The sequence below is a fragment of the Nonomuraea sp. B208 genome, assembly GCF_057536035.1.
The window spans coordinates 218856-276029 of the sequence record NZ_BAAJOU010000021.1; the positions used below are offsets into that span (position 1 = coordinate 218856).

52 protein-coding genes and 3 tRNA genes (1 of these 55 cut by a window edge) are annotated in these 57174 nt (G+C 70.4%); 42 read left to right on the forward strand and 13 right to left on the reverse strand.

Annotated features, from left to right (window positions below; genetic code table 11):
- Window positions 1-141: 141 nt before the first annotated feature.
- Window positions 142-573 (reverse strand): DoxX family protein, encoded by a 432-nt coding sequence (locus AC27IY_RS17950; protein WP_487178610.1) that lies wholly within the window; start codon window positions 571-573, stop codon window positions 142-144.
- A gap of 280 nt (window positions 574-853) precedes the next feature.
- Here AC27IY_RS17950 and AC27IY_RS17955 point away from each other — a divergent pair, with 280 nt between their 5' ends.
- Genes AC27IY_RS17955 through hypE form a run of 12 tightly spaced genes read left to right on the forward strand, consistent with a single transcriptional unit; the run spans window position 854 to window position 9804 of the window.
- On the forward strand, window positions 854-2254 hold the full coding sequence (locus AC27IY_RS17955; protein WP_487178611.1) for a hypothetical protein: 1401 nt from the start codon (window positions 854-856) through the stop codon (window positions 2252-2254).
- Window positions 2251-2751 carry a hydrogenase maturation protease gene (locus AC27IY_RS17960; RefSeq protein ID WP_423452017.1) on the forward strand — a complete coding sequence of 167 codons (501 nt, stop codon included), beginning with the start codon at window positions 2251-2253 and terminating at the stop codon, window positions 2749-2751. The genes AC27IY_RS17955 and AC27IY_RS17960 overlap by 4 nt, the downstream gene beginning before the upstream one ends.
- Window positions 2744-3115 carry a hydrogenase/urease maturation nickel metallochaperone HypA gene (locus AC27IY_RS17965; RefSeq protein WP_487178612.1) on the forward strand — a complete coding sequence of 124 codons (372 nt, stop codon included), beginning with the start codon at window positions 2744-2746 and terminating at the stop codon, window positions 3113-3115. Before AC27IY_RS17960 ends, AC27IY_RS17965 begins: the two co-directional genes overlap by 8 nt.
- Window positions 3112-4173 carry an NADH-quinone oxidoreductase subunit B family protein gene (locus AC27IY_RS17970; RefSeq protein ID WP_487178613.1) on the forward strand — a complete coding sequence of 354 codons (1062 nt, stop codon included), beginning with the start codon at window positions 3112-3114 and terminating at the stop codon, window positions 4171-4173. The genes AC27IY_RS17965 and AC27IY_RS17970 overlap by 4 nt, the downstream gene beginning before the upstream one ends.
- Before the next feature lie 36 nt (window positions 4174-4209).
- Window positions 4210-6003, forward strand: a complete 1794-nt coding sequence (locus AC27IY_RS17975; RefSeq protein ID WP_423452015.1) for a nickel-dependent hydrogenase large subunit — start codon at window positions 4210-4212, stop codon at window positions 6001-6003.
- Window positions 5996-6352 (forward strand): hypothetical protein, encoded by a 357-nt coding sequence (locus AC27IY_RS17980; protein ID WP_487178614.1) that lies wholly within the window; start codon window positions 5996-5998, stop codon window positions 6350-6352. The genes AC27IY_RS17975 and AC27IY_RS17980 overlap by 8 nt, the downstream gene beginning before the upstream one ends.
- Window positions 6349-6933, forward strand: a complete 585-nt coding sequence (locus AC27IY_RS17985; protein ID WP_423452013.1) for a DUF5947 family protein — start codon at window positions 6349-6351, stop codon at window positions 6931-6933. Before AC27IY_RS17980 ends, AC27IY_RS17985 begins: the two co-directional genes overlap by 4 nt.
- Window positions 6934-6946: 13 nt before the next feature.
- A complete protein-coding gene (locus tag AC27IY_RS17990) occupies window positions 6947-7156 on the forward strand; it encodes a hypothetical protein (RefSeq protein WP_423452012.1) in 210 nt (69 codons plus the stop codon).
- 11 nt (window positions 7157-7167) lie between these two features.
- Entirely contained in the window at window positions 7168-7290 is a 123-nt protein-coding gene (locus AC27IY_RS17995; RefSeq protein ID WP_423452010.1) for a hypothetical protein, read from the forward strand.
- 17 nt (window positions 7291-7307) lie between these two features.
- Window positions 7308-7580 carry a HypC/HybG/HupF family hydrogenase formation chaperone gene (locus tag AC27IY_RS18000; protein ID WP_344213741.1) on the forward strand — a complete coding sequence of 91 codons (273 nt, stop codon included), beginning with the start codon at window positions 7308-7310 and terminating at the stop codon, window positions 7578-7580.
- A gap of 11 nt (window positions 7581-7591) precedes the next feature.
- Window positions 7592-8731 carry a hydrogenase formation protein HypD gene (gene hypD / locus AC27IY_RS18005; RefSeq protein WP_487178615.1) on the forward strand — a complete coding sequence of 380 codons (1140 nt, stop codon included), beginning with the start codon at window positions 7592-7594 and terminating at the stop codon, window positions 8729-8731.
- Window positions 8728-9804: a hydrogenase expression/formation protein HypE gene (gene hypE / locus AC27IY_RS18010; RefSeq protein WP_487178616.1), complete on the forward strand. Its 1077-nt coding sequence runs from the start codon at window positions 8728-8730 to the stop codon at window positions 9802-9804. Before hypD ends, hypE begins: the two co-directional genes overlap by 4 nt.
- A 9-nt stretch (window positions 9805-9813) precedes the next feature.
- Here the strand turns inward: hypE and hypF are convergent, their stop codons facing one another.
- The 5 genes from hypF to AC27IY_RS18035 all read right to left on the reverse strand — a co-directional run bounded on the left by hypF (window position 9814) and on the right by AC27IY_RS18035 (window position 15617).
- A complete protein-coding gene (hypF, locus tag AC27IY_RS18015) occupies window positions 9814-12090 on the reverse strand; it encodes a carbamoyltransferase HypF (protein WP_487178617.1) in 2277 nt (758 codons plus the stop codon).
- Window position 12091: 1 nt separating this feature from the next.
- Window positions 12092-12952: an SIS domain-containing protein gene (locus tag AC27IY_RS18020; RefSeq protein ID WP_487178618.1), complete on the reverse strand. Its 861-nt coding sequence runs from the start codon at window positions 12950-12952 to the stop codon at window positions 12092-12094.
- On the reverse strand, window positions 12949-13527 hold the full coding sequence (locus AC27IY_RS18025; RefSeq protein ID WP_487178619.1) for a D-sedoheptulose-7-phosphate isomerase: 579 nt from the start codon (window positions 13525-13527) through the stop codon (window positions 12949-12951). The genes AC27IY_RS18020 and AC27IY_RS18025 overlap by 4 nt, the downstream gene beginning before the upstream one ends.
- Window positions 13512-13916, reverse strand: coding sequence for a PadR family transcriptional regulator (locus AC27IY_RS18030; protein WP_487178620.1), 405 nt, complete (start codon window positions 13914-13916; stop codon window positions 13512-13514). The genes AC27IY_RS18025 and AC27IY_RS18030 overlap by 16 nt, the downstream gene beginning before the upstream one ends.
- A gap of 141 nt (window positions 13917-14057) precedes the next feature.
- Window positions 14058-15617, reverse strand: coding sequence for an extracellular catalytic domain type 1 short-chain-length polyhydroxyalkanoate depolymerase (locus tag AC27IY_RS18035; protein ID WP_487178621.1), 1560 nt, complete (start codon window positions 15615-15617; stop codon window positions 14058-14060).
- A 219-nt stretch (window positions 15618-15836) separates the two neighbouring features.
- Here AC27IY_RS18035 and AC27IY_RS18040 point away from each other — a divergent pair, with 219 nt between their 5' ends.
- On the forward strand, window positions 15837-16331 hold the full coding sequence (locus AC27IY_RS18040) for a MarR family winged helix-turn-helix transcriptional regulator (RefSeq protein WP_344213725.1): 495 nt from the start codon (window positions 15837-15839) through the stop codon (window positions 16329-16331).
- Here AC27IY_RS18040 and AC27IY_RS18045 read toward each other — a convergent pair.
- From AC27IY_RS18045 to AC27IY_RS18055, 3 genes are all read right to left on the reverse strand, one after another.
- The gene (locus tag AC27IY_RS18045; RefSeq protein WP_449949434.1) at window positions 16305-17258 is read right to left on the reverse strand and encodes an alpha/beta hydrolase; all 954 of its coding nucleotides are present in this window, start codon (window positions 17256-17258) and stop codon (window positions 16305-16307) included. The genes AC27IY_RS18040 and AC27IY_RS18045 overlap by 27 nt on opposite strands.
- A 109-nt stretch (window positions 17259-17367) precedes the next feature.
- On the reverse strand, window positions 17368-18759 hold the full coding sequence (locus AC27IY_RS18050; RefSeq protein WP_487178622.1) for an alpha/beta hydrolase family protein: 1392 nt from the start codon (window positions 18757-18759) through the stop codon (window positions 17368-17370).
- Window positions 18756-19655 (reverse strand): alpha/beta hydrolase family protein, encoded by a 900-nt coding sequence (locus AC27IY_RS18055; RefSeq protein WP_487178623.1) that lies wholly within the window; start codon window positions 19653-19655, stop codon window positions 18756-18758. The genes AC27IY_RS18050 and AC27IY_RS18055 overlap by 4 nt, the downstream gene beginning before the upstream one ends.
- 359 nt (window positions 19656-20014) lie before the next feature.
- Between AC27IY_RS18055 and AC27IY_RS18060 the strand changes: the two genes are divergently transcribed.
- The 12 genes from AC27IY_RS18060 to AC27IY_RS18115 all read left to right on the forward strand — a co-directional run bounded on the left by AC27IY_RS18060 (window position 20015) and on the right by AC27IY_RS18115 (window position 32259).
- Window positions 20015-20938 (forward strand): PaaX family transcriptional regulator, encoded by a 924-nt coding sequence (locus tag AC27IY_RS18060; protein WP_344213717.1) that lies wholly within the window; start codon window positions 20015-20017, stop codon window positions 20936-20938.
- 152 nt (window positions 20939-21090) lie between these two features.
- Window positions 21091-21984 (forward strand): transporter substrate-binding domain-containing protein, encoded by an 894-nt coding sequence (locus AC27IY_RS18065; protein ID WP_487178624.1) that lies wholly within the window; start codon window positions 21091-21093, stop codon window positions 21982-21984.
- A complete protein-coding gene (locus AC27IY_RS18070) occupies window positions 21981-22826 on the forward strand; it encodes an amino acid ABC transporter permease (protein ID WP_423477474.1) in 846 nt (281 codons plus the stop codon). The genes AC27IY_RS18065 and AC27IY_RS18070 overlap by 4 nt, the downstream gene beginning before the upstream one ends.
- Window positions 22823-23644 carry an amino acid ABC transporter ATP-binding protein gene (locus AC27IY_RS18075; RefSeq protein WP_423451995.1) on the forward strand — a complete coding sequence of 274 codons (822 nt, stop codon included), beginning with the start codon at window positions 22823-22825 and terminating at the stop codon, window positions 23642-23644. Before AC27IY_RS18070 ends, AC27IY_RS18075 begins: the two co-directional genes overlap by 4 nt.
- Window positions 23641-24762, forward strand: a complete 1122-nt coding sequence (locus tag AC27IY_RS18080; protein ID WP_487178625.1) for a CapA family protein — start codon at window positions 23641-23643, stop codon at window positions 24760-24762. The genes AC27IY_RS18075 and AC27IY_RS18080 overlap by 4 nt, the downstream gene beginning before the upstream one ends.
- Window positions 24755-25993, forward strand: coding sequence for a CaiB/BaiF CoA transferase family protein (locus AC27IY_RS18085; protein WP_487178626.1), 1239 nt, complete (start codon window positions 24755-24757; stop codon window positions 25991-25993). The genes AC27IY_RS18080 and AC27IY_RS18085 overlap by 8 nt, the downstream gene beginning before the upstream one ends.
- A 1-nt stretch (window position 25994) precedes the next feature.
- Window positions 25995-27092, forward strand: a complete 1098-nt coding sequence (locus AC27IY_RS18090) for a 2-hydroxyacyl-CoA dehydratase (protein WP_487178627.1) — start codon at window positions 25995-25997, stop codon at window positions 27090-27092.
- Window positions 27080-28327: a 2-hydroxyacyl-CoA dehydratase gene (locus AC27IY_RS18095; RefSeq protein ID WP_487178628.1), complete on the forward strand. Its 1248-nt coding sequence runs from the start codon at window positions 27080-27082 to the stop codon at window positions 28325-28327. The genes AC27IY_RS18090 and AC27IY_RS18095 overlap by 13 nt, the downstream gene beginning before the upstream one ends.
- 65 nt (window positions 28328-28392) lie before the next feature.
- Window positions 28393-29307, forward strand: coding sequence for an SDR family oxidoreductase (locus AC27IY_RS18100; protein ID WP_487178629.1), 915 nt, complete (start codon window positions 28393-28395; stop codon window positions 29305-29307).
- Between the two features lies 1 nt (window position 29308).
- On the forward strand, window positions 29309-30208 hold the full coding sequence (locus AC27IY_RS18105) for an amidohydrolase family protein (RefSeq protein WP_487178630.1): 900 nt from the start codon (window positions 29309-29311) through the stop codon (window positions 30206-30208).
- Complete coding sequence (locus AC27IY_RS18110) at window positions 30205-30663, forward strand: MaoC family dehydratase (RefSeq protein WP_487178631.1); 459 nt, start codon at window positions 30205-30207, stop codon at window positions 30661-30663. Before AC27IY_RS18105 ends, AC27IY_RS18110 begins: the two co-directional genes overlap by 4 nt.
- 36 nt (window positions 30664-30699) lie before the next feature.
- A complete protein-coding gene (locus AC27IY_RS18115; RefSeq protein ID WP_487178632.1) occupies window positions 30700-32259 on the forward strand; it encodes an acyl-CoA synthetase in 1560 nt (519 codons plus the stop codon).
- Window positions 32260-32658: 399 nt separating this feature from the next.
- Here AC27IY_RS18115 and AC27IY_RS18120 read toward each other — a convergent pair.
- Window positions 32659-32744, reverse strand: a tRNA-Leu gene (locus AC27IY_RS18120).
- A 403-nt stretch (window positions 32745-33147) separates the two neighbouring features.
- Here AC27IY_RS18120 and AC27IY_RS18125 point away from each other — a divergent pair.
- Together AC27IY_RS18125 and AC27IY_RS18130 are read left to right on the forward strand one after the other, a co-directional pair.
- Complete coding sequence (locus AC27IY_RS18125) at window positions 33148-33714, forward strand: hypothetical protein (RefSeq protein ID WP_487178633.1); 567 nt, start codon at window positions 33148-33150, stop codon at window positions 33712-33714.
- Between the two features lie 238 nt (window positions 33715-33952).
- Window positions 33953-36292, forward strand: a complete 2340-nt coding sequence (locus tag AC27IY_RS18130) for a chaplin family protein (RefSeq protein WP_487178634.1) — start codon at window positions 33953-33955, stop codon at window positions 36290-36292.
- Between the two features lie 155 nt (window positions 36293-36447).
- Here AC27IY_RS18130 and AC27IY_RS18135 read toward each other — a convergent pair whose 3' ends face one another.
- Window positions 36448-36633: a DUF5703 family protein gene (locus AC27IY_RS18135; RefSeq protein WP_080044299.1), complete on the reverse strand. Its 186-nt coding sequence runs from the start codon at window positions 36631-36633 to the stop codon at window positions 36448-36450.
- 189 nt (window positions 36634-36822) lie between these two features.
- Between AC27IY_RS18135 and topA the strand changes: the two genes are divergently transcribed.
- The 10 genes from topA to AC27IY_RS18185 all read left to right on the forward strand — a co-directional run bounded on the left by topA (window position 36823) and on the right by AC27IY_RS18185 (window position 48473).
- Window positions 36823-39588, forward strand: a complete 2766-nt coding sequence (gene topA / locus AC27IY_RS18140) for a type I DNA topoisomerase (protein WP_423451985.1) — start codon at window positions 36823-36825, stop codon at window positions 39586-39588.
- A gap of 14 nt (window positions 39589-39602) precedes the next feature.
- Complete coding sequence (locus AC27IY_RS18145) at window positions 39603-40844, forward strand: metallophosphoesterase (RefSeq protein WP_344213686.1); 1242 nt, start codon at window positions 39603-39605, stop codon at window positions 40842-40844.
- A gap of 73 nt (window positions 40845-40917) precedes the next feature.
- Entirely contained in the window at window positions 40918-41475 is a 558-nt protein-coding gene (locus tag AC27IY_RS18150) for a helix-turn-helix transcriptional regulator (RefSeq protein ID WP_344214080.1), read from the forward strand.
- A gap of 138 nt (window positions 41476-41613) precedes the next feature.
- Window positions 41614-43650 carry a dTMP kinase gene (gene tmk, locus AC27IY_RS18155; RefSeq protein ID WP_449949524.1) on the forward strand — a complete coding sequence of 679 codons (2037 nt, stop codon included), beginning with the start codon at window positions 41614-41616 and terminating at the stop codon, window positions 43648-43650.
- Window positions 43651-43659: 9 nt separating this feature from the next.
- Window positions 43660-44829 carry a DNA polymerase III subunit delta' gene (locus tag AC27IY_RS18160; RefSeq protein WP_487178635.1) on the forward strand — a complete coding sequence of 390 codons (1170 nt, stop codon included), beginning with the start codon at window positions 43660-43662 and terminating at the stop codon, window positions 44827-44829.
- 71 nt (window positions 44830-44900) lie between these two features.
- Entirely contained in the window at window positions 44901-45764 is an 864-nt protein-coding gene (locus AC27IY_RS18165; RefSeq protein WP_487178636.1) for a permease-like cell division protein FtsX, read from the forward strand.
- Between the two features lie 41 nt (window positions 45765-45805).
- Window positions 45806-46333 (forward strand): sigma-70 family RNA polymerase sigma factor, encoded by a 528-nt coding sequence (locus AC27IY_RS18170; RefSeq protein WP_350770032.1) that lies wholly within the window; start codon window positions 45806-45808, stop codon window positions 46331-46333.
- Complete coding sequence (locus tag AC27IY_RS18175) at window positions 46330-47379, forward strand: permease-like cell division protein FtsX (RefSeq protein WP_487178637.1); 1050 nt, start codon at window positions 46330-46332, stop codon at window positions 47377-47379. The genes AC27IY_RS18170 and AC27IY_RS18175 overlap by 4 nt, the downstream gene beginning before the upstream one ends.
- Before the next feature lie 92 nt (window positions 47380-47471).
- On the forward strand, window positions 47472-48311 hold the full coding sequence (locus AC27IY_RS18180) for a PSP1 domain-containing protein (RefSeq protein ID WP_487178638.1): 840 nt from the start codon (window positions 47472-47474) through the stop codon (window positions 48309-48311).
- Between the two features lie 88 nt (window positions 48312-48399).
- A tRNA-Thr gene (locus AC27IY_RS18185) sits at window positions 48400-48473 on the forward strand.
- A gap of 68 nt (window positions 48474-48541) precedes the next feature.
- Here the strand turns inward: AC27IY_RS18185 and AC27IY_RS18190 are convergent.
- Together AC27IY_RS18190 and AC27IY_RS18195 are read right to left on the reverse strand one after the other, a co-directional pair.
- Window positions 48542-49738 carry a helix-turn-helix domain-containing protein gene (locus AC27IY_RS18190; protein WP_487179111.1) on the reverse strand — a complete coding sequence of 399 codons (1197 nt, stop codon included), beginning with the start codon at window positions 49736-49738 and terminating at the stop codon, window positions 48542-48544.
- 2 nt (window positions 49739-49740) lie between these two features.
- Window positions 49741-50049: a putative quinol monooxygenase gene (locus AC27IY_RS18195; protein ID WP_487178639.1), complete on the reverse strand. Its 309-nt coding sequence runs from the start codon at window positions 50047-50049 to the stop codon at window positions 49741-49743.
- A gap of 173 nt (window positions 50050-50222) precedes the next feature.
- Between AC27IY_RS18195 and AC27IY_RS18200 the strand changes: the two genes are divergently transcribed.
- The 5 genes from AC27IY_RS18200 to fxsT form a co-directional block, all read left to right on the forward strand.
- Window positions 50223-50651 (forward strand): ATP-binding protein, encoded by a 429-nt coding sequence (locus tag AC27IY_RS18200; RefSeq protein ID WP_487178640.1) that lies wholly within the window; start codon window positions 50223-50225, stop codon window positions 50649-50651.
- Window positions 50652-53165: 2514 nt separating this feature from the next.
- A tRNA-Thr gene (locus AC27IY_RS18205) sits at window positions 53166-53237 on the forward strand.
- A gap of 75 nt (window positions 53238-53312) precedes the next feature.
- Window positions 53313-53483, forward strand: a complete 171-nt coding sequence (locus AC27IY_RS18210) for a hypothetical protein (protein ID WP_487178641.1) — start codon at window positions 53313-53315, stop codon at window positions 53481-53483.
- Window positions 53484-53754: 271 nt separating this feature from the next.
- Complete coding sequence (locus AC27IY_RS18215) at window positions 53755-54189, forward strand: hypothetical protein (RefSeq protein ID WP_344213669.1); 435 nt, start codon at window positions 53755-53757, stop codon at window positions 54187-54189.
- Window positions 54179-57174, forward strand: the 5' portion of a protein-coding gene (fxsT, locus tag AC27IY_RS18220; RefSeq protein WP_487178642.1) for an FxSxx-COOH system tetratricopeptide repeat protein. It continues 286 nt past the right edge of the window; the window shows 2996 of its 3282 coding nt (coding positions 1-2996); the start codon lies at window positions 54179-54181; its stop codon lies off the right edge, out of view. Before AC27IY_RS18215 ends, fxsT begins: the two co-directional genes overlap by 11 nt.

Here is a 57174-nt window from a genome sequence, read left to right on the forward strand (position 1 = left end):
CAACGCGACGATGACAGCCGGCGCTCGACCTCCGCGAATTCACCGAGGCCCAGCTCGGAGATGAAGGAAGGCCGCCCACGCTCCTCGAGACGGCCTCCGTTGCCGTCCGCCATCTGGCGCGCCCGGGGCCCGAGAACGTCGTCAAGTTGCGGAGGGGGCAAGGTCCGCCTTTCGCGGGAGCAGTCTTCTGTCTGCCGGCCGGAAATGCCATGACACGATCGAGAGCGCCAGGAGAATGAGTGCCGGGAGCGATTCATACCAGGCGTCGCCCGAGGCGACATGCGAGAACATCCCTCCCGTGAAGAGGAAGAAGAGACCCGCATAAGCCCATTCCTTGAGCAGTGGATATTTGGGCAGGAGGATCGCCGCCGCGCCCAGGAGTTTCCACACCCCCAGTAGTGTCAGGATGTAGACGGGGTATCCCAGCTGCACGATGCCCCATGCGTAGGGCGGCGCCAACGCTCCTTCGCCTTCCGTTCTCAGCAGTTGCTGGACACCGGAGCCGACCAGTCCTGATGCGACTCCGAGAGTGGAGAGCCAGTAGGTGATCTTGCGCATGTTCGCCATTTCCATCGGCTCCTTGTCGGCTTGATCTCCACGTCAAGCTATGGCGAGTTCGTCGGTCCGTGCTTCTCCATTCCTGATCGATCCCGTGGGAGGCAAGGCGGCGGGCAAATCATGTTGGGGTGGAGGGGGCTTTCGTCGCGGAAGGGCCGATTCCCGCGCGGATGGATCACCAAGAACCGCTAAGTGCGGACGTCACCTAGGGAAACGATCCACCTACTTGTCCTGAGACGGCGTGGCTATACCGGAAGGGTCACGTACGACCAGGGACAGGAAGGGGCCACCCGCCGTGGACGCGAACGGCATCGACGCCGCGCCCGGGTACCGGGCCGCGCTGGCGGTGGCGGACGCCGTCCTGTACGAGGGCTACCTGCTGTACCCCTATCGCCGTTCCTCGCCGAAGAACCAGGTGAGGTGGCAGTTCGGCGTGCTGCTGCCGGAGCCGTGGGCCAGGGCGCACGGGCTGGAGGGCGGCGGCGTGGCGGGCTCCGCCGAGTCGTGGTGGCAGCAGACCGAGTGCCTGCTCGTCGCGCCCGCCGACGCGGTCGTGCGGGGCCGGCTCCGCTTCCTGCAGCTGCGCCGCCGTACGCCCGAGGAGCGGTTGCCGGACGGCGGACACCGGGAGGCGGACCGGGTCGGCGAGGCGCTGAGCTTCGACGAGGCGGTGCCGCGCGAGCTCGACGTACGGGCGTCCGTGGCGGAGCTGCGGTCCGGTGAGAAGCGGCTCGACCTGGGGGTTCCTGGCGGTGAGACGGTCACTCCGCTGCCCGGCTCGGCCGGGCGGACGCGGTGGCGTGAGTGGCCGCTGAGCGCGCGGGTGACGTTGTCGCTGAAGCCATGTGAGGCCCCTGCGGCACCGCTGCCTAAAGGGGAGACGCTCTACAGGCTCCGCGTACGGACCGAGAACGCCGGCCGGGAGCCGTCGTCGCCGGAGACGCCCAGGGAAAAGGCGCTCCAGCACGCCCTGATCGCCTGTCACACCCTGCTCACCGCGCCAGGCGGCCGGTTCGTCTCGCTGCTCGAACCCCCGGACTGGGCGCGGGACGCGGCCGGCGCGTGCGTCAACGCGCACACGTACCCGGTGCTGAGCGGCGACCAGGTGGTCCTGTCGTCGCCGATCCTGCTCTACGACAACCCGCGGATCGCGCCGGAGAGCCCCGGCGACCTGCACGACGCGGCGGAGATCGACGAGATCCTGTCGCTGCGCACGCTGACCCTCACCGACGCCGAGAAGCGCGAGGCGCGCGCCACCGACCCGCGCGCCGCCGCCATCCTCGACCGGGTCGAGGCGATGACCCCGGAGGACCTGGCCCGCCTGCACGGCACCACCCGCGATCCGGGACCGGCCGGGCCGGTGCCGTGGTGGCATCCCGAGGCGGACGCCGGCGTGTCGCCGGAGACGGACGCCGTCGAGGTGGCCGGGACACTGGTGCGCAAGGGCAGCCGGGTGCGGCTGCGGCCCCGGCTGCGCGGCTCCGACCCGCAGGACATGTTCCTGGACGGCAGGACGGCCCTGGTGGAGGCGGTGCTGCTGGACGTGGACGGCGCCCGCCACCTCGCCGTGACGCTGGAGGACGACCCGGCGGCCGAGCTGAACCAGTGGTACGGCCGCTACCGGTACTTCGCGCCCGAGGAGACCGAGCCGCTGGACGGGTCACTGGACGGGTCGCTGGACGGGGAGCCCGCATGAACCGGGTGCTGGTGGCCGGGATCGGCAACGTGTTCCTGGGCGACGACGGGTTCGGCGTCGAGGTGGTCCGGCGGATGGACGCCTCGGCCCTGCCCGGGTCGGTGGTGGTCGCCGACTACGGCATCCGCGGCGTCCACCTGGCCTACGAGCTGCTCGGCGGCGCGTACGACACGCTGATCATGGTGGACGCGGTCGAGCTCGACGGCCCGCCGGGCACCGTGGCCGTGCTGGAGATCGACGACGAGCCGGCGCCGGACGCCCTGCCGCCGGTGAACGGGCACGGCATGCATCCCCAGGCCGTCCTCGACCTGCTCGGCAAGCTGGGCGGCAAGGTGCCCAGGGTGCTGCTGGTGGGCTGCCGGCCCCAGACGATCGACGAGGTCATGGGCCTGTCGGAGCCGGTCGCCGCCGCCGTCGAGGGCGCGGTCGCCGCGGTGACGGCGCTGGCCCGTGACGAGACGTACCGACAATCCGACAGGGAGCGCGCGGATGCATGAGACGGGAATGTGCGACGAGATCGTCCAGGCGGTCCTGCGAAGGGCGGAGGGACGGCCGGTGGCCGCGGCACGCGTCCGCGCCGCATTCGCCGGGCACCGGCCCGATCCCGCGGTCGTCGAGCAGGGCTTCCGCATGGCCGCGGCCGGGACCCCGGCCGAGCACGCGCGGATCGAGCTGGTCACCGAGCCGCCCGCGGTGAGCTGCCGCGACTGCGGCGCGCGGACGCCCGCGGCCGACGCGCTCGCGCTCGTCGCCTGCCCGCGCTGCGGCGGCGTCGACGTCGAGCTCGCGGGTGACACCGGTGTCGTCGTCGAGTCGATCACCTACCAACCGGACGTTCACGCGAGCGAGGTGCGCACATGACGCAGACGCAGCAGCAGGGCGGCCAGGCCGCCGCCGGCTACGACGAGATGCACATCCTGTGGATATCCGAGGGCATGAGCTGCGACGGCGACACCGTCTCGGTCACCGCGGCGACCCAGCCCGCGATCGAGGACGTGGTCGCCGGCACCATTCCCGGCCTGCCCAAGATCCACCTGCACAACAAGGTGCTGTCGCCCAGCCTCGGCGGCGAGGACTACCTGGCTCCGTTCCGGGCCGCGGCCCGCGGCGAGCTGGAGCCGTTCATCCTCGTCATCGAAGGTTCGGTGCCGAACGAGAACATCAACGGCGACGGCTACTGGACGTCGTTCGGCAACGACCCGCACACCGGCCAGCCGCTGACCCTGAACACCTGGATCGACCGGCTCGCCCCGCAGGCGTGGGCGGTCGTCGCCATCGGCACCTGTGCCACCTACGGCGGCATCCACGCGATGGCCGGCAACCCGACCGGCTGCATGGGCCTGGCCGACTACCTCGGCTGGGACTTCCGGTCGGCCGGCGGGCTGCCGATCGTGAACGTGCCCGGCTGCCCGGTCCAGCCGGACAACTTCATGGAGACCCTGACCTGGGTGCTCTACCACGCCGCCGGCAGTGCGCCGCCGCCCCCGCTGGACGAGATGCTGCGGCCCCAGTGGCTGTTCGGCAAGACGGTCCACGAGGGCTGCGACCGGGGCTCCTACTACGAGCAGGGCGACTTCGCCCACGACTACAACTCCCCGAAATGCCAGGTGAAGGTGGGCTGCTGGGGCCCGGTGGTGAACTGCAACGTGCCGAAGCGCGGGTGGATGCGCGGGATCGGCGGCTGCCCGAACGTGGGCGGCATCTGCATCGCCTGCACCATGCCGGGGTTCCCGGACAAGTTCATGCCCTTCATGGACATGCCGCCCGGCAGCAGCCTGTCCTCGACGTTGATCAAACCGTACGGCGCGTTCATCCGCCGGATGCGCGGCATCACCAACCACACCGCCAACAGGGAACCGCGGTGGCGGCACAACCGTGAGGCGCTGACCAGCGGCTACGACCCGCGCTGGCGCCCGTAGGCCCGTCGGCGCGCACGAGAGAGAAGAGCACTGCGGATGGCCATCGAACAGCAGGAGAGAGTCACGCCCAAGCCGGGGCAGCTCGTCGAGATGTCCTGGGATCCGATCACCAGGATCATCGGCAACCTCGGCATCTACACCAAGATCGACTTCGAGAACCAGCGCGTGGCGGAGTGCCACAGCACGTCCTCGCTGTTCCGCGGCTACTCGGTGTTCATGAAGGGCAAGGACCCGCGCGACGCCGGGTTCATCACCAGCCGCATCTGCGGCATCTGCGGAGACAACCACACGACGTGCTCGATCTACGCGCAGAACATGGCGTACGGCATCAAGACCCCGAAGCTCGCCGAGTGGATCATCAACCTCGGCGAAGCGGCCGAGTACATGTTCGACCACACGCTCTTCCAGGACAACATGGTCTTCGTCGACTTCTGCGAGGCGATGGTCAAGGGCACCAACCCGAGCGTCCTGCGCCGGGCCGCGACCACCGACGCGCCGAACGCCGCCATCCACGGCAAGCGCACGATCGCCGACATCATGCAGGCGTTCAACCCGTTCGAGGGCGACGTCTACAAGGAGGCGCTGACCATCAGCCGCGTCACGCGGGAGATGTTCTGCCTGATGGAGGGCAGGCACGTGCACCCGTCGACGCTCTATCCGGGAGGCGTCGGCACGATGCCGTCGCCGACGGTCTTCACCGACTACCTGGCGCGGCTGATCAACATCGTCGACTTCGTCAAGAAGGCCGTCGCGCTCAACGACGACGTCTTCGACTTCTTCTACCAGGCCCTGCCCGGCTACGAGGAGGTCGGCCGGCGCCGGGTGCTGCTGGGCTGCTGGGGGGCGTTCCAGGACCCCGAGGTGGTCGACTACCGCTACCAGACGATGAACGAGTGGGGCAGGGCGATGTACGTCACCCCCGGCATCGTCGTCGACGGCGAGCTCATCACGACGAACCTGATCGACATCAACCTCGGCATCCGCATCCTGCTGGGCAGCTCCTACTACGAGGACTGGGTGAACGAGAAGCCGTTCGTCACCGAGGACCCGCTCGGCAACCCGGTGGACATGCGCCACCCGTGGAACCAGACCACGCTGCCCGCCCCGCAGAAGCGCGACTTCGACGGCAACTACAGCTGGGTGATGAGCCCGCGCTGGCTCGACCCGCGCACCGGCGACCACCTGGCCCTGGACACCGGCGGCGGCCCGTTCGCCCGCCTCTACACGACCGCGCTGGCCGGCCTCGTGGACACGCCGTACGTGAAGTCGACGGGTTCGAGCGTGCAGATCAACCTGCCCAAGGGGCCCGACCTGCCGGAGATGACGCTGGAGTGGCGGATCCCGCAGTGGTCCAACGCCATCGAGCGCAACCGGGCCCGGGTGTACTTCGTGGCCTACGCCGCGGCCATGGCGGTGTACTTCGTCGAGCGGGCGCTGGAGCGCGTACGCGGCGGCGACACCAAGGTCTTCCAGGACTTCGACGTGCCGGACCAGGCGATCGGCGTCGGCTTCCACGAGGCGGTGCGCGGCGTGCTGTCGCACCACCTGGTGATCGAGAAGGGCAAGATCGCCAACTACCACCCGTACCCGCCGACCCCGTGGAACGGCAGCCCGCGCGACCGCTACGGCACGCCGGGGCCGTACGAGGACGCCGTGCAGGACATGCCGATCTTCGAGGAGAACGGCCCGGAGAACTTCAAGGGCGTCGACATCATGCGCGCGGTCCGCAGCTTCGACCCGTGCCTGCCCTGCGGCGTCCACATGTACCTCGGCAAGGGTCGCACGGTGCGCAAGCTGCACTCGCCCATGTTCGGCGGCGGCCATGACTGACCCGCCCAGGCCGCGGCTGGACGAGCGCACCGTCGCCGGGCACCTGGAGCTGCTGGAGGAGCTGCTGAGCGGGCTGGAGACGACCTCCGGGCCCACGGCGGAGCGGGCGCTCGACGCGGTCGCCACGCTCGCCGAGGTGTACGGGGAGGCGCTGGCCCGCGTCGTGGACCGCGTCACCGCCGCCTCTCCCGAGCTCGCCGCGGCGCTGGCGGACGACGTCCTGCTGGCGCACCTGTTCGTGCTGCACGGGGTGTCCGTCGGCAGGGCTCCGGCGGGTGAGCCGGGAGCGGCGTTCATCCCGCTCGACACGCTCGTCCGGCGGCCCGCCACCTCCACGGCGGCCCCATGACCGCGAGCGCGCTCGGCCGGGTGATCGGCCGGCCGGTCGCCGGGCGGCGGCGGGCCGCCGAGCCGTGCGAGCTGTGCGGCGAGCCGCTGCCCGGCGAGCACGCCCACCTGCTGGAGGAGCGCAAGGACCTGGTGCTGTGCGCCTGCCGCGCCTGCGCGCTGCTGTTCGAGCAGGGGGAGGCCGGGCCGGGCCGGTTCCGGCTGGTGCCCGACCGGCGGCTCCGCCTCACCGGGCCGTCGCCGTCCGAGCTGGGCGTGCCGGTGGGCCTGGTGTTCTTCGTCCGCAGGTCCGACGGCACGGTCGTGGCCTGCTATCCGAGCCCGGTCGGCGCCACCCGGTGGGAGGTGGACGCCGCCGCGTGGGAACGGCTCGCCGGCCGGTACGCGGAGCTGGAGTCGATGCGGCCGGCGGTGGAGGCGTTCCTGGTCGCGATCGTGCGCGGCATGGACGAGCGCTGGCTCGTGCCGATCGACGACTGTCACCGGCTCGTCGCCCTGGTGCGCCAGGAATGGACGGGCATGTCCGGCGGCCCACGGCTCTGGGAGCAGATCGCGACCTTCTTCGCCGGACTCGACACATGAGGAGGAGGACGACATGGCAGGCATCCGCGTAGGCAAGCCCGACGTGAAGCCCGACACGCCCTCGCACGTCAAAGGCGTGCGGCAGGGCAACGCGAAGGGCGCCTACCGCCATCAGGCGGGCCACCACGGGGACGACACCGCCGACGCGCGGCGCTCCACGGGCGTGCGCCCCGGCAAGGAGAACCCGATCCTGCCGATCATGCCGAACCTCTCGCCCAGCTAGACCGAGAGGAGGTGGAGATCGACATGCGGCATCCAGGCAAGGTGCTGGCCCTGATCGCAGGGATCGCGGTCATGACGATGATCATGCGGGAACTGCCCGCGCTGAAGCGCTACATCACCATGAGCAGAATGTGAGAGGAGCGAGGCGGCCGATGTGCCTGGGCATTCCCGGCGAGATCGTCGAACTCATCCCCGGACAGCCCGAACTCGCCAAGGTCGAGGTCGCGGGCGTCCGGCGGGCCATCAACGTCGGGCTGGTCAACCAGGACGGCATCCGTACCGGTGACTGGGTGCTCGTGCACGTCGGCTTCGCCATGTCCAAGATCGACGAGCGGGAGGCGGCGGCCACGCTCGAGCTCCTGCGCGGTCTCGGACAGGCGTACACCGACGAGCTCGACGCGCTCGCGGAATCCGACATCACCTGAGAGGCGGGACAGTGCGGTTCGTCGATGAGTACCGCGACGCGGGCGAGGCCAGGAGGCTGGCGGCGCGGATCCGGGACCTGTGCGAGCCCGGACGGCGCTACACGTTCATGGAGGTGTGCGGCGGCCACACGCACACCATCTACAAGCACGGGCTGGAGGACCACCTGCCCGAGCAGGTGTCGCTGGTGCACGGGCCCGGCTGCCCGGTCTGCGTCATCCCGATGGGGCGGGTGGACGACGCCATCGCCATCGCCCGCGAGCCGGGCGTGATCATGACGTCCTTCGGCGACATGATGCGGGTCCCGGGCGGGCAGGGCTCGTTCTTCGACGCCAAGGCCGCGGGCGCGGACATCCGCATGGTGTACTCGCCGCTGGACGCGCTCAAGATCGCCCGGCAGAACCCGGACCGCACGGTCGTCTTCATGGCCATCGGGTTCGAGACCACCGCCCCGTCCACGGCGATGACGGTGCTGCGCGCCGCCGCCGAGGGCATCGGGAACTTCGCCGTCTTCTGCAACCACGTGACGATCATCCCGGCGATCAAGGCCATCCTGGACTCGCCCGACCAGCGGCTGGACGGCTTCATCGGGCCCGGCCACGTCTCCACCGTCATCGGCTGCCGGCCGTACTCGTTCATCGCCCGCGACTACGGCAAGCCGCTGGTGTGCGCGGGGTTCGAGCCGCTGGACGTCCTGCAGTCGGTCTACATGCTGCTGCGGCAGCTCGCCGAGGGCCGGGCCGAGGTGGAGAACCAGTACACGCGGGTGGTGCCGTGGGACGGCAACCACCGGGCGCTGTCGGCGATCTCGCAGGTGATGGAGCTCCGGCCGCACTTCGAGTGGCGCGGGCTGGGCTTCATCGCGCACTCCGCGCTGCGGATGCGGGAGGCGTACGCGGCCTACGACGCCGAGACGCGCTTCGCCGTGCCGGGGGTGCGGGTGGCCGACCCGAAGGCGTGCCAGTGCGGCGAGGTGCTGAAAGGCGTGCTGAAGCCGTGGGAGTGCAAGGTCTTCGGCACCGCCTGCACGCCCGAGACGCCCATCGGCACCTGCATGGTGTCCTCGGAGGGCGCCTGCGCCGCCTACTACAACTTCGGCCGCTTCACCCGGCGCCGCGAGCCCGTTCCGGTGGCCCTGGGACGGCGGCCATGAACACGGCATCCCGCGAGGAGCAGGTGCTGGAGCGGATCGAACGCGTCCGCAGCCGCAAACCGAAGCTCACTGAGGAACGGGTGACGCTGGCGCACGGCGCCGGCGGCAAGGCGTCGCGCACGCTGATCGAGGCCGTCTTCGTCGACGCCTTCCGCAACCCGGCGCTCCAGCCGCTCGACGACGGCGCCACGCTCGACCTCGGCACCGGCCGGCTGGTCTTCACGACCGACGCGTACGTGGTCTCGCCGCTGTTCTTCCCCGGCGGCGACATCGGCGACCTCGCGGTCAACGGGACCGTCAACGACCTGGCGGTCTGCGGGGCCAGGCCGATGCACCTGTCGGCGGCGTTCGTCCTGGAGGAGGGGTTCCCGATCGCCGACCTGCGCAGGATCGCCGCCTCGATGGCGGCCGCGGCCGAGCGGGCCGGCGTGCGGGTGGTGACCGGCGACACCAAGGTGGTCCAGCGCGGCAAGGCCGACGGCTGCTACGTGACCACGGCCGGCATCGGGGCGCTGGAACGACCGGTCACGCTGGGGGAGTCGCAGGTCAGGCCCGGGGACGCGGTGATCGTGTCGGGGCCGATCGGCGAGCACGGCATCACCGTCATGATCGCCAGGGGCGACCTGGACATCGAGGCCGATCTGGCCTCCGACACCGCGCCCCTGCACGACGCCGTCGCCGCGCTGCTCGACGCCGTACCGGTGCGGATGATGCGCGACGCCACCAGGGGCGGGGTCGCGACCGTGCTGAACGAGGTGGCCCGGGGCGCCGGGGTGGCCGTGACGCTGGACGAGCGCGCGGTCCCGGTGCGTCCGATCGTGACCGGGGCCTGCGAGCTGCTCGGCCTCGACCCGCTGTACGTGGCGTGCGAGGGCAGGTTCGTGGCCGTGGTCGACGGTGATCACGCCGAGGCCGCGGTGGCGGCGCTGCGCCGGTACCCGGTGAGCGAGGGCGCTGCGGTGGTGGGCTCGATCGAGCCGGGGCCTGCGGGGATGGTGCTGCTCAACACCGCCTTCGGCGGCACCAGGATCGTGGACCTGCTGGTCGGGGACCCGCTGCCGCGCATCTGCTGAGTGCGATGATCAACGGCGGTCGTTCGCCGCGGCGACGACCGCCTGCCCGAGCGCGATGCCGCCGTCGCCCGGCGGCACCCGGGAGTGGACCAGCACCTGGAACCGCTCCCGTTCCAGGCCGGACACCACGGCCTCCAGCAGGACCGTGTTCTGGAACACGCCGCCGGACAGCGCCACCGTCCGCAGTCCTGTCCCTTCTCCCACCGCCCGGACCGCGCGGACCACCGCCGCGGCCAGCCCACGGTGGAACCGCGCGGCGATCCGCCCCGCGTCCACCCCGGCCGCGACGTCCTCGGCCGCCGCCCCGACCAGGTCGCCCGCGGCGATGACCAGGGGCTCGCCCTCGATCAGCCGGGCCGGGTACGCCCCCCGCTCGCCGGGATCCACCTGCGCCTCCAGCTCGGCCGCCGCCTGCCCCTCGTACCCGATCACGTCGCGCACACCCGCGATGGCCGCGACCGCGTCGAACAGCCGCCCGGCGCTGGAGGTGAGCGGCGAGTTCAGCCCGGCCCGAGCCATCCGCACGACCGCCGGCCACTGCTCCCGATGCCGCCCGGCCACCGCGAGGCCGGGCAGCGCGTCGCCGTGGATCCGGTCCAGCCAGGCCGCCGCCATCCGCCACGGCTGCCGCACCGCCGCCGCGCCGCCCGGCATCGGCACCGCCTCCAGGTGCCCGGCCCGCCTGAAGGACACCAGGTCGGCGACGAGCAGCTCCCCGCCCCACAGCGTGCCGTCCGCGCCCAGGCCGAGCCCGTCGAACGCCACCCCGATGACGGGCCCGCCGTGACCGTGCTCGGCCAGGCAGGAGGCGATGTGGGCGTGATGGTGCTGGACCGCGATCAGGTCTACGTCCTCGCGGTCGCGCGCGTACGCGGTCGACAGGTACTCCGGGTGCAGGTCGTGGGCCACCACGGCGGGGCGGACGCCGAAGATCCGGCAGAAGTGCTCGACGCCCTCGGCGAACGAGCGCAGGGTCTCGTAGCTCTCCAGGTCACCGATGTGCTGCGACAGGAACGCCTGGTTGCCTCTGGCCACGCAGAAGGCGTTCTTGAGCTGGGCGCCGCAGGCGAGCACCGGCCGGGGGAACCGCCACGGCACGCCGACGGGGGCGGGCGCGTACCCTCGCGATCGGCGGACGACCAGCTCCCGGCCGCGGAAGACCCGCACCAGCGAGTCGTCGGCCGGCGCCTCGATCCGCCGGTCGTGCACGAGGAACCCGTCGGCGACGCCCGCCAGCCGCCGCAGCGCCTCCTCGTCGCGGTAGGCGATGGGCTCGTCGGTGAGGTTGCCGCTGGTCAGCACGTACGGCACGGCCAGCCGCTCGGCGAGCAGGTGGTGCAGCGGCGTGTACGGCAGCATCACCCCGAGCTCGCGGGCCCCGGGCGCCACGGCGCCGGCCACCGGGGCGTCACGGCGGCGCGGGGCCAGCACGATCGGGCGGGACGCGCCGGCGAGCAGCCGTTCGGCCGCCGGTTCCAGGTGGACCAGCGTCCCGGCCGCCGCCGCGTCCGCCGCCAGCACGGCGAACGGCCGGCTCTCGCGCCGCTTGCGGGCCCGGAGCAGGGCCACCGCGGCTCCGTCGGCGGCCAGGACGGCGAGGTGGTAGCCGCCCAGTCCCTTGATCGCCACGACCCGGCCCGCCTCCAGCCACCCGGCCGCCGCCTCGACCGGGTCCCCGGCCGCCGGCAGACCGTCCGCGCCGAGGGCGCGCAGTGACGGGCCGCACGCCGGGCAGCAGACAGGCTGGGCGTGAAAGCGCCGGTCACCGGGGTCGCCGTACTCCCGGGCGCAGGCGGCGCACATCTCGAAGTCAGCCATCGTCGTGGCGCACCGGTCGTACGGCACGCCGGTGACGATGGTGAACCGCGGCCCGCAGTCGGTGCAGTTGGCGAACGGGTAACGGTGCCGGCGGTCGCCCGGGTCGCGCAGCTCGCGCAGACAGGCGGCACACGTCCCGGCGTCCGGCGACACCAGCGCGCCGTCCGGCTGCTCGCCGCGCCGGCTGGCCACGATGCGGAACCCGGACCCGCCCACGGGCTCCGCCGGCTCCACCGACACGCGCTCGACCAGGGCGAGCGGCGGCGCCTGCCCGGTCAGGCCGGCCGTGAACGCGTCCAGCGTGGACGGCTCGCCCTCCGCCTCGATGAACACCCCGCCGGGGTCGTTGCCGACGAACCCCGACACCCCGTACGCCCCGGCCAGCCCGCACACGAACGGCCGGAACCCCACCCCCTGCACCAGCCCTTCGACCCGCACCCGGATCCGGCGCGCCCCCGTACCGGACACGTCACGTCTCGCCGGTCAGCACCCGCTGGGTCAGCTCCCACAGCACGTGGCAGAGGGTGATCTGCGCCTCCTGGATGCGGTGCACGGACGCCGACGGCACCACGAACAGGTGCGCCACCCGATCCTCCTGCGCCATCGGCCCGCCGTCGTAGCCGACCAGCCCGACGGTGAGCATGCCGCGCCTGGACGCCTCCGCCATGGCGTTGAGCACGTTGGCCGAGCCCCCGCTGGTGGACAGCCCCATGGCCACGTCGCCGGGGCGGCCGAGCGCGGCCAGCTGCCTGGCGAACACCAGCTCGTACCCGACGTCGTTCGACAGCGCCGTGAGCAGCGCGACGTCCTGGGCGAGCGGCACCGCCGCGACCGCGCGCGCCGGCTCCGGCGGGGCCGCGAACACCTGCGCGACGGCCTGGGCGTCCGTGCTGCTCCCCCCGTTGCCGAAGGCGAACAGCCGGCCCCCCGCGTCGAACGCCGCCGCCATCGCCCGCGCGCACGCCACCAGACGCTCGGCGTGCAGGCCGACCAGCGACCGGCGCAGCGCGACGATCTCCTCGGCCTTCCTCCGGGTGGACGCGCACAGGTCGGCGACCACGGCTTCCCGATCGGCCGGCGCCGGCGCGAGGAACGGGTAGAGGGCCTCGATGCCGCTCTCCTCTCCGCGCGGGCCGATCGCGATGGCCTCCTTGGCGTGCACCAGGACGACGTCGCCCGGCCGTACGTCCACCAGGGCCACGCTGACCTCCTCCGGCCCCGACTCCGTCTCCACCAGGGCCAGCCCGTCCTCCAGCAGCCGCAGGACGCGCATCGGCACGGCCGCGTCGGAGCACGTGACGCAGACCTCGTCGTGGCACGGCTCCGTCATCGGACCGCCTCCAGCTCGTGGAAGACGTGCACGAGCTCCCACAACACGTGGTAGATCGTCATGTGCACCTCCTTGACGACCAGCGGGTCGGCGGAGCGGACGGCCAGCACGTGGTCCGCCTCGGGCGCCCCCCGCCCTCCGGTGAGCGCGACCGTGAGCAGCCCCATCGCGCGCGCCGCCGCGAGCCCGTTGCGCACGCCGGCGCAGTCGCCGTCGGCCGACACCCCGAGCGCGATGTCGCCCGGCGCGGCCAGCAGCCGCAGCTGGGCGGCGAAGATCCCGTCCAGGCCCTGGATGCGGGCGATCCCCGTGGCCACGGCCATGTCCGTGGCCAGCGAGATGGCCGGAAGCGCCGGCTTGCCCATGATGACCGGATGCGCGAACTCGACGGCGACGTGCTGCGCGTCGGCCACCGACCCTCCGGTGCCGAACACCAGCAGCTTGCCGCCCCCGCGGAACCGCTCCGCCATCTCCTGGCAGGCGCGCACGATCCGCTCGGCGTCCTCCCCGAGGGCGGTCGCCGGCCCCACCCGTCGCTCGAACGCGGCGGACACGGCGCTCATCGCCTCGCCCATGACGCCTCCTCCCACCCGGTCTCCTCCCGTACGTCCGGGAGCCCGTGACCGCCCGCCTCCTGGCTGACCCGCGCCCATCTGACCAGGCAGGTCTCCAGCAGTTGCCGGACCTCGATCAACCGGCGCATCCACGCCTGCAACTCGGCCATGCCGCCGGTGGTCAGCTCGTAGCGCCTGCGCGCCGGCCCCGCCTCGGAGGCGACCCAGGAGGAGGCCAGATGGCCCGCGCGTTCGAGCGAACGCAGGGCCCGGTAGACCTGGCCGGGCTCCGCGTCGGACGCCCCCAGCCGCGCCAGCCGCTCGATCAGGTCGTACCCGTGACCGGGCCGCTCGCAGATGAGCAGCAGCAGGAAGGGAGGGAGCAGGCCGCGCACGTCACTGCTCGACATGGGTCCCCTCCTCCGGTGCGGTCATGGCCGGTCGTGAGGACAGTAGGCCGCCGCCCGCCACGGGGGCGGGCGGCGCGTCCGGCATTTGCACGACTCTTCGCCGTAGCCACGCCAAGAATCTCCCGGACGGTCCTCAGCCGGTCAGGCGCAGGCGTAGCCGGACGGCAGGGCGGTGTCGCCGTTGGGCCTGCTCGCCTGGAAGCCGAAGCTGGTGGTGGCGGCTCCCGGCGCGAGCGTGCCGTTGTGGCCGACGCTTCTGACCGTGACAGTCTGGCCGCTGGTGGTGACGGTGGCGTTCCACGAGCCGGTCAGGGTGTGCCCGGCCGGCAGGGTGAAGGTGACGGTCCAGCCGGTGATCGTCGAGGTGCCGGTGTTGGTGATGGTCAGCGGCTGGATCACGTATCCGTTCCCCCACTGGGACTGCACGGTCGGGGTGGCACGGCAGGCGCCGGTCGTACCTCCCTGGGTGGTGATCTGGACGGTGCCGGAGACCGCTGAGACGTTGCCGGCGGCGTCGCGCGCCCGGACCTGGTAGCGGTAGACGGTGCTCGCGGACAGGCCCGTGTCGGTGAACGAGGTCGTGGCCGAGGTGCCGACCTGGGCGAACGTGCCGCCCGTCGCGCCGGGGGCGCGCAGGATCTCGTAGCCGGCCACGCCGGAGCCGCCCTGGTCGGTGGACGCGGTCCAGGTCAGCGTGGCGCCGGTGGCGGTCACGCCGGACGCGACCGGCGTGCCCGGCGTGGTCGGCGGCGTGGTGTCGGTCTGACTGGTCGTCAGGCCGAAGAACTCGACGGCGTAGCGGGCCATGCCGCTCTGCGGAAGAGTGTGCCCGGCGCCCTGGATGCTGTACGCCTCCACCTGCACGGTGCCGGACGGATCGGCGTACCGGCTGCGGCTCCAGCCCGCCTGCGGGGTGTCGGTGCCGGTCGGGGTCTGGCTCAGCCCGAACACGTTGGTCCACTGCTCGATCGACTCCCGCAGCAGCGAGTAGGGCACGAGGGTGTCGCTGGTGCCGTGCCACAGCTGGATGCGCGGGCGGGGCCCGGAATATCCCGGGTACGCCTGGCGGACCGCGTCGCCCCACTGCTGGGGTGTCCGGTCCATGCTCCCGCCGGTGCACCTGCTGCTTCCCGGCGGGTAGTCGGAGGCGCCGGCGAAGCAGTTGAAGGGCACGCCCATGAAGGAGGCCCCTGCCTTGAACAGGTCCGGGTAGACGGCGAGCATGTGCTGGGTCATCATGCCGCCGGACGAGCTACCCGTGGCGTACACCCGGTTCGGGTCTCCCCGATAGGTCCGCTCGACATAATTGATCATCGAGACGAGCGAGACGGGATCGCTGCCGCCGCCGCGCTGCTTGGCCGCGTCCGACCAGGTGTCGAAGCAGTTGCCGAACCCCGCCGACTGGGTGGCGGTCGGGTAGATGACGATGAAGCCGTACCGATCCGCCAGCGAGGCGAACTCGCTGCTCTGGTGGAAGCCGGGGCCGGAGCCGCCGCAGCCGTGCATCGCCACCACGATCGCCGGCGAGGCCGGGCGCGAGTCCGGCACGTAGACGTGCATCCGCATGTTGCCCGGGTTGTCGCCGAAGCCGGTCACCTCCACCAGGGCGGCGGCGACGGCCGGCGATCCGAGTGCCACGGTCATGACGGCAAAGAGCGCCGCGGCGCAGGCACCGGCCAGCACCGTGGTCAAACGTCTCATGCGCGCTTCTCCTCTCCACCTCCGCGGCACGCGCCGCGGACTGGAAAGTAAAAGGACGACGATCCACCGTCAACGCCCGCTCGGTGCGCATGCCGGCCGGTTGACCTGGCACAGAGCCATTTCCCCTGGTTATCAAGTAACTTGCTATCAAGCTCCTTGATAAGGGGGCGCGAAACTTACATCGGAGCCCGTTCCGAGGGAGCGCGATATCGTCTCCTGGTGATCGATCCGGGTGCCCCCGCGGCCGCCGCGCCGGACGCGCCGCCGCCCCGTGTCAGCTACCTGGTGTTCCGGCTGGAACGCCGCATCCGCGCCTGCCTCGACGAAGCGCTCGCCCGGCACGGCCTGACGACCACCGCGTACATGGCGCTCAGCGAGCTGCGCCTGCGCGACGCCCCGTCCTCGGCCGACCTGGCCCGCATCGCCTTCGTCACTCCGCAGGCGATGAACCTGGTCATCCGCGATCTCGAACAACGCGGCCTGATCCGCCGCGACCCGCACCCTGGTGGTGGCCGCGCCCTGCGCACCCGCCTCACCCCGAAAGGTCTGAGCACGCTCCGGCGATGCGACCGTTCACTCGACGGCATCGAAGCCGTCATGCTCGCCGAGATCGACGACCCGGACCGCACGACGCTCGCGGAAGCGCTCACGCTGTGCGCCCGAGCCCTCCACCCGGACGCGCGCGGCTCACAGGGAATGCAAGGCCCGCCGTAACGCCTCGATCATGTCCTCGTTCATCCGCCTGGTGAGCGCCGTGTCCGCGATCACGGCGGCGCCGTGGAAGGCGCCCGGATACAGGTGCAACTCGGTGTGGATCCCCGCCTGCACCAGGCGCTGCGCGTAGGCGATGCCCTCGTCGCGAAGGGGATCGAACTCGCAGACCGACACGTACGCGGGAGGCAGGCCGGACAGGTCCTCCGCGCGGGCGGGCGCCGCGTACGGCGAGACCGGCCCGTCCTCGTCGGGCAGGTAATACCGCCAGCTCAAGATCGCGTCGCCCCTGTTCCACATGGGCGTGTCGACGAAGTCCCGCATGGACGGCGTCTCCAGCCGGTCGTCGGTGACGGGCACGTCGAGCAGCTGGAAGCACAGCGGCGGCCCGCCCCTGTCCCGGGTGAGCATCGCCAGCGCGGTCGAGAGGTTGCCGCCGGCGCTGTCGCCGCCCGCGGCGATCCTGCCCGGATCGACGCCCAGCTCGCCCGCCGACGCGTGCACCCACTCCAGCGTGGCCATGCAGTCCTCCAGCGCCGCGGGGAAGGGGTGCTCGGGGGCGAGCCGGTAGTCGACGGCGATCACCAGCGCCGGGATCCGGTCCGCGAAGCGCAGGTTCCTGACCTGGAAGAAGTCCAGCTCGCCCGAGACGAACCCACCGCCGTGCAGATAGATCAGCGCAGGGAGGGGAGCCTCGCTCTCGGGCCTGTAGAGCCGGACCCGCACGTCACCGGGGATCACCCTGTCCTCGACCGCCACCGGCCGCTCCGGCGTGTACTGCGGCAGGAGCTTCGTCATCTTCTCGATGACGGCCGGATCCATGGTGGCGGGGTCGAAGGGCGGCTTGTCCCGCTTGATGAACTCGCTCAGCTCCACGCTGGGGATGGTCTCGACGTACGGGAGCAGGTCCGGATCGTAAGCACGGCTCATGTCGCGTGAGTCAACCGCGTCCAGAAGACCTGGCCAACCCCCTACATCCCCCTCATCAGGCAACGACATCGCGGGCGGTGGCTGCCCCGGCCCACCGCCCGCGTACGGCTCAGCCGGGATAGGGGCGGTTGAACCGGGGCGGGGTGAACGGGACATAGCGGGGGGCGGGGTCGGCCGCCAGGGCCGCCGCACGGGCATTCATCGCCGGGGCGGACGTCGCGGGCCAGTGACCGCTCCGCAGCCGGTCGAGCATGGTCAGCAGCGCCGCCTCCTGTTCCGCCGGCGAGAAGTCGCAGTGGCCGACGGTCTCGGTGTACGTCTGGCGTAGCAGGGAGCCCGCTCCTGCCCGGCGCACCTTCTCCTCGTACGACTGCTGCTGGGCGACGGTGGAGATCTGGTCACCGATGCCGGACACGGTCAGCACAGGGATGCGCAGGTCACCGGTCAGGACGATGCCGCGCGAGAAGCGCTCGACGGCGTCCGGGTCCGCCGCGATGCGGGGCGCCGCGGCCAGGTTGCTCAAGTCGGCCGCAAGGTTCAGACCTGCCGTCTTGTACAGGTCGCGGACGGCACGCCGGAGGGCGGGATCGGCGAGGCTCAGTTGCTTCTCGTAGTCCACACCGGTGTTCCAGGACGGGTTCCCGCCGACCACGTCCATGATCTGGCGTCGGCTGCTCATGGCCTGCCCCACGTAGGGCAGGGGCCCGCCGGCGAGCGCCAGGTAGGCGCCCTGCTGCAACGCGTCGGCGTCCCCTCTGCCCGGAGGCGGCGGCGTGGACCCGTCGGGGTTCCGCCCCCAGGCCGGCAACTGGCCGACAGCGGCGGCCAGCGCGATCCGGGCCCGCCCCTCGGGGGTCTGCTGAGCCGCGGCCAGGGCGTCGATCCATGCCTTCCGGGCCGAGTCGACGTCCTTCGGGATGTCGACGACCGGCAGCCCCGGCGCGACCAGGCGCTCGAGCACGAAGACCGTGTCGAGCTTCTGATTCCACTGGCCGACGGATCCGCCGAGGCCGCCGCACATCGGGACAGCGGCGTCGAAGGTGCCGGGGTGGACCTGGGCGACGCCGGCGGCGACGAAACCGCCCATCGAGGTCCCGGAGTCGATCGCGTACCGTGCCGGGCCGTAGGCGTCCTCGAAGCGGGCCAGCGCCTCGGCCTGGTTGTCGATGGCGGACCGGATGTCCCAGCCGGTGATCGCTCGGCTCGTCCCGCCGCGGGCCACGCCGTCGGCCAGCAACCGCGCGGTCAGGGGCTCGTTCCGGCCCGAGCCGGCGAAGTCGAGGGCGACCACCACGGCGCCGTTCCAGCGGGCCGGGACGACGAACTCGTAGGGCGTGCCGTCGTCGAGGGTGCCGCTGATGCAGGTGGGGCGGGCGGGGGAGTCCGGCAGGCACGGCGTGCCGCCGGGGGGCGTGGCGGCGGAGGCGGCGGTGGCGGTCCCGCTTCCGGCGACGGCCGCCAACGCGAAGGCCAGGCAGGCGATCGTCTTACGGCGGATCACAGCGACAGCCCCTTCGACTCGACCTTCCACCCGTCCTCGGTGCACAGTCCGCAGTCGGGGCCGACGAAGCGCGCCCCGGCGGCCCGGTCCCCGCGCAGGACGTAGTCGAACCAGTCCGCGGCCACCTGCCAGCCCTTGGTGGCCTCGAGACCGGCGATCAAGCCGGTGTGGCCGGCCGCGCTGTCGCTGACCAGGGCGGCCGGGACGTCGAGCAGGGCGTAGTTGTCGATGCTGTTCTGGTGGGCGACATCGTCCGGACCGCCGTTCACCAGCAGCGTCGGAGTGTGCAGATCGGCGAGACGGTCGCGCCCGTAGCCGCCGAAGGCCGGCTCCGCGAGGTATCCGGTGTTGAATCCGGCGACCGCGTCGATCAGGGGGTCGGTCCCGGCGGCGAGGGCTTCGACGCCGCCGCAACTGTGGCCGAGCACTCCGACCCGCGTCGTGTCCACCCGCCCGCCGAACTGCTTGCGGGACTGCTTCGACCCGGTGGCCCAGTGGGCGGCCGCGAGGAGGGCCTCGGGGTGCGCGATCGTGTTCTCGGGGGTGTTGGGGACGGCGAACTCGTCCACCCCGCCGTTGGCCACGACGATGTATCCCTGGGAGGCCAGGCCGGTGAGGAAGGTGATCCCTTCGAGGTTGCTCGTCGCGCAGGCGCCGTTGCCGTAGACGATCACGGGCAGGCTGTCCTTGGGCAGTGCCTTGAGATCGGCCGGCCGATAGACGGTGTGCCCCGGCAAGCCCTCGGCGGCCTCACGCACCGTGGGCAGCACGGCCCGCGTCGAGGCGCCGGCCGAGGGGGTCTTCGGCGGCGGATTCGGGGCGGACGACGCCGCGGTGCCGGAGCCGGCGAGGACGACTGCCCCCGCGGTCGCCGCCAGCAGGATCCGGGCGGTCATGGAGCGGGCAAACATGGTTGCGTTGCCTCCACGGTGGATGGACGGGCAGGGGGTGTTGGCTCGGGGCCCGAAGAGGTCCGCGAATGGCCGGCGGGGCGCCTGGCAGCCGCTGTGAGGCGGATGTCCGCCGTCAACGCAGACGATCGTTCAGCCTTCTGTCATCGATGTCAATCCCCTGTTTGCCGCCTGGACGACGGGGCGGAGTGACCGCCCGCAGTTGTCGGCAGTCGCGTGATCGGCGACCGGCCGCGACCGTCTGGACCTCATGACCTGCGGCGATCTGGTGAGCCTGGCAGCGGATCAAAGCGTGACATTTGGATAACGAGCGCGCGATCAGGCGTTGTCAATATACTCATGACGTGAATGATCGAGAGAGCTCTGAGGCGGAGGGCGTCGATTTTCCGCGCTTCCAGGTGGGCGCACCCCCGCAGCACCTGATCACGACGCTGCTCGGGGACTACTGGATCGGCCGGCCCGAGCAGCTGCCGTCCGCGGCGCTGGTGCGGCTCACCGAGGAGTTCGGTGTCTCCGCCGTGGCGGCCCGGGCCGCGCTCAGCCGCCTGACCAGGCGGGATCTGCTGGAGTCTTCCAAGATCGGCCGGCGCACCTACTACCGCCTGACGGACCGGGCCGCGGCGGTGCTGCTGGAAGGGCGGCAGCGGATCATGTCCTTCGGCCTGGAACAGGGCGCGTGGGACGGACGATGGGTGATGGCGGCCTTCTCCATCTCCGAGGAGCAGCGCGACCTGCGCCACGCGCTGCGCGCCAGGCTGCGCTGGCTCGGCTTCGCCCCGCTCTACGACGGGCTGTGGGTCTCGCCGACCGCGAACGCCGACAGCGCGGCGGCCGTGCTGACCGAGCTGGAGATCCCCATGGCGACGATCTTCCGCGCCGAGGCCCTCGACCTCCCGGGCATGCGCGCCCCGCAGGAGGCGTGGGACTTCGATCAGCTTCGGCGCACCTACGAGGGCTTCGTGGCCCAGTACGCGCCTCTTCTGGAACGCGTCCGCAGGGGCGCGGTCGGCGCGTCCGAGGCGCTGGTCGCACGCACGGGGATCATGGACACCTGGCGGACGTTCCCCAACCACGACCCCGACCTGCCGACGGAGCTGTTGCCGGCCGACTGGCCGCGCGCCGCGGCACGAGACCTTTTCGTGGAGATCTACGACACCCTGGGGCCGCTCGCCGAGTTCCGCGTCAAGCAGATCGTCGCGGAGTTCCAGCCCGAGCTGGCCGAGCTGGTCGCCCACCATCGGACCAGCTCCATCCTCGCGCTCACCTGATCGCTCCCGGCGGTGGGGCGGTGCTTCGGCCCGCCCCGCTCGTCATCGCCTCCGCACAGCCGCCTCTTGACAGGTGTGCATCTCTAGATGTGACACTTATCCCCACGACCGCAGAAATAACTGCAGCATTAGTTGGTCGCGGAAGGATCACCATGAGAATCCCCAGGACCATCCTCGCGGGTACGGCGGCTCTGGCGCTCGCCGGCGTCGCAGCCTGCGGCGGAGGCGACGGCGAGACGCAGCGGCCGGCCGGTGCGACAGCTCTGTACGACGCCCTGCCTGAGGGCATCAAGGAAGCGGGCGTCATCCGATTCGCCGGGGATTCCCACCCGCCCTATCGGATCGTCGCCAACGACGGCAAGACCGTCACGGGCATCGACAAGGAGTTGCAGGACGCCCTCGGCAAGGTGCTGGGGGTCCGCACCGAGATCTCGATCGTCAGCGGCCTGCCCGCGGCGCTGTCCGGCATGCTCGCCTCCAGGTACGACGCCTTCAACGGTCCGGTCAAGGACAGCGCCGAGCGGGAGAAGCAGTTCGACGCGCTCGTGTGGATGGTCACCCGGACCTCCTACCTGATCCCCAAGGCCGGATCCTCGGCCATCAAGAGCTCGAACGACCTGTGCGGCAAGCGCGTCGCCGGCACCGCGGGCAGCATCGTGGAGGACCAGGCCAAGCGCCTGACCGAATGGTGCGCCAAGCAGGGTCAGCCGGGGCTCGACTTCATCGGCTTCGCCGACACCAACGGCACCATCCTCGCCGCCAAGTCCGGCAGGGCCGACGCGGCCGGCATGACCGAGAGCGCCGCGCTCGACGTGCTCGCCAAGGAGAAGGACGCCTTCACGTACGTCACGCAGACCGAGGAGCAGGGCGCCGGCGTCGACCAGCTGGCGATGCTCGTGCCCAAGTCCAGCGGTCTCGGCCCCGTCATGCTCGAAGCGTTCAAGGAGATCTTCAAGAACGGCGAGTACAAGAAGATCATGGACAAGTACGGGCTCCAGAACGTGGCGGTCCAGGAGCCCAAGATGAACACCGCGGCGGCGCAATGAGCGTGGCACCACAGGCCGTGGACGTCGCCGCCGCCCGTCCGCGGATCCGCCCCCTGCGCTGGGTGGCCGGAGTCGTGCTGCTCGTGCTCGTCGCGCAGTTCGCCTGGTTCCTCGTCACCAACCCGCGGTTCGAGTGGCCGGTGGTCGGCAAGTATCTGTTCGACCCGAACGTCCTGCGTGGCCTGGGAATGTCGCTGCTGCTGACCGTCATCGTGATGCTGCTGGGCAGTGTGCTCGGGGTGCTTCTCGCGGCGGGCAGGCTGAGCGGCTTCCGGCCGGTGGCCTGGGCCTGCGGCGGCTACGTCACGATCTTCCGCAGCATCCCGCCCCTGCTCCAGCTGATCTTCTGGTTCAACCTCGGTTACCTGCTGCCGCGGATCCCGCTGGGCGTGCCGTTCGGCCCGACCTTCGTCTCGTGGCCGACCAACTCGGTGATCAGCTCGCTGACCGCGGCCGTCATCGGGCTCACCCTGCACGAGGCCGCGTACATGGCCGAAATCGTCAGGGCCGGCATCCTGGCCGTGGACGGCGGCCAGCGTGACGCCGCCCGCGCCATGGGGTTCACGCCCAGGCAGAGCTTCGTCAAGATCGTGCTCCCGCAGGCGATGCGGGTGATCGTCCCGCCCGCCGGCAGCGAGTTCATCAGCCTGCTCAAGGGCACCTCCCTGGTCAGCGTGATCGCGATGGCCGACCTGCTGTACTCGGTGCAGGTGATCTACAACAGGACCTACGAGATCGTGCCGCTGCTGATCGTCGCCTGCGCCTGGTACCTGGTGGTGGTCACCGCCTTGTCGCTCGGCCAGCGGCGCCTGGAGCGGCACTTCGGAAAGGGGCAGCGGTGAGCGGCACACCGGTCCTGCGCATCCGCGACGTACGCAAGCAGTTCGGCGACCATGTGGCGCTCGACGGAGTGAGCCTGGACGTGCACGAGGGCGAGGTCGTCACCGTGATCGGCCCGTCCGGGTCGGGCAAGTCCACCCTGGCCCGCTGCGTCCACCAGTTGGAGAGCATCGACGGCGGGGCCATGTACCTCGACGGGGAGCTGCTCGGCTACGAGTTCCACCGGGGCCACCTGCGCCCCCTGCCCGACCGGCGCGTGGCCGCCCAGCGCAGTCGCATGGGCATGGTCTTCCAGCAGTTCAACCTGTTCCCGCACTGGAACGTGCTACGCAACGTCGTCGAGGCGCAGGTGCTGGTCCACGGACGGAAGCCGGAGCAGGCACGTGAGGAGGCGCTGCGGCTGCTGGAGCGTGTGGGTCTCGCCGACAAGGCGGACGCCCATCCCCGGCAGCTCTCCGGCGGACAGCAGCAGCGCGTCGCCATCGCCCGGGCGCTGGCCACCAACCCACGGATCATGCTGTTCGACGAGCCCACCAGCGCGCTGGACCCCGAGTTGGTGGACGAGGTGCTGAGCGTCGTGCTCGGCCTGGCCCGCGGCGGCATGACCATGATCATCGTGACGCACGAGATGAGCTTCGCCCGCGAGGTGGCGGACCGGTGCGTCTTCATGGAGAACGGCCGGGTGATCGAGACCGGCACGCCGGAGGAGATCTTCGACAACCCCGCCTCGCCCCGCCTCCGGGCCTTCCTGTCGCGCTTCTCCGGGCGCGCGGCCCGAACCCCGGAAGAACGCCTGCTGGAGGAGGAGACCACCTCTTGAGTTTCACGGTAATGGCCGTCGGCGACCTCATCGTCGACGAGCCCGACCCCGCGTCCTTCTTCGCCCCGGCCCGGGAGACGCTGGGCCGGGGCGATGTGGTGATCGGTCACATCGAGGTGCCCCACAGCACGTCCACCGCTCAGGTCAGCACCGACGTCCCCGCCCCGCCCGCCGATCCCGCCGCGCTCTCCGCGGTCGCCGACGCCGGCTTCCACGTGGTGACGCTCGCGGGCAACCACATCTACGACGTCGGCGACCAGGGGGTGGCCGACACGATCAAGTACGCCACCGAGGCCGGATTGACCACCACGGGTGCCGGCCTGACCCTCGACCAGGCGCGCCGCCCCGCCGTCGTGGAGCGCGACGGGGCGCGGATCGGCGTGCTCAGCTACAACTGCGTCGGCCCCCGCGAATCCTGGGCGACCAGCCGCAAGCCCGGCTGCGCGTACATCAAGGTGCTGACCCACTACGAGCTCGACCACGCCAGCCCCGGCGGGCCGCCCGCCGTCTACACCTTCGCCGACCCCGCCTCTCTGGAGCGGATGGCCGAGGACGTGGCGGCCCTGGCCGCCGAGGCCGACGTCGTGCTGGTGTCGCTGCACAAAGGCGTCGGGCACACGCCCGCCGTCCTCGCGATGTACGAGCGGCCCGTGGCGCACGCCGCCATCGACGCCGGCGCGCACGCCGTGTTCGCCCACCACGCCCACATCATGCGAGGCGTCGAGATGTACCGCGGCCGGCCGATCTACCACGGGCTCGGCAACTTCGTGACCGTCACCCGCGCGTTGACGCCCACCACGGGCGACGCAGGCGAACGGGCCGCGTGGGCGCGCCGCAGAGTCGAGCTGTACGGCTTCGCGCCCGACCCGGACATGCCGTACTACCCCTTTCATCCGGAGAGCAGGAACACGGCGATCGCGGTGTGCCGGTTCGATCGGAACGGCCTGGTCTCGGCCCGCATCGTGCCCTGCTGGATCGACGACGCGGGCCGTCCGGTGCCGCTCGGCGACGACGAGGAGGGACGGCGGGTCGTGTCGTACATCGAGCACATCACACGACAGGCGGGTCTGAAGACGGAGTTCCAGTGGGAGGGAGACGAGGTGGTGCTGCGTGGCTGACCGCCCGCTCGCCGGCCGCACGGTGATCGATCTGACCACCGCACTGTCCGGACCGTACGCGACCCTGTTGCTGGCCGGGCTCGGCGCCCGCGTGATCAAGGTGGAGAATCCGCTGACCGGCGGCGACACCTCGCGCAACAACGCCCCCTATCTCGGTGCGGACGGGCTGACGCTGGGCCGCCACGGGGACGACGACATGTCCGTGTCGATGCTTCTCCGGGGCCGCAACAAGGAGAGCGTCACGCTCAATCTCAAGCACCCCAAGGCCCGGGACCTCCTGGCCGGTCTGGTCAGGGTGTCGGACATCATGATCGACAACTACAGCGCCGGCGTCATGGCGCGGCTCGGCATCGGCCACGACTGGGCGAGCGCGATCAACCCGCGCATCGTGTGCACGTCGATCAGCGGCTTCGGCGCGCAGGGCGGCCCCGGCTCGGGCAAGGCGATGGACACCATCATCCAGGCGCTCAGCGGCGTGATGATGACCGCGGGCGCGCCCGGCGAGCCACCCGTCCGCTTCGGGCTGCCGGTGGGCGACCTCGTCGCGCCGCTGTACGCGGTGATCGGCACGCTCGCCGCGGTCCTGCGGGCCGACGCGACCGGCCAGGGCCAGCACGTGGACGTGTCCATGCTGGGGGCGCTGACCTCGCTGGTCGCGTGCGAGCCGTTCGACGCCTACGAGAAGCTGGGCCTGCCCATGCGCACGGGCACGACCGTGCCCAGGCTGGCGCCGTTCGGGACGTTCCCCGCCGCGGACGGCTGGTTCGCGCTGTGCGGCCCCACCGACGCCTTCGCCCGCGGCCTGTTCGCGGCGATGGGCCGCGACGATCTGGCCGCGGACCCTCGGTACGCCTCACGGGACGCGCGCGTGGCCAACGCCGGCGAGCTGCACAGTCTGGTGGCCTCGTGGGCGGCGGACCGCCCGCTCGCCGAGATCCTCGACGCGCTCACCCGGCACGGCGTCCCCGCCGCCGAGGTGCGTGAGCCCGGCGACGCCGTACGCGACCCGCTCGTGCTGGAACGAGAGGAGGTCGTGCCGCTGGAGCATCCGCGCCACGGTCGTGCCGCGGACCTGTACGGGACCGGCGTGCCGATCCGCTTCTCCGACTCGGAGACGGGGCTCGACCGGTCGGCGCCCGCCCTCGGCGAGCACAACGCCGAGATCTACGGCGGCCTGCTCGGCCACTCCGACGACGAACTCAAGGCCCTGGCCGAGGAGGGGGTGATCTGACATGCCGATGGCGCTCGCCCTGCTGGAGGAGGCGTACGCCCGGCGCGGCGCACCTTCGGCCGCCTCGAAACTCCCGGCCGGCGACCGGACGCCGATCGCCGGCTACGTCGGGGCGGACGTGCCGGTCGAACTGCTGACCGCCGCGGGTCTCCGCGCGCTCCGCCTCACGGGCGACCCGGAGTCCGGCTCCGCGCTCGGAGACCGGTACCTGGGCCTAGGGGTGGACCCGATGGCCCGCTCGGTGCTCACGCGGCTGCTCGCCGGGTCCTTCGGCGACCTGGATCACCTCGTGATCTCGCATGACTGCGAGGCATCCCTGCGGCTGTTCTACGCGCTGCGCGAGCTGCGCCGCGTGGAGCCGGGCACGGGACTGCCCGAGGTGTACCTCGTGGACATCCTGCACCTGCCGCACCGCACGACCGCCCGGTACAACCGTCGCAGGATCGGTGAGTTCGCGGCCAGGCTGGAGGCGTGGACCGGCCGTACTCTCGACCTCGCCGGGGCGGTGGCGGCGCACAACGAGCGGCGCCGCCTGCTGGCCGCCGCCGCCGAGCTGCGCAGGGCGGTGCCCGCCCGCCTGACAGGGCGGCAGTTCCTCGCGGTGGCCAACGCGGTCCTGCCCGTGGACGAGCACATTGCGCTGCTGGAACGGCTGCTGGCCGAGGCGGGACAGCTCGAGGAGCACGCCGGGCGGCGCGTCTTCCTGAGCGGCAGCGACCACGACACGCCACACGTGTACGAGGCCGTCGAGTCCGAGGGCTACGTGATCGTCGGCGAGGACCACTCCTTCGGCGGCCCGTCCCCGGAGGGGCCCAGCAGCTCGGGCGGCCTGGACGCGCTGGCCGAGCACTACCACTACAGCGGTCCGACCGCCCACCGGGCCACCGTGAGCGAGCGCGCCGCCCACGCGGCGAGAGCCGTACGGCACTGCCGTGCCGAGCTCTTCGTCGCCTATTCCAGGGTCGGCGACGAGGCTCCGGCCTGGGACTTCCCCGCCCAGCGGGCGGCTCTCGACATCCCCGCCGTGCTGCTGGAGCGCCAGGAATACGGGCGTGCCGACCTGAGCGCCCTGCGGAAGGAACATCCATGCGCAGTGTGAAATCCCTCGCCACGGCGGCCGAGGCGGGCAGACACCAGCGCGAATGGTTCGCCGACCTGCGCAGGCGGGTCGCCGACGGCGAGCCGTTCGCCCTGCTGAACGCGGACGTCCCGCACGAGATCTTCCGCACGATGGACATCCCGTACGCGGTCAGCCAATGGTGGGCGTCCCTGGTGGCCGCCAAGCAGCGTTCGCAGCACTACCTGGAGCTGGTGCGGCAGCGCGGGTACCCCGACTACTCGGAGCAGTACAACTCGGTCACCCTCGGCTCCGCCTTCGATCCGGAACCGGAGGCCGGTCCGTGGGGCGGTCTGCCCAAACCAGACATCGTCGTCGGAGACGTCACGGGCGACATCACCCGCAAGATCTTCGACATCTGGGGACACGAGCCAGGGGTGACCTTCTACCCGCTGGAAAGCGCCGCCGAGAACGAGGTCCCCGTCAACTGGTGGGAGCTCATGCCGCACCGCTGGGAGCAGGCCATCGGCCCGGCCAGGCTGGACCTGCTCACCGCGGAACTGGAGAACCTCGTGAGGTTCCTGGAGACCACCACCGGCAGGCGGTTCAGCGAGTCGCGTTTCCGCGAGGTGATGGCCCTGGTCGACGAGCAGGAGGAGTGGAACAGGAAGACCCGCGACCTCATCGCCCGCACCCGGCCCGCCCCGCTCGGCGTCGTCGACAGCATCCCCAGCGTCATGCTCCCGCAATGGCACCGTGGCACCGAGTGGGCCAGGGACATCGCCAAGCGTTTCTACGAGGAGGTGCGCGACCGGGTCGAGACGGGTCAGGCCGCGTGCCCGGACGAGCGGGCCCGGTTGATGTGGATCGGCCGCGGCCTCTGGTACGACATGGGCTTCTACCAGCGCTTCCAGGACGAGTACGGCGCGGTGTTCGTCTGGTCGATGTACCTGGCGATCGCCGCCGACGGGTACATCCGCTACGGCGACGACCCGATGAGAGCGCTGGCGGCGCGCTTCGCCGCCTTCGGCGACCAGCTCTACACCCCGCCGTGGTCGAGCGAATGGTACGTGAAGGAGGCCCGCCTGCACGGCATCGACGGCGTGGTCCACCTGGTCTCCGACGATCCCCGCGGCAGCTACTTCACGGCCAGGGCACTGGAGGCGGCCGGGTTCCCGGTGATCGAGATTCACGCCGACAACGTCGACGCCCGCACCTTCGGTGACGAGGTGGTCAAGCGGGTCGGTCAGTGGCTGGAGAACGTCGTCCTCACCTGAAGACATTAGGCAAATATTTGACGATCGTCTTAATATCGTCACACATTCCAATGAGGGGGAATCCCATGGATCTTTCCGGCAAGGTCGCCGTCGTCACAGGTGCGGGCCGCGGGCTCGGCCGCGCGTACGCCGAGGCGCTGGCCGCGGCCGGGGCGGCGGTGGTCGTCAACGACGTGGACGCCGGAGCGGCCGCGCAGGTGGTCGAGGCCATCACCGGTGACGGAGGCAAGGCCGTGGACGTCGTCGCCCCGGTCGGCTCCGCGGAGGCGGCCGAACGACTGGTCGCCACCGCGGTCAAGGAGTTCGGCCGGCTGGACGTGATGGTCACCAACGCGGGCGTTCTGCGCGACCGGGTGCTGTGGAAGATGTCGGACGAGGACTTCGACGCCGTCATCGACGTTCATCTGCGCGGCACGTTCACCTGCGCGCGGGCGGCCGCGGTGCGGATGCGCGAGCAGGGGACGGGCGGCCGGTTGATCCTGATCTCCTCGCCGGCCGGGCAGCGCGGGAACTTCGGCCAGACGAACTACGCGGCGGCCAAGGCCGGCATCGTGGCGATGGCCCGCACCTGGGCGATGGAGCTGGCCAGGGCGAACGTCACGGTGAACGCGGTCGTCCCGGTGGCCGCGACCGAGATGACCAAGACCATTCCCGCGTTCGCGCCGGTCATCGAGGACGCCGAGCGCACCGGGAAGCCGTTCCCGGACTGGCTGCGCAAGGACGAGGGACTGGGCACGGTCGAGGACGTGGCGGGGCTCGTCGTCTTCCTCGCCTCCGACGCCTCCGCAGGCGTGACCGGCCAGGCGATCGGCATCGGCGGGGACCGCCTGGCACTGTGGGCGCATCCGAAGGAGAAGGCCGTCGCGTTCGCCGACGGCGGCTGGACGGCCGAGGCCATCGCCGCCTCATGGGAGGCGGGTGTCGGCGCCGAGCCCGAGACGTACGGCATTCCCGCGCCGAAGGCGCCCGAGGGAGCCTGAGATGCCGGAAATGAACGTGGACGAGCTGACCGCGATCGACGTGCACACCCACGCGGAGATCTCCAAGGACGGGCACGGGTCGCTGAGCCCGGAGCTGTTCGGGGCCTCTGCGGACTACTTCAAGGCGCACGGGCACCGGCAGCCGACCATCGAGGAGATGGCCGCCTATTACCGGGAGCGGAAGATGGCGGCGGTGGTGTTCACCGTGGACGCCGAGCACGCCACCGGGCACCCGCGCATCTCCAACGAGGAAGTCGCGGAGAGCTGCGCCGAGCACGCCGACGTGCTGATCCCGTTCGCCAGCGTGGACCCCTGGAAGGGCAAGGCCGGGGTCCGCGAGGCGCGGCGGCTGGTGGAGGAGTACGGCGTGCGCGGGTTCAAGTTCCACCCGAGCATCCAGGGTTTCTCGCCCGACGACCGCATCGCCTATCCCCTCTATGAGGCGATCCAGGAGCTCGGCGCGATCGCGCTGTTCCACACCGGGCAGACGGGCATCGGCGCGGGCGTGCCCGGCGGTGGCGGGATCCGGCTGAAGTACGGCAATCCCATGCTGGTGGACGACGTGGCCGTGGACTTCCCCGAGCTGCGGATCATCCTGGCCCACCCGTCGTTCCCGTGGCAGGACGAGGCGCTGGCGGTCGCCACGCACAAGCCGTACGTCTACATCGACCTGTCGGGCTGGTCGCCGAAGTACTTCCCGCCGCAGCTGGTGCGGTACGCCAACACGCTGCTGAAGGACAAGGTGCTCTTCGGGTCCGACTATCCGGTGATCACCCCGGACCGCTGGCTGGCCGACTTCGACAAGCTGGACATCAAGCCCGAGGTCCGCCCGAAGATCTTGAAGGACAACGCCGTACGCCTGCTCGGGCTCGGCGGAGCAGAGAGGACGGCAGACAGATGACCACGACGGTGAGCGGGCTGGACGAGATCAGGGCGCTGGCCGGCAGGGATCTCGGCCACGGCGGCTGGCTGGAGATCACCCAGGAGCGGGTGAACGTCTTCGCCGAGGCCACCGGCGACCACCAGTGGATCCACGTCGACCCCGACAGGGCGAAGGACGGACCGTTCGGCGGCACGATCGCCCACGGCTACCTGACCCTGTCCCTGATCATCCCGCTGTTCAACGAGCTGCTGGAGATCCGGGACGTCAAGATGAGCATCAACTACGGCCTGGACAAGGTTCGCTTCCCCAGCCCGGTCAGGGTGGGCTCCAGGATCCGCCTCGCCGGGACGGTCGCCTCGGTCGAGGACATTCCTGGCGACGGCGTGCAGATGACGGTCGACTTCACCGTCGAGGCCGACGGTACGGCCAAGCCGGCCTGCGCCGCCCGGGCGATCTACCGGCACTACGCCTGACCTGTGATCCCTCACCTCACAGGAGGTCCAACACCGATGCGCAACGCCGGACTGGGAGGGTGGCCCGCCCGCCGGGCCCAGATGACACCTGATCGGACCGCCTTCATCTTCGCGGACCGGCCTGTCACCTACGCCGAGGTACACGAACGGACGACCCGGCTGGCGTCGCGGTTGCGCGCAGCGGGGGTGCGGGGCGGTGACCGGGTCGCCTACCTCGGCCGCAACCACGTCGCCTTCGTCGAGACGATGTTCGCCTCGCATCTGCTCGGGGCGATCTTCGTGCCGCTGAACTTCCGTCTGGCCGCGCCCGAGATCGGTTACATGCTGGACCACTCGGGCGCGGAGGTCCTGATCTACGCGCCCGAGTGCGTCGAGGTGGTGCGAGCCCTGCCGGACACCGCGACCGCCCTTCGAGAGGTCGTGGCCCTCGACGCTCCGGGGCCGGGGGAGCGGCATTACGACACCTGGCTGGCGGAGGGCGATCCCACCCCGATCGACACGCCCGTGAAGCTGGACGACACCGCGCTCATCCTCTACACCTCGGGTACGACCGGGCGGCCCAAGGGCGCGATGCTGACGCACGGCAACCTCGTGTGGAACTGCTTCAACCTCCTGCTCGGCGTCGATGTCACGAGCGACGAGGTGACGCTGATCAGCGCACCGCTGTTCCACGTCGCCGCCCTGAACCAGACTCTGCTGCCGACCTTCCTCAAGGGCGGCTGCTCGGTGATCACGCCGTCCTGGGACGTGGACGAGTGTTACGACCTCATGGAGAAGCACAGGGTCACGTGGATGTTCGGGGTCACCACGATGTTCGCCGCGTTCGCCAGGTCGCCCAGGTGGGCCGGCGCGGACTTGTCGTCGTTGCGCCACCTCATGGCCGGGGGAGCGGCGATCCCCGCCGCGCTGATCCGCACGTACCAGGAACGGGGCCTGGTGTTCTGCCAGGGATACGGGCTCACCGAGACCGCGCCCGGCGCCACGTTCCTCGAGGCCAGTCAGAGCGTGCGCAAGGTGGGTTCGGCAGGGGTGCCGGTGTTCTTCGCCGACGTGCGAGTCGTGCGACCCGACGGCACGGACGCGGCCGAGGGAGAGCCAGGTGAGGTGCTCATCCAGGGGCCGAACGTGACCCCCGGCTACTGGCGCGACCCGGAGGCGACCGCCGCCGCGTTCTCCGACGGCGGCTGGTTCCGCTCCGGCGACATCGGCGTCCTGGACGAGGAGGATCACCTGTACGTGATCGACCGGGTCAAGGACATGTACATATCGGGCGGGGAGAACGTCTATCCGGCCGAGGTCGAGGCAGTGATCTTCGAGCATCCGGCAGTCGCCGAGGTCGCGGTGCTCGGCGTACCCGACGCCAGATGGGGCGAGGTCGGCCGCGCGTTCGTGGTCCTACGCCCCGGAGCGAGTGTCACCACCGACGAGCTGCGCGAATTCCTGCGCCTTCGCTTGGCCAAGTACAAGATTCCGGTCTATTTCGACATCGCGGACGACCTGCCGAAGACGGGTTCGGGAAAGATCCAAAAACCGCGACTGCGAAGCCTTCCGCTGCCGGATGCCGACCCCTCCGCTTCTTCGCCGGCTGACCGGTGATACTACGGGATCTCGTGATGGACCCCATGGATTCCAGCCCGGCCACAGCCCCGATGACCCTGGAAACGGCGCCACTGCTCCTCTGCCTGCACGGAGGTGGGACGAGAAGAGCGTCGTCAGGGCGGAACGCGCCGCCGCCTGTCGACCCGTGACCACCCCGCCACCGGAAGACGTGCGACCGGCGCACGACGGACGCCGGTCGGCCGAGGGTCGGTATCTCCGCTCGCGGGCCGCCGATGGCGGGGATGGTGCGCGTCAGCGGGTCGCCGGCCAGGTCCGAGCGTAGGACGGTGGGACGGGAGCGGCCGCACAGCTCGGCCTGAAGCTCACGCACTGCCCCGGAAAGCAAAATGTGGAGGCCCGGATTCAACCGGAGCCCCCACATGTGCGTGCGGTGTGTGTCCGAGGGGGGACTTGAACCCCCATGCCCATCACTGGGCACTAGCACCTCAAGCTAGCGCGTCTGCCTATTCCGCCACCCGGACTTGGTGCCTGCACGTGGGACCGTCATCCCGCGTCGGCTCCGTAAGGTTAGCAAACTCTGAGGAGTGCGTCATACCAAGTATCGGGCCAGTCTTCGGAGACCCTCCCGATGGGGGCCGGGATGGGGCGGGCTGGAAGCCTCCATGAAGGTCTCGTGACGCGTGGGTGGCGGGAATCGGGGGGTTGGTCGCGGTACGTCCGCGCGGGGCTTGGCCAATTCCTGGGTTCTCTGGGGAAAGTGGCTTGCGGCGACTTTGCGTGCTGCTACGATTACGGATCGTTGAGGGGTGAGTCCACGACCGGCCCCACGATCTGTGGGGCCGGTTCTGGAGTTCGGGAGGTCTTGTGGCAGGCACGGCGGCAGAGCGGTCGAGGGTGATGTCCCTCGCTGCGTGCCGTGCGCGCGTGTCCGCTTCCCCGGGACAGAACGCGAACGTCGACCGGGGTCACCGGATGGCGCGGTTCGCGGCCGGTGCCCGTCGGCTCGTCGTGCGAGCGGCCTCGATCGGCGTCCTGGTGGCCGCCGGCTGGCTGCTCGCTGTTCTGTTCGGCATGCTCACCGCCGCCCCGGCGGCCGCGGATTCCGCCGCGGCGACAGGGGCGAAGGCGGCGACAGTGACCTCCGCCGTGGCGGAGGCCGAGGCCGGCTCCACCCAGTTCCCCGCCCTCGTGGGCTCCGGCGGCTTCGCGGCGTCCGACAACGCCGAGGCCATGGCCGGGCGCACGGTGGCCGGGCTCAACAGCCAGCAGGATCCTGGCCTGCCCTCACCGTCCACCGCCGGTTCGATCCTCGACGGCACCAACGGCTTGGTGCCCAACGGCGGTGGCAGCGGCCCTTACGGGCCCGTTGCCGGGGATGTCGCGCGGTCGCCTCTCGACCCGCGGCTGCAGGCGCGGCGCGTTCCCATCGCGTACGTGCTGCCCCCCGTCGTCCGCACAGCGGCGGACGACCCTTCCTTCTCTCCTGACTGATCCCCGCCCGGACCCCGGCCGACTCAGAGGCGCGACTGCGCCCGGCCGGTCCTGTCCGACACCGATGACCGTTACGTCACGGCGGAGCGTGGCCTGATCCCCTCTGCCGGCGGGTGACACGTCAGTTCTCCCGATTCGCGAATCCCGAGGTCCCGCTGTGCGTGACCTTCGTCACCACGGCCTCGGGACGCCCGCGATCCGTTCAGGTATCCCCCAAGAACCACTAGGAGCATCCATCATGCGTACGTGGGCCAAGGCAACGACCCCTGCCGCCCTTCTGGCCGTGGCGGTCATGTCGTTCGCCGGCAGCGGCACCGCGGTCGCCGACACCTCCGGCGACGCCTCCGTGCTCGGCGGCAACCAGGTCGACCTGCCCATCTCCCTGCCGATCGACATCAGCGGCAACTCGGTCGCGGCGGTCGGCGCCGCCGAGGCGGCCTCGCAGGGCGGCGCGACCGCCGTCAGCGGCCGCGGGAACGGCATCCCCAACCGCACCTCGGGCAACGCATCGGTGGGCGGCGGCAACCAGATCAACGTGCCGATCACCGCCCCGATCAACGCCTGCGGCAACGCAGTCTCGCTGATCGGCGTGTCCGACGCCGGCTGCAAGGGCGGCGCGACCGCCCGTACGCAGGGGCGTGGCGGCGCGGGCGGCAACCGCACCTCCGGCAACGCCTCCGTGCTCGGCGGCAACCAGATCAACGCGCCCATCTCCGCTCCGCTCAACGTCTGCGGCAACGCGATCGCGATCTTCGGCGCGGCCACGGCGGGCTGCAAGGGCGGGGCCGAGGTGCACAACACCGGCCGCGGCGCGGGCGGCAACCGTACCTCCGGCAACGCCTCCGTGCTCGGCGGCAACCAGGTCGTCGCGCCGATCTCCGTTCCGATCAACGTCTGCGGCAACGCGGTGGCCGCGGTCGGCCGGGCGTTCGCCGGCTGCCGGGGCGGCTCCTCGGTGCGCAACGGCGGTGGCGGGGGCGGTGGCTCCTCCTACCAGACCTCCCGTCACGTGCCCGCGCCTGGTTCGTCGGGCAACGACACCGACGGGCGGTTCGGCGTCGGCAGCGGCAACCAGGTGATCGCGCCCATCACCGCGCCGATCGACGCCTGCGGCAACGCCGTCGGCAACGCGGCCGCGGGCTGCATCGGCGGGACGACGGTCCGCGGAGGCGGCAGCGGCGCGGGCGGCAACCGTACCTCGGGGCGGGCCGGTGTGCTGGCCGGCAACCAGGTCGTGGCGCCCATCGCGGCCCCGGTCAACGTCTGCGGCAACGCGGTGGCGGTGGTCGGGCACGCGTTCGCCGGCTGCAAGGGCGGGGCGACGGTCCACAAGGGCGGCCGTGGCGCGGGCGGCAACCGTACGTCCGGGCAGGCGGGGGTCGGCAGCGGCAACCAGGTGGTCGCGCCGATCGCGGCTCCGGTCAACGTCTGCGGCAACGCGGCCGCGCTGCTCGGCTCGGCTGCGGCGGCGTGCAAGGGCGGGGCCGAGGTGCACGACAACGGCCGCGGCGCGGGCGGCAACCGTACCTCGGGGCGGGCCGGCGTGCTGGCCGGCAACCAGGTCGTGGCGCCGATCGCGGCCCCGGTCAACGTCTGCGGCAACGCCGTCGCCGTGCTGGGCGACGCCGCGGCCGGCTGCCTCGGCGGCGCCCACGTCGGCCGTGCGCCGTACCGGATGGCCGGGAGCTTCGACCGGTTCGGGCGGGCCACCGACAAGTTCAGGACGGCCAACGGCGCGCTGCCGGGGGTCCAGGGGGCTTCGGTCCCGGGCGGCACGGGCGGTCTGCCGGTGCTGGGCGGGCTGCAGGGCGTTCCCGCGCTGAGCGGGCTGGGCGGGCTGCAGGACATCCCGGCTCTGGGTGCCCTCCAGGGGGTCGCGGGTGGCGCGGGCGAGCAGGCCGTTCCCAGCGCGCAGAAGGCGCAGGGCGGCGCGGCCGACGGGCTGAGCGTCGCGCAGCCGGTGCAGGAGCTCGCCTCGGGTAAGGGGCTCGCCCAGCCGGTGGAGGGCCTGGCCTCCGGCCGGAGCGTCACCAAGCCGGCGCAGGACCTCGCGACCGGTGGCGGCGTCTCCGCTCTCGCGGGCGAGGTCCAGAAGGGCGCCGACGTCGCCGCCTCGCTCCCGGTGGTCGAGGACGCCTCCCGTACGTTCGGCCTGCCGCAGCTTCCCGAGCTGCCCGGGCTGCCCGCCGAGGCGCAGACCCCGGCCGCGGTCGCCCCTGTCAAGTCCGGCAAGCCGGCCAAGTCCGCGATGTCGGGCACCGGTGACCGTCGTGGCCGTGGCGCCGCCGGCGTTCCCGGCAACGGGCGCGTCGCGAGCAACCCGGCCCGCCCCGCCCGTCCGTCCTCGCCGCTGAGCCCCGCGACCGACCTGGTCGGCTCCACCCCGGTCGGCGGCGCTGTGGGCTCGGTCACCCGTGGTCTGCCGGTCGGCGACATCGGCCTGATGAGCGCCGCGCAGCCCGCCGGCGTCACCGGGATGAACTCCAGCTCGCTGCTGGCCCTGGCGCTCGGCGCCATGTTCGCTGCCTCGGCGACGATGTTCGCCACGGCTCGTCGGTTCCGGTTCGGCCGCAAGTAAGGAATCGCGTCAGGCCGTAAGTAACGCATTCGCAGGGATCTTCGGCAGGATGGCCCTCGCTCACGATCCGTGAGCGAACGGCAGAAGACGCTTTGCCCGTTCCGGGGGCGCGGCCCGGAGCGGGCAAAGCCATGCCCGCGATCGGACGGGCGTGGTCAGAGCGTGCTGCGTACTCGCATGATCTTACGGCGGAGCCGTACGTGGCGGCTGCCGTCGGGGTGGACGCGGACGCGCGCGAGCTCCCACTGACCGTACTCTGCGTGTTCGGTCAGCAGCTGACGTGCTGCTTCGCGAGTGAGGTCGCGCGGAATGAAGATATCCATGTAGGAGTAGTCGAGCACAACGATTAGTCTCCAGGGTGAGTCAGGGCGCCATGCCGCTCGATGGGCCTTATTCTGCGTGCTTGCGGGTGGACCCGGAAGCTAGTGGGTAGCCCGGGGGAAGGAAATTTCCGCGAGTCGGGTTACCTTTCAGTCTGTGCCGACTCCCGGCAGGGGGATTTGCAAGCGAACAGTGAGGTAGGAAGCAGCGTGCCAGCCAACAACGGCAGCACCGGCGGAACACGCCTGGTGATCGTCGAGTCGCCCGCCAAGGCGAAGACGATCAAGGAATACCTCGGTGCCGGCTACATGGTCGAGTCCAGCATCGGGCACATCCGCGATCTGCCGGAGAAGGCCGATGACATCCCCGAGAAGTTCAAAGGCGCGCCGTGGGCGCGGCTGGGGGTCAACGTCGAGCACGACTTCGAACCTCTCTACGTGGTCAATCCTGACAAAAAGGCGCAGGTCAACAAGCTACGTCAGCTTCTGAAGGACGCCGACGAGCTCTACCTCGCCACTGACGAGGACCGCGAGGGCGAGGCCATCGCCTGGCACCTGCGCGAGGTGCTGAAGCCCAAGGTCCCCGTGCACCGCATGGTCTTCCACGAGATCACCCCGCAGGCCATCCGCGACGCCGTCTCCAACCCCCGCGACCTCAACCTGCGCCTCGTCGACGCACAGGAGACCCGCCGCATCCTCGACCGGCTCTACGGCTACGAGGTCAGCCCCGTGCTGTGGAAGAAGGTCAAGCCCCGGCTGTCCGCCGGCCGGGTGCAGTCGGTCGCGACGCGGCTGGTGGTCGAGCGCGAGCGCGAGCGCATGGCGTTCACCTCCGCCCACTACTGGGACCTGCAGGCGCTGTTCGACACCGGCAAAGCCGAGGAGCGGCCGCGTGACTTCACCGCCACGCTGACCGGCGTCGACGGCCGGCGGGTGGCGCAGGGCCGCGACTTCGCCAGCACCGGGCAGCTCAAGACGGCCGACGTGCTGCACCTGTCGGAGCAGGCCGCGGGCGAGCTGGCCGGGCGGCTGCGCGGGTCGTCGTTCGCGGTCAGGTCCGTCGAGCGCAAGCCGTACACCCGCAAGCCGTACGCGCCGTTCCGTACCACCACGCTGCAGCAGGAGGCCAGCAGGAAGCTGGGCTTCTCCGCCAAGTACACGATGCAGGTGGCGCAGCGGCTCTACGAGAACGGCTTCATCACCTACATGCGTACCGACAGCATCACGCTATCGGAGACGGCGGTCGCGGCGGCGCGCGCGCAGGCCATCCGCCTGTACGGCGCCCAGTACGTCCCCGACAAGCCGCGCGTCTACAGCAGCAAGGTCAAGAACGCGCAGGAGGCCCACGAGGCCATCCGCCCGTCGGGCGAGGAGTTCCGCACGCCCGGCGAGACCGGGCTGAGCGGCGACATGTTCCGCCTGTACGAGCTGATCTGGCAGCGTACGGTCTCGTCGCAGATGAAGGACGCGGTCGGCGAGTCGATCAGCGTCAAGGTGGGCGGCACGTCGTCGAGCGGCGAGGACGTCGAGTTCAGCGCCTCCGGCCGGACGATCACCTTCTACGGCTTCCTCAAGGCCTACGTCGAGGGTCACGACGACCCGTCGAGCGACCGCGACGACGCCGAGAAGCGCCTGCCCAACCTGGCCGAGGGCGACGCGCTCAGCGTGAGCAGGCTCGACGTGGCCGGCCACTCGACCAAGCCGCCGGCCCGCTACACCGAGGCGTCGCTGGTCAAGGAGCTGGAGGACCGCGAGATCGGGCGGCCGTCGACGTACGCCTCGATCATCGGCACCATCCTCGACCGCGGCTACGTGTTCAAGAAGGGGACGGCGCTGGTGCCGTCGTTCCTGGCGTTCGCCGTGGTCAACCTGCTGGAGCAGCACTTCGGCAACCTCGTCGACTACGACTTCACCGCCGACATGGAGAAGGTCCTCGACGACATCGCCAACGACCGGGCCGAGCGGGTGCCGGAGCTGCAGCGCTTCTACTACGGGGCCGACGGCGACGAGGGCCTCAAGGAGATGGTCTCCGACCTCGGCGAGATCGACGCCAAGGAGATCAGCTCCTTCCCGATCAAGGGCACGGACATCGTGCTGCGCGTCGGCCGCTACGGCCCCTACCTCGACCGGGACGGCGCGCGGGTCAACGTCCCCGAGGACATGACGCCCGACGAGCTGACCGCCGAGAAGGCCGAGGAGCTGTTCTCGCGGCCCACGGGTGACCGCGAGCTGGGGCGCGACCCGGTGACCGGGCACGTCATCGTGGCCAAGGACGGGCGCTACGGGCCTTATGTGACCGAGGTTCTGCCCGAGCCGGCCGAGGAGGAGACGCCGAAGAGGCGTACGAAGAAGGCCGACGCCCCGAAGCCGCGGACGAGCTCGCTGTTCAAGACCATGTCGCTGGACACCATCACGCTCGACGACGCGCTCAGGCTCCTGTCCATCCCCCGGGTGGTCGGCGAGCTGGAGGGCGAGGAGGTCGTGGCGCACAACGGCAAGTTCGGGCCCTACCTGAAGAAGGGCACCGACTCGCGTTCGCTGGCGGCCGAGGACGACCTGCTGACCGTCACGATCGAGCAGGCCAAGGAGCTGTTCGCGCAGCCCAAGCAGCGCGGGCGGCGGGCCGCCGCGGCGGCGCCGCTGCGCGAGCTGGGCGACGACCCCGCCTCGAAGAAGCCGGTGGTGGTCAAGGAGGGGCGGTTCGGGCCGTACGTGACCGACGGCGAGACCAACGCCTCCCTGCGCAAGGGCGACACGGTCGAGGACATCACGATCGAGCGGGCCGCCGAGCTGCTGGCCGAGCGGCGTGAGCGGGCGCCCGCGCCGAAGAAGACCACGCGGAAGGCGCCGGCGAAGAAGACCACGTCGACGAAGACCACGGCGACGAAGGCGGCGACGGCGAAGTCGACTACTACGAAGACCGCGGCGGCGAAGAAGGCGCCTGCGGCGGCGAAGAAGTCGGCCTCCAAATCGTAAGTAGCATCACCTATGTGATTGTCCTGGTCTTCGTCGGTCTGATCCTGCTGGCGCACTATTACCTGTGGCACCGGCTGGTGCGTTCGACGACGGCCCCCGGGCGGCTCCGCAAGGCGCTGACCTGGGGTGTCGTGGCGTTGATGCTGCTGGTCGTGGCGACGTTCGTCGGGACGCGGGCGGACTTCGGGACGTGGCTGGCCTGGCCGGGCTATCTGTGGCTGGCCATGCTGTTCTACCTGTTCGTGTTCCTCGCGGTGCTGGAGATCCCGCGGGCGGTGGCGGCGGTGTGGCTGCGCCGGGCCGAGCGGCGGCGCGCGCCGGTGCCTGAGCCGGTCGCGGTGCTCGCGGGCACGCCGGCGCCGGACGACGTGGCGGCGGGACTCCCCGACGCGGTCCCCGACCCCGTGGAGCCGCCCGCCGCCCTGAGCAGGCGCCTGTTCCTGGGGCGGGCCACCGCCGCCGTAGCCGGGGTGGGCGCGGCGGCGACGGTGGGGTACGGCGTGTCGAGCGCCCTCGGCGACCCCGTCATCGAGCCGGTGCGGGTCACGCTGCCGAAGCTGGACCCGCGGCTGAGCGGGCTGCGCTTCGCCGTGGTGAGCGACATCCACCTCGGGCCGCTCACCGGCCGGTCCCACACCGAGCGCATCGTCCGCATGATCAACGGGCTGGAGGCCGACGTCGTCGCGATCGTCGGCGACCTCGTGGACGGCTCGGTCGCCCGGCTCGGCCCGCTGGCCCGGCCGCTGAAGGACCTGGAGTCGAGGTACGGGGCCTACTTCGTGACCGGCAACCACGAGTACTTCTCCCCCGGCGGCTATGTCGAGTGGCTGGACGAGCTCGGCGAGCTGGGCGTGCGCCCGCTGCGCAACGAGCGGGTGGAGATCGCGCACCAGGGGGCGGTGCTCGACCTCGCGGGGGTCAACGACCTCGGCGGCGCCGCGCAGGGCGACGGCCCCGACTTCGCCAAGGCGCTCGGCGGCCGGACCTCCGGCAGGTCCACGGTGCTGCTGGCCCATCAGCCCGTGCAGGTGTCCGAGGCCGCCAGGCACGGCGTGGACCTGCAGCTGTCCGGGCACACGCACGGCGGGCAGATCATGCCGTTCAACCTGGTGGTGGGCCTGCAGCAGCCGGTGGTGTCGGGCCTGGCCACGGTGGACGGGGTGCAGGTCTACACGACCAGGGGCGCGGGCTTCTGGGGGCCGCCGGTGCGGGTCGGCGCGCCGCCGGAGATCACGATCCTGGAGCTCCGCTCCTGACGTAAGGTAATCGAGTGGTCACGAGAGGCCATCATGCCGTAGTATCCGTCCGGATACAAGAAGCGGGGTGAGCATGGTGTCCTCGGCGATGGAGGCGGCGCTGGCCGCCGGTGTCGCGGCCTGGGCCGAGCGCGGCGGGCTGCTGTTCCGGCAGGCCAGGCAGGCGGCGAGCATGAACCAGTCGGCGCTGGCCGGCCTGAGCGGCACGTCCAGGACCACGTTGTCGGCCTACGAGCACGGCAGGAAGTCGCCGACGCTGGAGACCGCGGGCCGCATCCTCGACGCGGCGGGGTTCCGGCTGGTGCTGGAGCCGAAGGTCGAGTTCGCCGCGCGGGAGACGGGCGACGGGCGCAGCTTCCACGTGCCCAGCAGGCTGGGGCGGCTGCCGGTCGCGGCGGCGCTCGGCGTGGCCCGGCTGCGGGGGCGCGACTACGACCTGGCCGACCGGGGGGAGCGGCGGGAGGCGTACGCGCTGCTGCTGCGGGAGGGCACCGCGCAGGAGGTGCGTGACCACGTCGACGGCGTGCTGCTGGCCGAGCTGTGGAACGAATTGGATCTACCACCCGATATCCACGCGGAGTGGTTGCCAGTGGTGGAAGAAGCTCGACATGGGGCCGGAGTCGTCCAGTGACGTCGTTGTCGCAGACCTGTTCGCGATGGGTGACCTGCGCGCCGGCGCGCGGGCGTAATACTCTCGGCAAGCCCCCGGGTGCGGCCGGCCCGTCGCTTGTCCACCCGCCCCTGGCCCACACCTGGATACGCTGAGAAGATGACTGCCCCTGGCCGACGCCCCCGCGCTCACGTGCTGGCCAACGTGCCGTTCCGACGGCTCTGGACGGCCATGTCGGTGTGCAGTCTGGGTGACTGGCTCAACCTCCTCGCGCTGACCGCCCTGGCCGCCAACCTCACCAGCGGCTCCGACTACCGCGTGCAGTCGCTCGCCGTCGGCGGCGTCTTCGTCGCCAAGATGCTGCCGGCCGTGCTGCTCGGGCCGCTGGCAGGCGTGTTCGCCGACCGGTTCGACCGGCGGCTGACCATGGTCGCGGCCGACCTCGCCCGCTTCGCGGTGGTGCTGTCGATCCCGTTGATCGGCAGCTACCAGTGGATCATCGTCGCGACCGTCCTCGTCGAGTGCGTCAACCTCTTCTGGGTGCCGGCCAAGGACGCCACCGTGCCCAACCTGGTGCCGAAGGCGGAGCTGGAGGCGGCCAACCGGCTCAACCTGCTGGTCACCTACGGCACCGCGCCGGTCGCGGCCATGCTGTTCGCGGCGCTGTCGGTGGCGGGCGACCTGATCGCCGGGCTCGCGCCCGCCCTGACCGGGCCCTACCTCGCGCTGATCGTCAACGCCTGCGCCTACCTGGTGTCGGCGGCCCTGATCTTCACGCTGCGCGACATCCCCAAGCGCGACAGCGGGGTCTCCACGCCCTCCGTGCTCAAGCAGATCGTGGAGGGCTGGCGCTTCGTCGGCCGCGACCGGCTGGTCCGCGGGCTGATCATCGGCATGCTGGGGGCGTTCGCCGCCGGCGGGGCCGTGGTGGGCGTGGCCAAGATCTACGTCGGCACGCTCGGCGGCGGCGACGCGGCCTACGGTGTGGTGTTCGCGGCGGTCTTCTTCGGCATGGCGCTCGGCATGTTCTTCGGGCTGCGGCTGCTGCGCGAGCTGTCGCGGCGGCGGCTGTTCGGGCTCGCCATCACGGTCGCCGGGCTGGTGCTGGTGGCGATCGCGCTGGTGCACAACCTCGTCATCGTGGTCATGCTGACCGTGCTGCTCGGCGCGTGTGCGGGCATCGCCTGGATCATCGGCTACACGCTCATCGGGCTGGAGGTCGAGGACGGGCTGCGCGGCCGGACGTTCGCGTTCCTGCAGTCCACGGCGCGGGTGACGCTGCTGCTCGTGGTGGCCGTGGCGAGCCCGCTGGCGGCGCTGTTCGGCGAGTACGACCTGGCGTTCGGCGCGATCGGCTACCGCTTCGACGGCACCAACCTCGTGCTGGTGGTCGCCGGCGCGCTCGCCATGACCGTCGGCCTGCTCGCGCTGCGCCACATGGACGACCGCAAGGGCGTCCCGCTGGCGGCCGACCTCATCGCCGCCGTGCGGGGCGACCGGTTCCCGGCCGAGGGGTCCGAGCACGTGCCGGGGCTTTTCGTGGCCTTCGAGGGCGGCGAGGGCTCGGGCAAGACCACCCAGTCCCGTACGATCGCGATCTGGCTGCGCGACCAGGGCTACGACGTCGTGCAGACGCGCGAGCCCGGCTCCACCAAGGTCGGCATGCGGCTGCGCGCCATCCTGCTCGACGCGGCCGAGAAGGGGCTGTCGGCGCGGGCGGAGGCGCTGCTCTACGCCGCCGATCGGGCCGAGCACGTGGAGAAGGTGATCCGCCCGGCGCTGCACCGGGGCTCGCTGGTGATCACCGATCGCTATGTCGACTCGTCGCTTGCCTACCAGGGAGCGGGCCGCGCGCTCGCGCCCGACGACGTCTCCAAGATCAACGCCTGGGCCACCGGCGGCCTGGTGCCGCACCTGACCGTGCTCATCGACACCCCGCCCGAGGTGGGGCTGACCCGGCTGGGCGGCGCGGTCGACCGCATCGAGGCCGAGCCGCTGGAGTTCCACGAGCGGGTGCGCAAGGAGTTCCGCGCGCTGGCCGCCGCCGCGCCCGAGCGCTACCTCGTGGTCGACGGCACGCAGCCGATGGACGAGATCACCCGTCAGATCCAGGACCGCATCCACGAGCTCCTGCCCGACCCGGTGCCCCGGGAGTCCGAGGACATCACCGGCACGATGCCCGCCATCCGCGACTAACCTTGCCTCGTGACCGTCTTCGATGACCTCGTAGGCCAGGACCAGGCCGTCGCGGTGCTGTCGCGTGCCGCGGCGGCGGCCGGGGAGGTCGTCGCGGGCGGGCGCGGCGCGGGCATGACGCACGCCTGGCTGTTCACCGGCCCGCCCGGGGCCGGCCGCGAGGACGCCGCCCGCGCCTTCGCCGCCGCGCTGCTCTGCCCCGACGCCGGCTGCGGCCACTGCGACCAGTGCCACCAGGTGCTCATCGGCTCCCATCCCGACCTGGAGGCCGTACGCCCCGAAGGGCTGTCCTACAGCGTCAAGCAGACCCGCGAGCTCATCCTGCGCGCGGCCGGGGCGCCGACGCAGGGCCGGTGGCGGGTCATCCTGTTCGAGGACGCCGACCGGGCCACCGAGTCGGCCGCGAACGCGCTGCTCAAGGCCATCGAGGAGCCGCCGCCCCGTACGGTGTGGCTGCTCTGCTCGCCGGCCCCCGACGACCTGATGATCACCATCCGGTCGCGCTGCCGCCTGATCACGCTCACGACGCCCGGCACGGAGGCGGTCGCCCGGGTGCTCGCCGCCCGCGACGGGGTGCCGTGGGAGACGGCCGCGTTCGCCGCCCGCGCCGCTCAGGGGCACATCGGGCGGGCGCGGGCGCTCGCGCTGGACGACGCCGCCCGGCAGCGTCGTGAGGCCGTGCTGGGCATCCCACGCTCGCTCACGGGGGTGGGGGAGTGCGTCTCGGCGGCCGAGCGCCTGGTGAAGACCGCCGAGGAGGAGGCCGCCGCCGCGACGGCCGCGCTCAACGACAACGAGACCACCGAGCTGCGCAGGATCTACGGCGAGGGCTCCACAGGCAAGGGGCTCAACCGCGGCCTGGTGCGGGGCGGCGCCGGCGCGCTGAAGGAGCTGGAGGACCGGCAGAAGTCCCGGGCGACCCGGATCAAGCGCGACTCGCTGGACGCCGCGCTGCTGGAGCTGGTGTCGTTCTACCGCGACGTGCTCGCCGTGCAGTTCGGGGCGGGCGTCGAGCTGGCCAACGACGACCTGCGCTTCGACCTCGACCAACTCGCGAAGAGGTCCACGCCCGAGGAGACATTGCGCCGGATTGATGCGATCATGCAATGCCGTGAGCGGCTGGCGGCGAACGTCAACCCGCAGATCGCGGTCGAGGCGATGATGCTGGCGCTGCGCTGATCGCGTACATCCTTCTGGAGGGCTCAAAGCTCATGCGTGCGGTGTTACGAGGGCTGCTTGGCTTTGTTCTGGTGGCGTCGGCGGTTGTCGCGGTGAGCTCGCCGGCCTCCGCCGCTGGTGACGCCGAGTGGGAGATCCGCGTCTTCATGTGCTCCTCCCCGTCCATGCTCGGCTGCGAGAAGCGCACGGCCACGGGGGCCCAGAAGCGGGCGGTTCGTACGCTGCTGGAGGGCCTGCCGGAGGTGGAGGAGGTGCGTTTCGTCGATCAGGCCGGGATGTACGCGAGCTTCCGGCGTGACTTCGCCGCGAACAAGCCCCTGCTGCGGCGGACCCGGGCGAAGGACCTGCCCGAGACGTTCGTCCTCCGAGTGAAGGAGGGCGCCGACCGGGACCGCGTAACGCGGGCCGTCATCGGGCGGCCGGGCGTCTCCTGGGCCATCGATGCGGCCGAGAGGCGGCGGGATGCGCTGTCCTGGGTGGAGGACTGGAGCGGGAGCGTCTTCCTGTGCACCGCCGGCTCGGCTTGGGACCGGTGCACCAAGGGCCGGGGCAAGGCGAACAAGAAGGCGGCGACGGCCCGGGAGCGGGCGGCCGTGGGGGCGGCGCTAGCGAAGGATCCCGCGGTCCTGTCGTACGTGTTCGAGGATCAGCGCACGGCGTACGAGAACTTCAAGGACGACTTCGCCGGTAACGACGGCTTGCTCGCCATTACCGAGGTGACGGACATGCCGGAGTCGTACCGGTTGATTCTGAGGCCCGGGGCTGACTGGAACACCGTGACCAGCCGGATGGTGCGGATGTCGGGGGTCAGCTGGACGTCCAACGCCAGGTGCTTCGAGACGGTCGTCAAGCTGGCGGGGGAGTACGGCCTCCTGGACTACAGCTCTGCCATCGGGGACGGTTCTCCCAACGCCTGCGCGCCCGGAACCGGCTGACCGCCCGAGCAGCAGACGGGCTCGCCAGGCGTCTCTGATACGTGGAAGTCGAACTACTCACCCAACAAGAGGCCCTGGCGCGGCAGCGGGTCGACGTGGCGTCGATCTTCGCCGAGCACCATGTGGGTCTCGTCCGGCTGGCCCTCATCATGGTGGGCGACCGGGCGACCGCCGAGGACGTCGTCCAGGAGGCGTTCACCCGCACTCATGCCGGCCGGGGGCGGCTGCGCGACGCCGACAAGGCGCTGGCGTACGTCCGGTCGGCGGTGCTCAACGGATGCCGGTCGGTGCTGCGGCGGCGGGCGACCGTGTTCCGGCGGGCGTTGCCGTACGAGCCGCCGGTCTGGTCGGCGGAGAGCGCCGCGCTGCTGGGTGAGGAGCGCCGCGAGGTGCTGCTCGCGCTGCGCGAGCTCCCCCGCAGGCAGCGCGAGGCGCTGACCCTGCGCTACTACTTCGACCTCGCCGACCAGGAGATCGCCGACACCATGGGGGTCGGCGCGAGCACGGTGAGGTCCACGATCGCGCGGGGGCTGGCCGCTCTCGCCAGGGCACTCGGGGAGGACGCATGAACAGCCCGGTGGAAGAACGACTGCGCGCGGCCCTGGCGGAGGCGGGCGCGACCATCGACCCCGACACGCTCCGGCCCCTGCCCGCGCCCGCCCGGCGTCGCTCGTGGATGGACGCCCGGCTGCTGGCGGTGGGCGTCGCCGTGACGGCCGGCGTCGCGGCCACGGCCGTGGGGCTGTCCCTGGGCTCGGGGGACGACCAGATCGCGGTGGCCGAACCGGCGCGGATCGAGCCCGGCAAGGCCGACATGACCGTCTTCATGTGTTCGACCGGTGCTCTCGTGCCCGAGGAAGCCCGTTGTGGAGGGCGTGACGCCACCGCCGAGGAGATAGCCGCCGCTGAGCAGGCGGTGCGGGGGTTGTCGCAGGTCGAGGCGGCGTACACCGTGGATCAGCAGCACGCCTACGACGACTTCCGCGCCGACCTCGCCCTCAACCAGCCGATGCTGGACGCGGTCAAGGTCACCGATCTGCCGGTGTCGATCCGGCTGACAGTCAAGAAGGGGGCGGACCGCCGCGAGGTGGAGAAATACCTCCGCGCGCTGCCCGGGATCGGAGAGGTCGCCGACAACACCGCCACCGAGGCGGTGTTGGAGTCGCGTTCGGAGATGCGGGTCAACGTGTTCCTGTGCGGCAAGGGGTCGCTGCTGCCGTCCTGCGGCGCGAAGCGCAAGCCAGACGGGACCGTTGTCAAGGAGGGCAAGGCGGCGACGAGGTCCCAGACGATCGCCCTTGGGAAGCTGATCGGGGACCTGCCTCAGGTGCAGTCGGTCACGTTCGAGGACCAACAGGCGGCGTACAACAACTTCAGCCGCGAGTTCGCCTCGAACAAGGCTCTGCTGAACGCCACCAAGGTGTCGGACATGCCGGAATCGTTCAGAGTGCTCCTGAAGCCGGGGAGCGACTGGGCCACACCGGTTGCGACGCTGAGACGCCAGCCCGGCGTGGCCAGCGCCTTGTACGGCCCCTGCCAGCAGGACAGCATGCTCGCCCTCAGCCGTTACGGGGTGAGCCCGCCGGAGGACAAGGCGTGCTCGCCCGGCAGTTGATCACCCCCGCCCCTGACCTTCGGCGCGCCTGGCCACGTAATGTGGGCAGGAAGGCCGGAAAGACCTAGGCGTCAGGAGGCGAGCGCGAGCCCATGGGAATGATCATGGCCGTGAGCTTCACCCGCTACGGGAGGCTCTACTACCTCGACCCCGGAGGGCATAGCCCCAAGGTGGGCGACAAGGTGCTCGTACCTACCGATTCGGGCCCTGAGGTGGCGGAGTGCGTCTGGGCGCCCCAATACACCAGCGAGGACATCGACGGCCTGCCGGTCTGCGCCGGCCTGGCCGGCGAGGAGCACCTGACTCGCGACGAGACCAACAAGCGCCGCAGGGCCGAGGCGAGAAGCGTGTCGAAGCGCCTGATCAAGCGGCACAGCCTGCCGATGAAGGTGGTCGGCATCGACTATCTCGACGAGGACAACGTCTACACCGTCTACTTCTCGGCCCCGCACCGCGTGGACTTCCGCGCGCTGGTCCGCGATCTGGCCCGCAACCTGCGCGCCCGGGTCGAGCTCCGCCAGATCGGCCCCAGGGACGAGGCCCGCCTCCAGGGCGGCATCGGCCCCTGCGGCCGCGACCTGTGCTGCGCCACCTTCCTGAAGGACTTCGAACCGGTCTCCGTACGCATGGCCAAGGACCAGGACCTCCCGGTCAACCCGCTCCGCATCGCCGGCGCCTGCGGCCGCCTGATGTGCTGCCTCAAGTACGAGCACCCGCTCTACCAGGAGTTCCGCGCCTCAGCGCCGCGCGTGGGGACGAACGTGGAAACCCCGGAGGGCGCCGGCACGGTGGTGGGCCACAATGTGCCGTCCGACTCGGTGGTCGTCCGGCTGGCGGACGGGGGGCGGCGGTGCTCCTGCTCGAAGGCCAGCGTCTGCTCGCCACGCAAGCAACACGACGCGATGTACGGCGACGGAACCGTGTCCTCGTAGGGGGTGCGCGTTCTGTCCGGAGGCGCGCGGTTGTGGGGGAGCGAGGAGTGTCCGGGCTCCTGTAGACTTTTCACGCTGCATGGCACCCGCCGCCTTAGCTCAGTCGGCCAGAGCACTTCACTCGTAATGAAGGGGTCTGGGGTTCGAATCCCCAAGGCGGCTCTCAGCTCAAAGGCCCTCTCGGTTTGTCTGAGAGGGCCTTTGGCTTGAAGTACGTGTCCACGCCTTTTCTATGCGCCTACTCGTTCGGCCAGTTCCTGTAGCTCCGACGACGCCGGATCCTGCATCGTCACCAGGTCGGAGACGAGCTGCCGCACTACCCGATGGTTACGGATCTGCTCAGGAGTGACGTTCTCCGCCTCCAGCAGGCGCGCTACCGCCTCGTCCACCTGGCGACGCTGCGCATGCGCCCGGGCGAGATCCACTGCCAGCCGTGCCCGCCGCTCGGCTGACAGCGTCGAGGCGTCCACCGCGGTTCCGACCCGCAGGGCATGCCCGGCGTCACCGACCTCCACCGCTACGGCGACCTCGTGTAGTGCCACGTTGGCCGGCCCGAACTCGGTGTTGTAGTCGTTGCGCCCTTCGCCGACCCGTGAGGCCATCTCGCGGGCGCGTGACAGGTGCTCGTAGGCGACATCGGCCTGATTGAGTCGCGAGGCTGCCACCGCCCGCTGCAAGGTCAGTCCGCCCCACAGCGACATCGCTTCCACGTTGCCCTGATCGGTCAGGAACCACAGCGCCTCGGCAGCCGTACGCGCCGTCTCCTCCACCTGATCGAAGTGACGCGCCCCCAGGAACACGAACCCCAGCCGGAACGCCCCAGCCGCCATCATCAACGGGTTACCGGCACGCTCGGCCGCGCTGATGGCCCGATCCGCCGCGATCCACGCCGCCTCCGGCTCACCCAGCTTCGCCAGCGACGCCGAACACGCCTGATAGGTCACCGCCAGCAGCTCGAACAGCTCGGCTTGGCGCTCGGCGGGCGCGGACCGTACCGCGTTCTCCAGCGTCGGAACGAGCCCACGCAACAGCTCCGTCAGCTCGACGTAGCGGCTTTGATGCGTCAGCTCCCAGGCGTGATCCACCCGCGGCTTGAGCTGCTCGGTCGGCGGCACCGGCGTCGCGTGCAACATGGCCTGCAACGAGTGCGCCCCGGACAGTACCAGCCGCAGCCCGGCCGTCCCCGGCATCTCCTCGGTCGTGGCCGCCACCACCGGCGCCTCAGCGGCCAGCTCCGACAGCGGCACGTCCAGCGTTTCGGCGACCTTCTCCAGCACGGACATGCGATCGACCTTGCGCACGCCCCGCTCAACTTGCGAGATCCACGCCACCGACCGATCGACCAGCCGTGCCAGCTCCGCTTGTGACAGGCCCCGCCGTTTGCGTTCTTGGGCGATGCGTCGTCCGAGCGCCCGCTGATACTCCATGCTCACGACGTCGTGCCCTTCCCGCTCAGCAGATCCAGCCAGTCGACCTCCACCGAGGCCAGCAGCTCTTCCCGGGCCGTCAGGAAGCGCCTGGTGTGCTCGGTCTGCTCGTGGGCGTCGAAGGCGTCGCGGTCCCGGTACAGCTCGTAGAAGATCCGCTGGAGCGGCTGACCGTCCACCCGGTGTGAGGCGTACACGATCGTTCCCGGCTCGTGCCGGCGGATCGCCTCGATTGTCTCACCGACGAGGGCGTCGAACGCTGCGGCGCTCTCCTCGTCCTTACAGGTGAATCGCACCATGAGTCCGAACATGTACGCCTCCTGAGTCGCCGTCACGGTCTGGGATCTCGGTGTTCTCACTCGACCAGTACTTATTGTGCGGCGCAAGTACATCAAGTCGCTTGTACTTGGAGTATAGCACCAGTACTTTAAGTACGGATAGCGGATCGCAGGGCGTTGACCTGCATGAACGCAAGGAAACGGCGATGTACCCAGCGCTGAACAGCCGCCAAGAAATCCACAGATGGTGTCGCAACTTCCCCGGCACCAAGGCCCAGATCAGCGAAGCGCGCCGATTCGTCACCAGCTACCTCGGCGACCGCCCCGAGACCTACACCGCCGAACTCGTCACATCCGAACTCGCCACCAACGCCATCCGCCACACCCGTAGCGGCCAGGCCGGCGGCCGATTCGGCGTCACCCTCCACGCAGGCACCACGCTGCTGATCCTCGCCGTCCACGATGAAGGCGGCCCCTCCACCCCGCGCCGATGCCAGGCCGAGAACACGGATCAGAACGGCCGCGGGCTGCACCTGGTGGAAAGCCTGACAACACGCTGGGGCGTCCACGGCGACGACGGCGGACGCACGGTATGGGCGCTCATCCCTCTCAACCCCGCCGACCAGCCCGCATGAGCAACTGCCTGTCACCCCACCTGCCGGAGCCGCAGCCGAACCACGCGCGACTGACCTGGTTCGCAGCTCGTACGGATTCGCGACGACGAATCATCGCCTGGACCTGCCACTGCGACTCGGTCATCTACGAACTCTGCACCTCAGGCGGACAGTTCTTCCTGCTCCGCACAGACCTCACGACGAAGGAGGCCCGCGAGACTCGTCGCATGCGCCTCCGGGAAGGGCAGGCCGTGTGGGAGGCGCTACTGCAGGGCCGAACACGGTAGGACAGCAGTGCGCTAGCTACCAAGATCATCGGCGCGGCATCGTCTCTGGATGAGAACTTTCTCTACGGCTTCAAGGGCAGCCCGCCTGCGGCGTCCTGCCACGTTGGGGCGGTCGCTGACCGCGCTGCGGCTCTTCGGCCGGTCGCGGCCAGCGCCGCCCGTACGTAGCCTGAGACGCTCCAAATGTGGCAGCGGTGACCCTGGCAACGCCTTTGCGATCGTAGTGGTGGCTGCATGAGTCGATGGGAACCCGAGGCGGGAGTGACCGATAGAGGGCGAGATCGGTAGTGCTGTTGCGTAGCGTCTTGGCGCCCATTCTGTACGGGATGTCAACAACGGTGCACACGGTACACAGCGCTTGATCTGCGTAGGTAACCTAGAAGGGCCCCAGCGCCCTACTGAACTGGTCCTGTTGGAGATCCCGAAAGGCGCGCGAGGCACTTGCAAGAGTGATGTCGCACGTTCATCATCTGGTAGTGGCTATCCCACTGACGCTCGCGTTTATCATTGCTCCGGCGATAACGATTTTCAGGGTTTATTCGATTAGGGGCGGAGTCTTGTGGCTCTGGCGCTACGGACGCGACTATAGGGAGCTGCTTCAGAGGCGACAGCCTAAGACACTTTCTGCGAGAGAAGCAATATACGCAGAAGCGAGAGGCAACTTCTTCCCCTTCGGAGTGAAGGCATATCTATGGCGTAGGTTTGCAACCTCAGGTAAGACCGCATTTGAGCGAACGTTGCGTTGGCCTCTACGGGCCGGGCTGGTTTTATGGCGCTTCCCAGTCTATGTCGTTTTAGCGAGCAGCTATATGGTGGCGCTCGCACATTGGCCGCGATCTCAGAGCGCCCTTCGCGGTGCAGCAGACCTTAGCGCTATGATCGTTGGGATCACTCTTATAATCGGTAGCATCCTCATAGCGATTGAAACGTTCGTCGCGTCGACAGTTTTGCGATCTTTTGGAGACGCTCTCCATGGCCATGGCGAGAACTCTAAAAGGCCAGGTGCGCAAGGGTTCCTTGTGGATATGCAGCTCTTTGTGGGTGCCGTCTTCACGGCTCACGTAGTTGCCATTGGCAATCTATACTTCTCTAGCACACGATTCGGAGGGTATGTAAGACTCGATGGAGTGCCTCATGATGTTCCCGAAGTTGCTACTAAAATCCTAAAATGCGCCTACTATACCTTGTTTACTTTTCTTGGTGCGAGTGATCCGGAGCCTACCGGCGTAGTTGCGTTGATTAGTACGGGACTTATTGGACTCCAAGGCTTTTCGTTCTTAATTATCGCTCTAGCTGCAATAATGTCGCTGGCTGCCGTTAGGGATCCTAGTCCGACAAGCGATGCGGGACAAGGGGGAAACGGCGACCCTTGTGCCACTAAACGCAAGGGACGCTTTTGTTTCACCGCTCAGAATGCCATCCACTATGGGTCAATTGCCCTGGCGGGCGTTCTTGTCGGCCTTTCTTTGTGGCGCCGAAAAATAAGGCTGAACGCGGCGCGTAACTCAGGTGCACATAAAGGTATCCATGGGGCAAATCGCCCATAATTGCATTCGGGTTACACGGAGGGTGATATTGTATGGAGTCAGGTTTCTTTTGCATTCGGTTGTATGTGCGATTGCCGAGTGCTGCCTAGAGGTCGTAGCATGCCCAGCATGCATCCAAATGGGACATCTAGTCCCAGCGTGGGGTGCGGAGGTCCGGTACTAGGTGAAGGGCGAAATCGAATGAAATTTTCGTCAGCTGCGGCCGCGGTCATCGTATTCACTGCAACCGTACTCATGGCGCCGCCGGCCGCGTCGGCTTCAAGTGTGCGGTGCGGGTTGAATGGGTACGACACGGTAGAGCTGAATGTTCGATTCTATAACTACGCAATTCGCAACTGCCATGGTTATGCAGTCAAGCGTAAAGTGGATCTCAGGCTGTTCCTCGTCGGTGCAGCGGATGGCGATTGCCACCCTATCCCTGCTGGCGCAACTGTCCGTGGAAAGCTAGTTCTGCGAACTGGCGTGAAAGTCCATGGCATAAAGCCCTGTTCCTAGCCCAGTTGCGTGCTCGCACCGTCTAAAAGCAAGAAGATTAGGCTGCCGCGCCGCTTCCGGTGCTCGGGCCTGACGGCCCTGCGCTCCGGGTCGGCTTGCCACCGGATACGCGGGTTGCTGTGGTCTGCTGTACAGCAGGGAAGTACAGCAACGCCGCCTCACGCAGCCTGATCGTCCCGTACAGCGTTACACGGTTGAGCAGCAGCGCCGGCCCTCGACCACGGCCTTCCGCTTCACTCGTAATGAAGGGGTCTGGGGTTCGAATCCCCAAGGCGGCTCCCAGCTCAAAGGCCCTCCCGGTTCGTCCGAGAGGGCCTTTTGCGTGGCGTCCACTGCGGCTCCGACCCGCACGCATGCCCGGCGTCACCGACCTCCACCGCTACGGTCACGGGCTGTCGCGCATCGGGCAGTCGCCGGCCGCGCTGCGGCTCTCCAGCCGATCGCGGTCAGCGCCGCCACGCGCCTGCAAACGGGTGCGGGGGACCACCCTGGCCGAGGGCGGGCGGATGGTCGGGGACAACTGATCGCCGACATCGAGAGCGGCGGCATGGCGGGCCTGAGTACCGCGTGGATCGACCAGGGGAAGTGGCCAGGCCACGAACACCAAGCTGATCGGATGGTCAGCGACGTCATGAAGGCCATCGCCCTGATGGGGGCGCACCGGCCGGATACCGCCCCGAGGGCGTAGGAGACGTATTCGGCTTCCCCGGACGCATCAGGCGGGGCGGGCCGTTAGATTCGGGGCAGCGGGATGCGGATGCATCGCTCGGGGGCGCTTGTGTGAGGGGCGGGTGCGTGAGCGTGGATCTGGCTGCATTGGTGGCGGCGGTCTCTCCATGGGCGACGGCAGCGGTGGCCTCATATGGGGCGGCGGTGCTGGCCCAGGCGCAGGAGGACGCGGCCGATGCGACCGTGGGGTGGGGGCGGAAGATCCTCCAGCGTGTGTTCGGGACCCACCCCGCCGAGGAGGAGGTCCCCGAGGCGATTGCGGAGCTGGCGCAGGCTCCGGACGATGCCGACCTGCAGGCGGCGCTGCGGGTGCAGATCAGGAAGGCCCTCGCCGCCGATCCTGGGCTGGCGGCTGAGGTGGCGCGGATGGTGGAGCAGGCCCGCGGGCAGGCGCTGGTCGGGCAGGGGCAGGTGAACGCGGTCGCGACCGGTCACGCGCAGCAGGCCAACCTGGGGCAGGGGACGATGTCCGTGTCGTTCGCCGATCAGCGTGAGCGGTGAGCCTGCGGGCCGGGTCGAGGCGCAGGCCACCGGGCAGGCGAGGCAGGCCAATCTCGGTCAAGGCTGGCAGTTGGTCGACCAGAGCACCAACGTTCACCTGCCTCCCGGAGCCCTGCACGCTCCGGGCACGGTGGCGGCACCGTCGGCGCTGAGCAATCTGCCCGGCGGGGCGGCCGAGGTATTCGTCGGCCGCGATGAGGCGCTGGCGGTGCTCGAGCGGGAGCTGCAGGCAGACCGGTCGCGGGTGGTGATCGGTCAGGTGATCCACGGGATCGGCGGGGTGGGCAAGACCGAGCTGGCCCGCCAGTACGCGCTCGCGCGGGCGGAGCGGTATCGGGTGCGATGGTGGATCGTCGCAGATGGTTCCGATCAGATCCAGAACGGGCTGGCCATGCTGGCGGAACGGCTGCATCCACCGCTGCCCCGGCAGTCGGCCTTGACCACCGTGCTGGGCGTGGAGCAGGCGGCGGCATGGGCGTACGGCTGGCTGCAGGCACATCAGGACTGGCTGCTGGTGCTGGACAACGTGGAAGACCCGCGCGATGTCCGGGACCTGCTGGGGCAGCTCCGCACTGGTCACATCCTGCTCACCACCCGCCGTGATGTGGCCTGGCCAGACGGAGTGCGCCCAGTTCCACTGAACGTGCTCGGCCCGGACGCGGCCATCGACCTGCTCGCCCAGACCAGCAGATGCCCCGAACCAGCCGACCGGCCTGCCATAGCGGCCATCGCGCAGGAGCTGGGGCGTCTGCCGCTGGCGTTGGAGCAGGCTGGGGCCTACCTGCGGGAAACCCGGATCAGCCCGAAGGCGTACTTGGAGCTGCTGGCCCGGCATCCGGCTCATCTGTACGCGGCTGTGCCGGAAGGGGGCGATGCCGGGCGCACCATCGCCCGCCTCTGGAACTCCCACCTGGGCACCATCCGGGATCGCAACCCGCACGCCGAGCACCTGTTGCGCGTGCTGGCCTGCTATGCCCCCGACAATATCCCGCGCGACCTGATCGACGCGGACTGGGCAGACAGAGACGCCGGCGTGCCCAATCCGGCGACGTTGGACGCGCTCCGGTTGCTCGTCTCCTATGGCCTGATCAGCCTGGATCGGCACACCATCGCCATGCACCGGCTGCTGCAAGCCGTCCTGACCACTCCTGCGCCTGCAGTCTCGGCGGACCTCCCCTCCGGGGAGGCGGTCGTCCAAGTGGCCTTGGCATGGCTCGCTGCGGCCTGGCCACACACCACCAGTGAGCCGCCTACCGTCGATCAGCTCGGTCGGCGACGCCTCCTCAGTCCGCACATCGCGGCCCTGGCGAGCCATCATCAGATCGTCACTACGCGCGGCGAGCACGATTGGATCTTCAGGCAGGCGGTACTGCATGAGTACGAGCAGGGCAATTACCAGCGTGCTCTCACCCTGGTCACGCACGACTACGCCATCAATCAAGCCTCACTCGGTGAGGAGCACCCGGACACGCTGACGAGCCGTGGCAATTTAGCGACCGTGCTGCGGGATCTGGGGCGGTTGGAGGAGGCGGAGGCGGAGGCTCGCGCAGTCTGGCAGGTCCAGGCGCGGGCGCTGGGTGAGGAGCACCCGGACACGCTGGCCAGCCGCAACAACCTCGCGCTGGCGCTGCAGAGGCTGGGGCGGTTGGAGGAGGCGGAGGCGGAGGCTCGCGCGGTCTGGCAGGTCCAGGTGCGGGTGCTGGGTGAGGAGCATCCCCTTACGCTGAGCAGCCGCAACAACCTCGCGCTGGTGCTGCATGGTCTGGGGCGGTTGGGGGAGGCGGAGGCCCATAGCCGCGCGGTCTGGCAGGTCCAGGCGCGGGTGCTGGGCGAGGAGCACCCCCATACGCTGACCAGCCGCGGCAACCTCGCGCTGGCGCTGCAGAGTCTGGGGCGGTTGGAGGAGGCGGAGGCGGAGGCTCGCGCGGTCTGGCAGGTCCGAGCGCGGGTGCTGGGTGAGGAGCACCCGGACACGCTGACGAGCCGCGGCAATTTCGCGACCGTGCTGCGGGATCTGGGGCGGTTGGGGGAGGCGGAGGCGGAGGCTCGCGCGGTCTGGCAGGTCCAGGCGCGGGTGCTGGGTGAGGAGCACCCGGACACGCTGACCAGCCGCGGCAACCTCGCGACCGTGCTGTTGGGGCTGGGGCGGTTGGAGGATGCGGAGGCTCATAGCCACGTGGTCTGGCGGAGCATGGTGCAGGTGGTGGGTGAGGAGCACCCGGACACGCTGGCCAGCCGTAGCCACCTCGCGCTGGCGCTGCAGAGGCTGGGGCGGTTGGAGGATGCGGAGGCCCATAGCCGCGCTGTCTGGCGGAGCATGGTGCGGGTGCTGGGTGAGGAGCACCCGGACACACTGGCCAGCCGTGCCAACCTTACTGCCGTGCTGTTGGGTCTGGGGCGGTTGGAGGAGGCGGAGGCGGAGGGCCGCGCGGTCTGGCAGGTCCAGGCGCGGGTGCTGGGTGAGGAGCACCCCTACACGCTGGCCAGCCGTAGCCACCTCGCGCTCGTGCTGCAGAGGCTGGGGCGGTTGGAGGATGCGGAGGCCCATAGCGGCGCTGTCTGGCGAAGCGCGGTCCGGGTGTTGGGTAATGAGCACCCGAACACACTGACCAGCCGCAACAACCTCGCGCTGGTGCTGCGGGATCTGGGGCGGTTGGAGGAGGCGGAGGCGGAGGCTCGCATGGTCTGGCAGGTCCAGGCGCGGGTGCTGGGTGAGGAGCACCTGGACACGCTGACCAGCCGTGGCAATTTCGCGACCGTGCTGCGGGATCTGGGGCGGTTGGAGGAGGCGGAGGCGGAGGCTCGCGCAGTCTGGCAGGTCCAGGCGCGGGTGCTGGGTGAGGAGCACCCGGACACGGTGACCAGCCATGTCAGACTCGCGCTCGTGCTGCTGGGGCTGGCACGGTGGCGAGAGGCAGAGGCGGAAATGCGGGCAGTCTGGCAGGTCCAGGCGCGGGTGCTGGGTGAGGAGCATCCCGACACGCT

Excerpts from the sequence above, each read along its gene's own strand:
- AC27IY_RS18045 (WP_449949434.1), bottom strand. The coding sequence starts at position 17,258 with ATGAGCCGTGCTTACGATCCGGACCTGCTCCCGTACGTCGAGACCATC.
- AC27IY_RS18180 (WP_487178638.1), top strand. The coding sequence starts at position 47,472 with ATGGGAATGATCATGGCCGTGAGCTTCACCCGCTACGGGAGGCTCTAC.
- AC27IY_RS18175 (WP_487178637.1), top strand. The coding sequence starts at position 46,330 with ATGAACAGCCCGGTGGAAGAACGACTGCGCGCGGCCCTGGCGGAGGCG.
- AC27IY_RS18095 (WP_487178628.1), top strand. The coding sequence starts at position 27,080 with ATGCGCAGTGTGAAATCCCTCGCCACGGCGGCCGAGGCGGGCAGACAC.
- tmk (WP_449949524.1), top strand. The coding sequence starts at position 41,614 with ATGACTGCCCCTGGCCGACGCCCCCGCGCTCACGTGCTGGCCAACGTG.
- hypE (WP_487178616.1), top strand. The coding sequence starts at position 8,728 with ATGAACACGGCATCCCGCGAGGAGCAGGTGCTGGAGCGGATCGAACGC.
- AC27IY_RS18195 (WP_487178639.1), bottom strand. The coding sequence starts at position 50,049 with ATGTTCGGACTCATGGTGCGATTCACCTGTAAGGACGAGGAGAGCGCC.
- AC27IY_RS17960 (WP_423452017.1), top strand. The coding sequence starts at position 2,251 with ATGAACCGGGTGCTGGTGGCCGGGATCGGCAACGTGTTCCTGGGCGAC.
- AC27IY_RS17985 (WP_423452013.1), top strand. The coding sequence starts at position 6,349 with ATGACCGCGAGCGCGCTCGGCCGGGTGATCGGCCGGCCGGTCGCCGGG.
- AC27IY_RS18030 (WP_487178620.1), bottom strand. The coding sequence starts at position 13,916 with ATGTCGAGCAGTGACGTGCGCGGCCTGCTCCCTCCCTTCCTGCTGCTG.
- AC27IY_RS17980 (WP_487178614.1), top strand. The coding sequence starts at position 5,996 with ATGACTGACCCGCCCAGGCCGCGGCTGGACGAGCGCACCGTCGCCGGG.
- AC27IY_RS18100 (WP_487178629.1), top strand. The coding sequence starts at position 28,393 with ATGGATCTTTCCGGCAAGGTCGCCGTCGTCACAGGTGCGGGCCGCGGG.
- AC27IY_RS18000 (WP_344213741.1), top strand. The coding sequence starts at position 7,308 with ATGTGCCTGGGCATTCCCGGCGAGATCGTCGAACTCATCCCCGGACAG.
- AC27IY_RS18210 (WP_487178641.1), top strand. The coding sequence starts at position 53,313 with ATGCCCGGCGTCACCGACCTCCACCGCTACGGTCACGGGCTGTCGCGC.
- AC27IY_RS18115 (WP_487178632.1), top strand. The coding sequence starts at position 30,700 with ATGCGCAACGCCGGACTGGGAGGGTGGCCCGCCCGCCGGGCCCAGATG.
- AC27IY_RS18190 (WP_487179111.1), bottom strand. The coding sequence starts at position 49,738 with ATGGAGTATCAGCGGGCGCTCGGACGACGCATCGCCCAAGAACGCAAA.
- AC27IY_RS18150 (WP_344214080.1), top strand. The coding sequence starts at position 40,918 with ATGGTGTCCTCGGCGATGGAGGCGGCGCTGGCCGCCGGTGTCGCGGCC.
- AC27IY_RS18110 (WP_487178631.1), top strand. The coding sequence starts at position 30,205 with ATGACCACGACGGTGAGCGGGCTGGACGAGATCAGGGCGCTGGCCGGC.
- AC27IY_RS18025 (WP_487178619.1), bottom strand. The coding sequence starts at position 13,527 with ATGGGCGAGGCGATGAGCGCCGTGTCCGCCGCGTTCGAGCGACGGGTG.
- AC27IY_RS17970 (WP_487178613.1), top strand. The coding sequence starts at position 3,112 with ATGACGCAGACGCAGCAGCAGGGCGGCCAGGCCGCCGCCGGCTACGAC.
- AC27IY_RS18055 (WP_487178623.1), bottom strand. The coding sequence starts at position 19,655 with ATGACCGCCCGGATCCTGCTGGCGGCGACCGCGGGGGCAGTCGTCCTC.
- AC27IY_RS17965 (WP_487178612.1), top strand. The coding sequence starts at position 2,744 with ATGCATGAGACGGGAATGTGCGACGAGATCGTCCAGGCGGTCCTGCGA.
- AC27IY_RS17975 (WP_423452015.1), top strand. The coding sequence starts at position 4,210 with ATGGCCATCGAACAGCAGGAGAGAGTCACGCCCAAGCCGGGGCAGCTC.
- AC27IY_RS18070 (WP_423477474.1), top strand. The coding sequence starts at position 21,981 with ATGAGCGTGGCACCACAGGCCGTGGACGTCGCCGCCGCCCGTCCGCGG.
- AC27IY_RS18200 (WP_487178640.1), top strand. The coding sequence starts at position 50,223 with ATGTACCCAGCGCTGAACAGCCGCCAAGAAATCCACAGATGGTGTCGC.
- AC27IY_RS17990 (WP_423452012.1), top strand. The coding sequence starts at position 6,947 with ATGGCAGGCATCCGCGTAGGCAAGCCCGACGTGAAGCCCGACACGCCC.
- AC27IY_RS18020 (WP_487178618.1), bottom strand. The coding sequence starts at position 12,952 with ATGACGGAGCCGTGCCACGACGAGGTCTGCGTCACGTGCTCCGACGCG.
- AC27IY_RS18130 (WP_487178634.1), top strand. The coding sequence starts at position 33,953 with ATGCGTACGTGGGCCAAGGCAACGACCCCTGCCGCCCTTCTGGCCGTG.
- AC27IY_RS18090 (WP_487178627.1), top strand. The coding sequence starts at position 25,995 with ATGCCGATGGCGCTCGCCCTGCTGGAGGAGGCGTACGCCCGGCGCGGC.
- AC27IY_RS18035 (WP_487178621.1), bottom strand. The coding sequence starts at position 15,617 with ATGAGACGTTTGACCACGGTGCTGGCCGGTGCCTGCGCCGCGGCGCTC.
- AC27IY_RS18105 (WP_487178630.1), top strand. The coding sequence starts at position 29,309 with ATGCCGGAAATGAACGTGGACGAGCTGACCGCGATCGACGTGCACACC.
- AC27IY_RS17950 (WP_487178610.1), bottom strand. The coding sequence starts at position 573 with ATGGAAATGGCGAACATGCGCAAGATCACCTACTGGCTCTCCACTCTC.
- AC27IY_RS18065 (WP_487178624.1), top strand. The coding sequence starts at position 21,091 with ATGAGAATCCCCAGGACCATCCTCGCGGGTACGGCGGCTCTGGCGCTC.